52 protein-coding genes and 1 tRNA gene (2 of these 53 running past the window's edge) are annotated in these 57,671 nt (G+C 63.1%); 28 read left to right on the forward strand and 25 right to left on the reverse strand.

All coding sequences use genetic code 11. The features are described 5' to 3' along the window. Positions 1–411, reverse strand: the 5' end (the start) of a protein-coding gene (locus ACQY6T_RS00555; RefSeq protein WP_428627218.1) for an AraC family transcriptional regulator. Its footprint begins 414 nt before the window's first position; 411 of the gene's 825 nt are visible here — the first part of the coding sequence; it begins with the start codon at positions 409–411; its stop codon lies beyond the left edge, outside the window. Between the two features lie 288 nt (positions 412–699). Between ACQY6T_RS00555 and ACQY6T_RS00560 the strand changes: the two genes are divergently transcribed. The 5 genes from ACQY6T_RS00560 (at position 700) to ACQY6T_RS00580 (ending at position 5,149) form a co-directional block, all read left to right on the forward strand. After that, positions 700–1,338 (forward strand): 50S ribosomal protein L25/general stress protein Ctc, encoded by a 639-nt coding sequence (locus ACQY6T_RS00560; protein WP_428627221.1) that lies wholly within the window; start codon positions 700–702, stop codon positions 1,336–1,338. Between the two features lie 148 nt (positions 1,339–1,486). Then, on the forward strand, positions 1,487–2,056 hold the full coding sequence (gene pth / locus ACQY6T_RS00565) for an aminoacyl-tRNA hydrolase (RefSeq protein ID WP_428627223.1): 570 nt from the start codon (positions 1,487–1,489) through the stop codon (positions 2,054–2,056). 4 nt (positions 2,057–2,060) lie between these two features. Next, positions 2,061–2,573, forward strand: a complete 513-nt coding sequence (locus ACQY6T_RS00570) for an AAA family ATPase (RefSeq protein WP_428627225.1) — start codon at positions 2,061–2,063, stop codon at positions 2,571–2,573. Between the two features lie 152 nt (positions 2,574–2,725). Further along, positions 2,726–4,603: a PhoX family protein gene (locus ACQY6T_RS00575; RefSeq protein ID WP_428627227.1), complete on the forward strand. Its 1,878-nt coding sequence runs from the start codon at positions 2,726–2,728 to the stop codon at positions 4,601–4,603. Positions 4,604–4,762: 159 nt separating this feature from the next. Further along, positions 4,763–5,149, forward strand: coding sequence for a DUF4087 domain-containing protein (locus tag ACQY6T_RS00580; protein ID WP_428627230.1), 387 nt, complete (start codon positions 4,763–4,765; stop codon positions 5,147–5,149). On the opposite strand, the gene ACQY6T_RS00585 is transcribed toward ACQY6T_RS00580, so the two are convergent. Continuing rightward, positions 5,146–5,817: a CAP domain-containing protein gene (locus ACQY6T_RS00585; RefSeq protein ID WP_428627233.1), complete on the reverse strand. Its 672-nt coding sequence runs from the start codon at positions 5,815–5,817 to the stop codon at positions 5,146–5,148. The genes ACQY6T_RS00580 and ACQY6T_RS00585 overlap by 4 nt on opposite strands. A gap of 140 nt (positions 5,818–5,957) precedes the next feature. Between ACQY6T_RS00585 and ychF the strand changes: the two genes are divergently transcribed. Both ychF and ACQY6T_RS00595 read left to right on the forward strand, forming a co-directional pair. After that, the gene (gene ychF / locus ACQY6T_RS00590) at positions 5,958–7,055 is read left to right on the forward strand and encodes a redox-regulated ATPase YchF (RefSeq protein ID WP_428627236.1); all 1,098 of its coding nucleotides are present in this window, start codon (positions 5,958–5,960) and stop codon (positions 7,053–7,055) included. Positions 7,056–7,139: 84 nt separating this feature from the next. Next, positions 7,140–8,705, forward strand: a complete 1,566-nt coding sequence (locus tag ACQY6T_RS00595) for an alkaline phosphatase D family protein (RefSeq protein WP_428627238.1) — start codon at positions 7,140–7,142, stop codon at positions 8,703–8,705. 3 nt (positions 8,706–8,708) lie between these two features. On the opposite strand, the gene ACQY6T_RS00600 is transcribed toward ACQY6T_RS00595, so the two are convergent. Both ACQY6T_RS00600 and mutL read right to left on the reverse strand, forming a co-directional pair. After that, positions 8,709–9,245, reverse strand: coding sequence for a hypothetical protein (locus tag ACQY6T_RS00600; protein ID WP_428627240.1), 537 nt, complete (start codon positions 9,243–9,245; stop codon positions 8,709–8,711). Between the two features lies 1 nt (position 9,246). Continuing rightward, positions 9,247–11,061, reverse strand: a complete 1,815-nt coding sequence (gene mutL, locus ACQY6T_RS00605) for a DNA mismatch repair endonuclease MutL (protein WP_428627242.1) — start codon at positions 11,059–11,061, stop codon at positions 9,247–9,249. Positions 11,062–11,257: 196 nt separating this feature from the next. Between mutL and ACQY6T_RS00610 the strand changes: the two genes are divergently transcribed. The 11 genes from ACQY6T_RS00610 to ACQY6T_RS00660 all read left to right on the forward strand — a co-directional run bounded on the left by ACQY6T_RS00610 (position 11,258) and on the right by ACQY6T_RS00660 (position 22,869). Beyond that, the gene (locus tag ACQY6T_RS00610) at positions 11,258–12,304 is read left to right on the forward strand and encodes a rod shape-determining protein (protein ID WP_428627244.1); all 1,047 of its coding nucleotides are present in this window, start codon (positions 11,258–11,260) and stop codon (positions 12,302–12,304) included. 17 nt (positions 12,305–12,321) lie between these two features. After that, on the forward strand, positions 12,322–13,227 hold the full coding sequence (mreC, locus tag ACQY6T_RS00615) for a rod shape-determining protein MreC (RefSeq protein WP_428627246.1): 906 nt from the start codon (positions 12,322–12,324) through the stop codon (positions 13,225–13,227). Then, positions 13,224–13,748: a rod shape-determining protein MreD gene (locus ACQY6T_RS00620; RefSeq protein ID WP_428627248.1), complete on the forward strand. Its 525-nt coding sequence runs from the start codon at positions 13,224–13,226 to the stop codon at positions 13,746–13,748. The genes mreC and ACQY6T_RS00620 overlap by 4 nt, the downstream gene beginning before the upstream one ends. 6 nt (positions 13,749–13,754) lie before the next feature. Then, the gene (gene mrdA, locus ACQY6T_RS00625; RefSeq protein WP_428627251.1) at positions 13,755–15,662 is read left to right on the forward strand and encodes a penicillin-binding protein 2; all 1,908 of its coding nucleotides are present in this window, start codon (positions 13,755–13,757) and stop codon (positions 15,660–15,662) included. Continuing rightward, the gene (gene rodA / locus ACQY6T_RS00630) at positions 15,659–16,765 is read left to right on the forward strand and encodes a rod shape-determining protein RodA (protein WP_428627254.1); all 1,107 of its coding nucleotides are present in this window, start codon (positions 15,659–15,661) and stop codon (positions 16,763–16,765) included. The genes mrdA and rodA overlap by 4 nt, the downstream gene beginning before the upstream one ends. 112 nt (positions 16,766–16,877) lie before the next feature. Further along, a tRNA-Lys gene (locus tag ACQY6T_RS00635) sits at positions 16,878–16,953 on the forward strand. Between the two features lie 153 nt (positions 16,954–17,106). After that, positions 17,107–20,187 (forward strand): hypothetical protein, encoded by a 3,081-nt coding sequence (locus ACQY6T_RS00640; protein WP_428627256.1) that lies wholly within the window; start codon positions 17,107–17,109, stop codon positions 20,185–20,187. A gap of 85 nt (positions 20,188–20,272) precedes the next feature. Next, complete coding sequence (locus ACQY6T_RS00645) at positions 20,273–20,686, forward strand: hypothetical protein (protein WP_428627259.1); 414 nt, start codon at positions 20,273–20,275, stop codon at positions 20,684–20,686. Between the two features lie 54 nt (positions 20,687–20,740). Then, a complete protein-coding gene (locus ACQY6T_RS00650; protein ID WP_428627260.1) occupies positions 20,741–21,616 on the forward strand; it encodes a discoidin domain-containing protein in 876 nt (291 codons plus the stop codon). Between the two features lie 43 nt (positions 21,617–21,659). After that, a complete protein-coding gene (locus tag ACQY6T_RS00655; protein WP_428627263.1) occupies positions 21,660–22,214 on the forward strand; it encodes a hypothetical protein in 555 nt (184 codons plus the stop codon). An 82-nt stretch (positions 22,215–22,296) separates the two neighbouring features. Beyond that, positions 22,297–22,869, forward strand: coding sequence for an ECF-type sigma factor (locus ACQY6T_RS00660; RefSeq protein WP_428627265.1), 573 nt, complete (start codon positions 22,297–22,299; stop codon positions 22,867–22,869). 9 nt (positions 22,870–22,878) lie between these two features. On the opposite strand, the gene ACQY6T_RS00665 is transcribed toward ACQY6T_RS00660, so the two are convergent. The 9 genes from ACQY6T_RS00665 to ACQY6T_RS00705 form a co-directional block, all read right to left on the reverse strand. Continuing rightward, positions 22,879–25,263, reverse strand: coding sequence for a serine/threonine-protein kinase (locus ACQY6T_RS00665; RefSeq protein ID WP_428627266.1), 2,385 nt, complete (start codon positions 25,261–25,263; stop codon positions 22,879–22,881). A 136-nt stretch (positions 25,264–25,399) separates the two neighbouring features. Further along, positions 25,400–26,581 (reverse strand): dipeptidase, encoded by a 1,182-nt coding sequence (locus ACQY6T_RS00670; protein ID WP_428627269.1) that lies wholly within the window; start codon positions 26,579–26,581, stop codon positions 25,400–25,402. Next, on the reverse strand, positions 26,578–28,155 hold the full coding sequence (locus ACQY6T_RS00675) for a serine hydrolase (RefSeq protein WP_428627270.1): 1,578 nt from the start codon (positions 28,153–28,155) through the stop codon (positions 26,578–26,580). Before ACQY6T_RS00675 ends, ACQY6T_RS00670 begins: the two co-directional genes overlap by 4 nt. Continuing rightward, the gene (locus ACQY6T_RS00680; protein WP_428627272.1) at positions 28,152–29,282 is read right to left on the reverse strand and encodes a YkvI family membrane protein; all 1,131 of its coding nucleotides are present in this window, start codon (positions 29,280–29,282) and stop codon (positions 28,152–28,154) included. The genes ACQY6T_RS00675 and ACQY6T_RS00680 overlap by 4 nt, the downstream gene beginning before the upstream one ends. Before the next feature lie 2 nt (positions 29,283–29,284). Beyond that, entirely contained in the window at positions 29,285–30,325 is a 1,041-nt protein-coding gene (locus ACQY6T_RS00685; RefSeq protein WP_428627275.1) for a DUF1611 domain-containing protein, read from the reverse strand. Between the two features lie 21 nt (positions 30,326–30,346). Continuing rightward, positions 30,347–32,503 (reverse strand): TonB-dependent receptor, encoded by a 2,157-nt coding sequence (locus ACQY6T_RS00690; RefSeq protein WP_428627277.1) that lies wholly within the window; start codon positions 32,501–32,503, stop codon positions 30,347–30,349. A gap of 34 nt (positions 32,504–32,537) precedes the next feature. Beyond that, a complete protein-coding gene (locus ACQY6T_RS00695; RefSeq protein ID WP_428627280.1) occupies positions 32,538–33,680 on the reverse strand; it encodes a dipeptidase in 1,143 nt (380 codons plus the stop codon). An 84-nt stretch (positions 33,681–33,764) separates the two neighbouring features. Next, positions 33,765–34,757, reverse strand: coding sequence for a dipeptide epimerase (locus ACQY6T_RS00700; protein ID WP_428627282.1), 993 nt, complete (start codon positions 34,755–34,757; stop codon positions 33,765–33,767). A 14-nt stretch (positions 34,758–34,771) separates the two neighbouring features. Next, the gene (locus ACQY6T_RS00705; protein WP_428627285.1) at positions 34,772–36,751 is read right to left on the reverse strand and encodes a serine hydrolase; all 1,980 of its coding nucleotides are present in this window, start codon (positions 36,749–36,751) and stop codon (positions 34,772–34,774) included. A 141-nt stretch (positions 36,752–36,892) separates the two neighbouring features. On the opposite strand from ACQY6T_RS00705, the gene ACQY6T_RS00710 reads away from it, so the two are divergent. The 4 genes from ACQY6T_RS00710 to ACQY6T_RS00725 all read left to right on the forward strand — a co-directional run bounded on the left by ACQY6T_RS00710 (position 36,893) and on the right by ACQY6T_RS00725 (position 43,440). Beyond that, positions 36,893–37,516 carry a helix-turn-helix domain-containing protein gene (locus ACQY6T_RS00710; RefSeq protein ID WP_428627288.1) on the forward strand — a complete coding sequence of 208 codons (624 nt, stop codon included), beginning with the start codon at positions 36,893–36,895 and terminating at the stop codon, positions 37,514–37,516. 23 nt (positions 37,517–37,539) lie between these two features. Continuing rightward, positions 37,540–39,243 carry an N-acyl-D-amino-acid deacylase family protein gene (locus ACQY6T_RS00715; RefSeq protein WP_428627289.1) on the forward strand — a complete coding sequence of 568 codons (1,704 nt, stop codon included), beginning with the start codon at positions 37,540–37,542 and terminating at the stop codon, positions 39,241–39,243. 125 nt (positions 39,244–39,368) lie between these two features. Continuing rightward, the gene (locus ACQY6T_RS00720) at positions 39,369–40,505 is read left to right on the forward strand and encodes a diguanylate cyclase domain-containing protein (protein ID WP_428627290.1); all 1,137 of its coding nucleotides are present in this window, start codon (positions 39,369–39,371) and stop codon (positions 40,503–40,505) included. A gap of 277 nt (positions 40,506–40,782) precedes the next feature. Then, complete coding sequence (locus ACQY6T_RS00725; protein ID WP_428627293.1) at positions 40,783–43,440, forward strand: TonB-dependent receptor; 2,658 nt, start codon at positions 40,783–40,785, stop codon at positions 43,438–43,440. A gap of 68 nt (positions 43,441–43,508) precedes the next feature. Here ACQY6T_RS00725 and ACQY6T_RS00730 read toward each other — a convergent pair whose 3' ends face one another. The 10 genes from ACQY6T_RS00730 to coxB all read right to left on the reverse strand — a co-directional run bounded on the left by ACQY6T_RS00730 (position 43,509) and on the right by coxB (position 52,322). Then, positions 43,509–44,387: a class I SAM-dependent methyltransferase gene (locus ACQY6T_RS00730; RefSeq protein ID WP_428628802.1), complete on the reverse strand. Its 879-nt coding sequence runs from the start codon at positions 44,385–44,387 to the stop codon at positions 43,509–43,511. A 4-nt stretch (positions 44,388–44,391) separates the two neighbouring features. Next, entirely contained in the window at positions 44,392–45,789 is a 1,398-nt protein-coding gene (gene thrC, locus ACQY6T_RS00735) for a threonine synthase (protein ID WP_428627294.1), read from the reverse strand. Positions 45,790–45,875: 86 nt separating this feature from the next. Continuing rightward, positions 45,876–46,520: an SURF1 family protein gene (locus ACQY6T_RS00740; protein ID WP_428627296.1), complete on the reverse strand. Its 645-nt coding sequence runs from the start codon at positions 46,518–46,520 to the stop codon at positions 45,876–45,878. After that, complete coding sequence (locus ACQY6T_RS00745; RefSeq protein WP_428627297.1) at positions 46,517–46,909, reverse strand: DUF983 domain-containing protein; 393 nt, start codon at positions 46,907–46,909, stop codon at positions 46,517–46,519. Before ACQY6T_RS00745 ends, ACQY6T_RS00740 begins: the two co-directional genes overlap by 4 nt. A gap of 1 nt (position 46,910) precedes the next feature. Further along, on the reverse strand, positions 46,911–47,786 hold the full coding sequence (locus ACQY6T_RS00750) for a cytochrome c oxidase subunit 3 (protein ID WP_428627299.1): 876 nt from the start codon (positions 47,784–47,786) through the stop codon (positions 46,911–46,913). 79 nt (positions 47,787–47,865) lie between these two features. Then, positions 47,866–48,426, reverse strand: coding sequence for a cytochrome c oxidase assembly protein (locus tag ACQY6T_RS00755; RefSeq protein WP_428627301.1), 561 nt, complete (start codon positions 48,424–48,426; stop codon positions 47,866–47,868). Then, on the reverse strand, positions 48,423–48,572 hold the full coding sequence (locus ACQY6T_RS00760) for a hypothetical protein (RefSeq protein ID WP_428627303.1): 150 nt from the start codon (positions 48,570–48,572) through the stop codon (positions 48,423–48,425). The genes ACQY6T_RS00755 and ACQY6T_RS00760 overlap by 4 nt, the downstream gene beginning before the upstream one ends. Beyond that, a complete protein-coding gene (locus ACQY6T_RS00765; protein ID WP_428627305.1) occupies positions 48,569–49,480 on the reverse strand; it encodes a heme o synthase in 912 nt (303 codons plus the stop codon). Before ACQY6T_RS00765 ends, ACQY6T_RS00760 begins: the two co-directional genes overlap by 4 nt. A 58-nt stretch (positions 49,481–49,538) precedes the next feature. Continuing rightward, positions 49,539–51,212 carry a cytochrome c oxidase subunit I gene (gene ctaD, locus ACQY6T_RS00770; protein ID WP_428627306.1) on the reverse strand — a complete coding sequence of 558 codons (1,674 nt, stop codon included), beginning with the start codon at positions 51,210–51,212 and terminating at the stop codon, positions 49,539–49,541. 15 nt (positions 51,213–51,227) lie between these two features. Next, positions 51,228–52,322: a cytochrome c oxidase subunit II gene (coxB, locus tag ACQY6T_RS00775; RefSeq protein ID WP_428627308.1), complete on the reverse strand. Its 1,095-nt coding sequence runs from the start codon at positions 52,320–52,322 to the stop codon at positions 51,228–51,230. 232 nt (positions 52,323–52,554) lie between these two features. Here coxB and pyrE point away from each other — a divergent pair, with 232 nt between their 5' ends. From pyrE to ACQY6T_RS00800, 5 genes are read left to right on the forward strand one after another with little or no spacing between them, the layout of a single operon-like run. Beyond that, positions 52,555–53,139 carry an orotate phosphoribosyltransferase gene (pyrE, locus tag ACQY6T_RS00780; protein ID WP_428627310.1) on the forward strand — a complete coding sequence of 195 codons (585 nt, stop codon included), beginning with the start codon at positions 52,555–52,557 and terminating at the stop codon, positions 53,137–53,139. Next, positions 53,136–53,873, forward strand: coding sequence for a pyridoxine 5'-phosphate synthase (locus ACQY6T_RS00785; RefSeq protein WP_428627312.1), 738 nt, complete (start codon positions 53,136–53,138; stop codon positions 53,871–53,873). Before pyrE ends, ACQY6T_RS00785 begins: the two co-directional genes overlap by 4 nt. After that, positions 53,870–54,271 (forward strand): holo-ACP synthase, encoded by a 402-nt coding sequence (gene acpS / locus ACQY6T_RS00790; protein WP_428627315.1) that lies wholly within the window; start codon positions 53,870–53,872, stop codon positions 54,269–54,271. The genes ACQY6T_RS00785 and acpS overlap by 4 nt, the downstream gene beginning before the upstream one ends. Positions 54,272–54,278: 7 nt before the next feature. Next, complete coding sequence (lepB, locus tag ACQY6T_RS00795) at positions 54,279–55,121, forward strand: signal peptidase I (protein WP_428627318.1); 843 nt, start codon at positions 54,279–54,281, stop codon at positions 55,119–55,121. Between the two features lie 11 nt (positions 55,122–55,132). Continuing rightward, positions 55,133–56,233 carry an AI-2E family transporter gene (locus ACQY6T_RS00800; protein WP_428627320.1) on the forward strand — a complete coding sequence of 367 codons (1,101 nt, stop codon included), beginning with the start codon at positions 55,133–55,135 and terminating at the stop codon, positions 56,231–56,233. A gap of 39 nt (positions 56,234–56,272) precedes the next feature. On the opposite strand, the gene ACQY6T_RS00805 is transcribed toward ACQY6T_RS00800, so the two are convergent. Together ACQY6T_RS00805 and rpsU are read right to left on the reverse strand one after the other, a co-directional pair. Then, on the reverse strand, positions 56,273–56,800 hold the full coding sequence (locus ACQY6T_RS00805; RefSeq protein WP_428627322.1) for an FKBP-type peptidyl-prolyl cis-trans isomerase: 528 nt from the start codon (positions 56,798–56,800) through the stop codon (positions 56,273–56,275). 194 nt (positions 56,801–56,994) lie between these two features. Beyond that, the gene (gene rpsU / locus ACQY6T_RS00810; protein ID WP_037510267.1) at positions 56,995–57,201 is read right to left on the reverse strand and encodes a 30S ribosomal protein S21; all 207 of its coding nucleotides are present in this window, start codon (positions 57,199–57,201) and stop codon (positions 56,995–56,997) included. A gap of 277 nt (positions 57,202–57,478) precedes the next feature. Here rpsU and ACQY6T_RS00815 point away from each other — a divergent pair, with 277 nt between their 5' ends. Further along, a protein-coding gene (locus ACQY6T_RS00815; RefSeq protein ID WP_428627325.1) for a class II aldolase/adducin family protein crosses the window boundary here: on the forward strand, positions 57,479–57,671 show its beginning. 572 nt of this gene lie beyond the right edge of the window; 193 of the gene's 765 nt are visible here — the first part of the coding sequence; it begins with the start codon at positions 57,479–57,481; its stop codon lies beyond the right edge, outside the window.

Below are 57,671 nucleotides of genomic sequence, written 5' to 3' on the forward strand. Positions count from 1 at the left end.
ATCGGGATCCTCGACGCCCGCGCAGTCTATCACCATGCTCATGGCCGCCGCGATCAAGGCGGGATTCGTCGAAACGCCATCAACGACAAACGGGAGCTCAGCGCCTCCAAGCACTGCCTGGACGTGCGTTGGCGGAATATAGACTGCCCGATAGCTGAATCCCGCCTCATCGCTGCAATGTCCATCATGTATTTCGTCAGGATGGAGGATTAGGACCTGCCCCGGCAGCGAATGTCGCATCGACCCGCGATAGTTGAACGCTTGTACCCCAGCCATAGTCAAGGCGACGGTGTAAGTATCGTGCCGATGCGGCGAAAACGCTGCCCCGACCAGCCGGTTTGCGACTCGCTCGACCAGCTCGAACGAGCCGGTCGAATGCGATGGGTTCGGGGAAAGCGTCGCAGAAATCATCGGTAGTATATTGGGCGTAAAGGACATGAAAGCAAACCTTGCAAATCCGAAAATGGCTGTCGGATCGGTTGCGTAACTTTCACGCTCATACTGGCTTTCCCTGCACAAATGGCCTCCTTTGATTGTTTGAAGTCCGTCAAGGCCGGTTGCTCCAAGCAACCATTGGAATAGCCCGCCACCCCACCCACACTTGCATTTCCCGCGCTTGCCCGCTAAGCGCCGCCGCTTCCGACCATGGTCATCCCTGGAGGCGTGGCGGACTGTGAAATCTATACTCGGAGAAAAATGATGAGCGACCAGCTGGTGCTGTCGGCCGAGACGCGTGATCGGGGAGGCAAGGGAGCCTCGCGTGAACTGCGTCGTAGTGGCCGCGTCCCCGCCGTTGTCTATGGCGGCAAAGAAGAACCCCTGATGATCCACGTCGAAGAAAAGCTGCTGATGAAGCAGTTGATGACGGGTCACTTCATGAACTCGGTCGTGATGATCGACGTCGGCGGCAAGCAGATCCGCACGCTGCCCAAGGACGTCGCGTTCCACCCGGTCAAGGATCGTCCGATCCACGCCGACTTCCTGCGCATTTCGAAGGATTCGAAAGTCCAGGTCGCGGTGCCCGTGGTGTTCATCAACGAAGAAGCATCACCCGGCCTGAAGCGCGGCGGTGTGCTGAATATTGTTCGCCACGAGCTGGAACTGATCTGCGACGCAGACAAGATGCCCGACGACATCCAGATTGATGTCACCGGTTATGATGTCGGCGATTCGATCCACATCAGCGCCGTCACCCTGCCCAAGGGCAGCGAAAGCGCGATCACCGACCGCGATTTCACGATCGCGACGATCGTCGCCCCGTCGGCGATGAAGTCGAGCGGTGCTGGTGCCGCCGAAGATGAAGACGAAGCCGCTGCCGAAGGCGGCGAAGAAGCCTGATCCATCGCTCTAGCCCCTCCCCTTCAGGGGAGGGGTTGGGGTGGGGTTTTGCGGGGGTAGCGCGGGGTCTATGCGCCCCATCCCGCTGCGACTAGCGAGCAAGCTCGCAAGTCTCGCTGCCCCTCCCCTAAAGTGGAGGGGAAAGAAGATGCAGCTTTGGGTCGGCCTCGGCAATCCCGGGCCTCAATATGCGATGCACCGCCACAACGTCGGCTTCATGGCCGCCGATGTCATCGCCGACGTCCATGATTTTCCCGCGCCCGCGAAGAAATTTCAGGGCTGGATTCAGGACGGGCGCATCGGTTCGACGCGCGTCCTGCTGCTGAAACCCGCGACCTTCATGAACGAAAGCGGCCGCAGCGTGCGCGCCGCGATGGATTTCTATAAGCTCGAAACCCCGGACGTGACGGTCTTTTACGACGAGCTCGATCTCATCCCCATGCAGGTGAAGGTGAAGCGCGGCGGCGGCGCGGCGGGCCATAACGGCATCCGCAGCATCATGAGCCATGTCGGCGAGAATTTTCGCCGCGTCCGCATCGGTATCGGCCATCCGGGCCACAAGGACCGGGTCACCGGCCATGTGCTGGGCAATTATCACAAGAGCGAGATGGAACCGCTGATCGACCTACTCGGCGCGGTCGCCGCCGAAGCATCGTGGCTGGCCGAGGGCAATGACGTGCGCTTTCAAAGCGATCTCGCGCTGCGTCTGCAGGGCTGACACCATGCAGCGCGTCTTGATCATCGGTCCGTGCGGCGCCGGGAAATCGACGCTGGCCGGTGAATTGGGCCGGGAACTCGACCTGCCCGTCTTTCACATGGACCAGCTTAACTGGCGTCCGGACTGGGTGGAAAGCAGCAAGGATGACATTCGCGCGAGGCTCTCGACCATCACCGCGAGCGAGCGATGGCTGATCGACGGCAATTACGGCGGTACGCTGGATGCACGATTGGCGCGGGCGGACACCGTCGTCTATCTCGATTTTCCGATCCGGCTTTGCGCCTGGCGCGTACTGCGCCGGATCTGGACCTATCGTGGGCGCAGCCGCCCCGACATGACCGAAGGCTGTCCCGAGCGCTTTGACCTGGAATTCTTCCTGTATCTGCTGGCGTGGAACAGCGGACCGCGGCCGCGCACCGAGGAAAAGCTGCGCGCTTATGACGGCGCCGTCGTGCGGCTGAAGAACCCACGCGCGTTAAAGGCGTGGCGCGCGTCGCTGGGCGAACGCGGCGTCTGAACCCCGATCCGTCGGACCGTGTCACAACATCGTCACGGAAACTGATCCGTCCCGACATGGTCAAGCCATTTAGCTGACACCTCCCGCTGCCATCGGTGCGCCACCCAATCCGGACGATCCGTCCGGGGCTCAACCGAAAAACAGGGGACTGCATGTCACATCTTACCGACGACGCCCGCGCGCCGTATCGCGGCGATACCGCCAATTCTGGCGCGCCCGACAGCCTGGAGGCGATCGTCGCCGAAAATCCTTCGCGGCGTACGCTGCTGCGGGGCGGCTTGCTTGGGTTGTCGGTCCTCCCGACAATGGTGCTGGCGGCGTGCGGCGATACCAGCGGTGACCCAACGGTCACTCTGCCCCCTGCCCCAACCCCGACCCCTACACCCACCCCGACGCCGCCGCCTGCCAGCTTTGCGGTGAGCTTTGCCGCGGTCGCCGCGAACCAGAATGACACCGTCACCGTGCCCGCGGGCTATACCGTCGACGTGCTGTTGAAAGCGGGCGATTCGGTCGAAACCGGCGCCGCTTATACGGGCAGCTTCCCGACCCCGGCGGTCGCCGAGAAATGGGCCGGCGGCAACCATGACGGGATGGAATATTTCGCCTTTCCGGGGGTCGATGCCAACAACCGCGGTATCCTGGCGATGAATTACGAATATCCCGATTTCAACATCCTGATGGCGGGCAGTTACAACGCCGCGACCGCAACCGCCGATCAAAAGGCGCTGGCGCTGTCGGCGGTCGGAGTCGGGGTGGTCGAGATCGCCAAGGGCAGCGACGGCAAGTGGACGGTGCAGCCGGGATCGACCTATAACCGCCGCTATACCGGCAACAGCAGCTATCGCGCCGGCGGTCCCGCCGCAGGCCTGTTGTCGGGATCGATCAAGGGCATGCTGAACAATTGTTCGAGCGGGCGGACGCCGTGGGACACGTATCTGACTTGCGAGGAAACGACCGACAATTATCTCGACCCGGCGCAGCCCGCGCGCGATTATGGCTGGGTGGTCGAAATCGATCCGCTGCGCGAGCTGGCGCAGCCGACCAAGCGCACCGCGATGGGGCGTTTCAGCCACGAAAATGTGGCGTTTATGGCGAACAGCGACCGCCGCGTTGCTTTTTACATGGGCGACGATTCGACCCCGGGCTGTATCTATAAATTCATCCCCGACCGCGCGTATAGCGCTACAAACCGCGCCGCGAATACCGATCTGCTGGACTATGGCACGCTGTATGTGGCGCGATTCAACGGCGATGGCACCGGCGAATGGCGCGCGCTGACCGTCGGGCAGAACGGCCTGACCGCCGGGGCTTCCGATCCTGGCAATATCAGCCAGAGCACGACCCCGCCGGCGCCGACGATCGTCAATTTCAACAATCAGGCCGATGTGCTGATCAATTGTCCGTCGGCGGCGCGCGTCGCGGGCGGCACCGTGATGGACCGCCCCGAATGGGTGACCGTCGCGCCCGACAACAGCGCTGTATTCGTGACGCTGACCAACAATAGCGGCCGCCGGGTGACGAACCCGATGAACCCGCGCGTCACCAACCTGCACGGCCATATCCTCAAATTCAGCGAACAGGGCAATTCACCGCTGGCCACGACCTTTCGCTGGGACATCTTCCTGCTCGCAGGCGATCCGTCGCTGGCGGCGGGCGGCAGCAACCTGACCGGCAATATCAACGGCGACACCTTCTCCAGCCCCGATGGATTGCGCATCGACCCGCAGGGCCGGTTGTGGGTGCAGACCGACCATAGCGTTCCGGGCAATTCGGGCGTCGCAGGCCGCAGCATCGACCAGGCGTTCGGCCACAATGCGATGTTCTATGTCGATCAGGTGACCAAACAGTCGAAACGCTTTCTGGTCGGCCCGGTCGGGTGCGAAATCACCGGGCTGGCCTATACCCCCGACCTGCGCACCTTCTTCGTCAACATCCAACACCCGACGGGCGACTGGCCGATCGCGGGTCAGCAGCCGCGGTCGTCGACCGTCGTCGTGCGGCGGACCGACAACCAGCCGGTCGGCAACTGATCGAGCGTGCTCGCCCGCTTCCCCTTGGGCGGGGAGCGGGCGGCCGCTGCCATACCGGTGCACCGAACGGATTTGTGATCGCAACCGTCCGTGGCATAGTGATCCACGGAAAGCGGTGGGCTTTAATTGCCATTGCCCTCCCTTGTTGAGGAGATGTTGATGCGAGCCCTCCCGGTCATGATGCTGGCGCTAGTAATCGGCACAATCGGCCATATCGAGACGACCGATGCCAAACCCGCGGCAAAGACCGAAAAGCGATGCGGCTGGCTCGACAATCCAACCCCCGCCAACTGGTGGCTGACCGACGCCGCGGGGCAATGGACCATCGGTACGCAAGGCGGCTATCAGGCGCCGGGTTTGAACAGCCTGCCCGACATGCGGGCGAAAGGTTGGGTCGAGACCAACGGCTCTTATGGCTATGGCTGTGCTTGTATGCAGGTAACGACCGACGAAAGCACCGGCCGGATCACGCGCATCCATTCGGCGACGCCCCTGCCGATCAAGCGCTGCACCGCCGACAAGAAACTGCCGCGCCCTGACCGCTAGCGCGGTACGGCAGCGGGTTTGCGGACAGGCGGCGGCGGCGGCGAGCCGTCGGGGGTTTGCGACATCAGGATAACGCACATCGTCCGATGCACCGGATGCGTGCCGCAAGCGACACCAGCGTAGCGATGTTCGGGGCGCAGCAGGCTGTGGCGGTGGCCGCGGTCGGGGACGCCGTCGTCGATCAGCAGTTGGTCGATGACACCCGCGGGGCTGTGGTGGCCATAGGTGATGACCTCGTTGACATAGGGTCCGCCGCCGCGCGCTTTCATCCGCTCGCCGGGGCCGCTGCCCCGCGTATAATGGCCGACTGCGCCCGATCGCGATTGCGCCGCGACATGATCGGCGGCGGCGCGCGCCAGCGTGTCGCTCCACGTCAGCTCGGACAGCGGTTTTTCGCCGCGCAAATCGCGGATCGCCTCGTCGACGGCGGCGACGCCTTCGCGCGTCATGATGTCGATTTCGCTATCGTCGTCGCTCACTAGCAGCTTGCCTTCGAAACGCGGGCGATAATCCTGCAGGAACTTCTTATAGTCTGCGGGGTCGCCGCGGAAACGGTTGAGTTCGGTAAAGACACCCGATTCAAAGCGGTTCGCCGCCGCGTCGGCGCCCACCGCAGCTAGCGCGAGCAGCGCGGCCACCGCCGCCATGTGTCGGGATTTTTTCATCATGCCCGCGATAATGCCGCGCGGCTGAACCTGCCGCAACGGTTTCGGGCCGCCTGCAAAGGCTGGCATCGCCGCGCACTTGGCGCTAGGGGCCGCTGCAACAGCGGCCTCCTTCATCAGCGCGCCGACATCACGGAGTTTTTATGGGTTTCAAATGCGGCATCGTCGGACTGCCCAACGTCGGCAAGTCCACCCTGTTCAACGCGCTGACCGAGACGGCGGCGGCGCAGGCGGCCAATTATCCCTTTTGCACGATCGAACCGAATATCGGCAATGTCGCGGTCCCCGACGCGCGGCTGGAAAAGCTCGCCGGTATCGCGAGCAGCAAAAAGATCATCGCGACGCAGCTGGCCTTTGTCGACATCGCCGGGCTGGTGCGCGGCGCGTCGAAGGGCGAAGGGCTGGGCAACCAGTTTTTGGGCAATATCCGCGAAGTCGATGCGATCGTCCACGTCCTGCGCTGTTTCGAGGATGACGACATCCAGCATGTCGAGAACAAGGTCGATCCGATTGCCGACGCCGAGACGGTCGAGACCGAATTGCTGCTGTCCGACCTCGAAAGCCTGGAAAAGCGCGTTCCCGCTTTTGTGAAGAAGGCGGCGCAGGGCGACAAGGAATCAAAGATCGCCGCGTCGGTGCTGGGTCAGGCGCTGGAGTTGCTGCGCGAAGGCAAGCCGGCGCGTCTGACCCAGCCGCGCGACGAAGAGGAAGAGCGCGTGCTCCGCACCGCGCAGCTGCTGACTTCGAAGCCTGTGCTCTACGTCTGCAACGTCGACGAAGGCAGCGCGGCAAACGGCAACGCCTTCTCCGAGAAGGTTTTCGCCAAGGCTGCGGCCGAGGGCGCGCAGGCCGTCGTCGTCTCGGCAGCGATCGAGAGCGAGCTGGTCACGATGGACATGGCCGACCGGATGGAATTCCTGTCCGAGATGGGACTGACCGAAACCGGGCTCGCGCGTGTGATCCGCGCCGGATACGAGCTGCTCCACCTGATCACCTTCTTCACCGTCGGGCCGCAGGAAGCTCGCGCATGGACCGTCCACACCGGCGCCACAGCCCCCGAAGCCGCCGGCGAGATCCACAGCGATTTCCAAAAGGGCTTCATCCGCGCCGAAACGATCGCCTATGACGATTATATCGCGCTAGGCGGCGAAGCGCGGGCGCGCGAAGCGGGCAAGCTGCGCGCCGAGGGCAAGGCCTATGTGGTCCACGACGGCGACGTGATGCACTTCCTGCATAGCTGATCGCGGCGCTTCCGGTTCGGTCATTGATGTAACGCACGGCTCCGCTATCGAGGACGAGCGATTCGCGTTCCCAGGAGCCTGCCCATGTATAACCGCCGCCATTTCCTAGCCGGAGCGACCCTCGCCGGGCTTGCCGCGCCGGCGATCGTCCGGGCGCAGGGCTTCCTCCGCGAGTTTCCGTTCAAGCTGGGGGTCGCGGCGGGCGATCCCGCCGCCGACGGCTTTGTCATCTGGACACGGTTGGCGCCCGAACCGATGGAGCGCCATGGCGGGATGCCGCTGGCCAATGTGCCGGTCGAATGGGAGGTGGCGAGCGACAGCGGGTTTCGCACGATCGCCGCGAAGGGTACCGAACTGGCGCGCCCCGAACTGGGCCACAGCGTTCATGTCGAGGTGGCCGGACTGCTGCCCGATCGCCCCTATTATTATCGCTTCACCGCCGGCGGCGAACGCAGCCTGCGCGGCCGCGCCCGCACCCTGCCCGCCCCCGGCGCTAAGGTGGAGGCACTGAAATTCGGGGTCGCCGGATGCCAGCATTTCGAGTCCGGATTTTACGGCGCTTATCGCCATCTGGCGCGCGAAGACCTTGCCTTCGTCTATCATTATGGCGACTTCATTTACGAGTATCAGCAGAATTATCTGTACGACAGCGGCCTGCCGATCCTCCCCGTGCGCCGGTATGAACAGCGCGCGCTGATCGACCTCACCGATTTTCGCGGCGCCTATGCGCAGACATTGCTCGACATCGACCAACAAGCGGTGCGCTCGGTCCACGCGGTCTTGTCGACCATCGACGACCATGAAATCGTCAACGACTGGGTTTCCAACGTGGCCAACTGGTCGCTCGACCTGCCCGGTAACGATCCCGATGCCGCCCCGCCCGAAGTGTTCATGCTGAAAAAACAGGCGGCAATGCAAGCGTGGTACGAACATATGCCGGTGCGCAAGGCGCTGTTGCCGCGCGGCGGCATGGTCGGGTTGAACCGCGAGTTTCGTTATGGCGACCTGATGGCGATGCAGTTGCTGGACACGCGGCAATATCGTGACGACCAGCCCTGCGGCGATGGGTTTAAGCCAGCGTGTCCGGAGGTGTTCGCCAAGGACGCGCAGGTCCTGGGCCGCGCGCAAGAGGATTGGCTGAACAAGAATCTGGCGAAGGGCGGCGCGACATGGAACGCACTAGCGCAGCAAGTAACGATGATGTCGCTCGACCGGCGGCGGAAGCCCGACGAGCCGGAGAAGATCCTGAACCTCGACAGCTGGGCAGGATATGAGGCGCCGCGCGAGCGCATCCTTGCACGGATGGCGGGGCTCAAGAACAATGTCGTGCTGACCGGCGACGAGCATCAGAATTTCTGCGGCGATCTCGTCCTCAAAGACAAGGTAGTCGGCGCCGAAATCGTCGCGACCTCCATTTCAAGCGGCGGCGACGGCAGCGACAAGCGGAGCGGCACCGACGAGTTTCTGAAACTAAACCCGGAGCTGAAATTCGCCAACGACCAGCGCGGCTATGTGGTGTGCGACGTAAATCGCGAGGCTTGGCAGGCCCATTTCATGGTCGTCGACAAGGTGACGACGCCGGTCAATGCCTTGTCAAAGCGGGCGACCGCGGTCGTCGAGAACGGAGTTGCGGGGATCAAGATGGCCTAGCCATCAAGGCGTCGGCCGCAGCACCGCCATTGCGCGGATCGACGCCGTCGGGGCGTTGACGATCTGGAGCACATAGCGCCCCTGCGTCACGTCGAATTCGACCAGCTTGCGGATGCCCGAGCAGGGCGGGCCGTGCTCATGGCTTGCCGATTTGACGATCCGGCCATCGCGCACCAAGTCGATCCATGCGCCCGCATCGAGCGCGACGACGAGCCGCCCCGCTTTTGCCACGTCGATCGGCACCATGCCGCCGAATTTATACACGTCGGGCTTGCGACCGGGTGCAACCCCGTAGCGCAGGCTTTCAAATTTATGCAGCGGCATTTCGGTCCGCGCCGCGCCGAGCGAGGACCAGTCGGCACCGAGGTCATCGCCGTAAGCGTAAATCGTTTTGGTCGAGGCATCGCGCGACCAGTCGGCAAGTTCGGGCGGCGGGGCGGCGACCTGATAGCAGAGCGCCGTCGGTTCGTCGGGCGCCGCAGCGAGAGCCGTCGCTGGCGACGCCGCAGCCAGCAAAATCGCGATGATCCGAACCCTCATGCTATTTCCTTCCGAACAATTTTTCGACATCGTCCATCGCCAGTTTGACCCAGGTCGGGCGGCCATGATTGCACTGGCCGCTATGCGGGGTGACCTCCATCGTCCGCAACAGCGCATTCATTTCGGCCACGTTGAGCGTCCGGCCGGCGCGGACCGAGCCGTGGCAGGCCATCGTCGCGGCGACGAGTTCGAGCTTTTCATTGAGCCCCAGCGCCGCGTCATAGCCGGCAAGGTCATCGGCGATGTCGGTGACCAGTTTGCGGCAATCGATCGCGCCGAGCATCGCCGGGGTGGCGCGGACCATCACCGCGGCGGGGCCGAAGCGTTCGAGTTCGACGCCGAGCGCGGCGAGTTGCGGCGCCGCGGCCTCGAGCCGGTCGCACGCCGGCTCGTCGAGTTCGACGACTTCTGGGAGGAGCAGGCCTTGCGACGGCACCGCCTGCCCGCCCATGCCGCGGCGCAATTGTTCGAGGACGAGGCGTTCGTGCGCGGCGTGCTGGTCGACGATGACCAGCCCGTCCTCGGCCTCGGCGACGATATAGGTACGCGCGATCTGGCCGCGCGCGATGCCGAGCGGATAGGTGTCGGCATGCGGCACCTGCGCAGTCGCAGGCTCGGCGCGGCCCATCGGCAGCGCATCGCGCGGCGGCGCAAAATCGACAACGCGATCGCGCATTAGCGCGAGCGTTGCGGGGTCGCCGTCGGCTCCGAACAGATGCGTAGCGGGGGCATGCGGATAGGGCAGATGCGCCGCGAACAAAGTCTGTGCCGGCGCGACCGGTTCCTGCTGCCATGCCGCGAGCGCCGCCTCGGCGGGGCGTTGGACGCTGCGAAAACCATGTTCATCGAGGGCGCGGCGGAGGCCGCCGACGATCATGCCGCGGATCAGTTGCGGGTCGCGAAAGCGCACTTCGGTCTTTGCGGGGTGGACGTTCACATCGACCTCGCCGGTCGGCACGTCGAGAAACAATGCGACGACCGGATGGCGGTCTCGCGCGAGCAGGTCGGCATAGGCGCCGCGCAACGCCCCGACCAGCAGCCGATCCTTTACTGGGCGACCGTTGACGAACAGATATTGATGGTCGGCGATGCCGCGATTGTACGTCGGCAGGCTGATGACCCCGCCCATATGCACGTCGCCGCGGTCGACATCGACCCCGATGCTGTTCGCGGCGAGGTCGCGCTGGGTCAGCGCGGCGACGCGGCTGAGCTGGTCCTGTCCGCTCTGCACGTCGAGTACCCGGCGCCCATCATGCTCGACGGTGAACCCGACATCGGGGCGCGCCATCGCCAGCCGCTTCACAACGTCGAGGCACGCGGCATATTCGCTGCGCGCGCTGCGCAGGAATTTGCGGCGCGCCGGGACGCGCGCGAACAGATCCTCGACGACGACGCGGGTGCCGTTTGCCAGCGCCGCCGGTCCTTCGGCAACCACTGCGCCATTGTCGACGACGCGGCGCCAGCCGTCACCGCCGGCCACCCGGCTTTCGAGCGTCAGTCGCGCAACACTGGCGATGGAGGGCAAAGCTTCGCCGCGAAAGCCCAGCGTCGTGACATCTTCGATCGCGTCGTCGGGCAGTTTCGACGTCGCATGGCGTTCGAGCGCCAGCGCCATGTCGGGCGCGGTCATCCCGCAGCCGTCGTCCTCGACTTCGAGCCGCGCGATCCCGCCCTCGGCGATTCGCACCGCGATGCGAGTCGCACCGGCGTCGATGGCGTTTTCGACCAGTTCTTTCAGCGCTGCGGCGGGTCTTTCGACCACTTCACCGGCTGCGATCCGATTTACGAGCTTTTCCGGCAGGCGACGTATTGACATGAGGGCTGTCGTAGCGCAGTCGAGCGCAAATCGCGACCCACCCGCACAGCCATGATCATATTGTCCGGCCAGCCCCCCATAGCCGAGCCGGAATCTCTCCCTGATTGGTCCTGTCGCCGGCCGGGCGCGCAGGTTCAACGACGCGGCGGCGTGGTCCTTCCCCAGGGCCAGCGCCGATGACAGGGAAGCAGTATCGATGTCATTCTTTTCTCGCTGGTTCAAATTCAACTCCCAGGACATGGCGATCGACCTCGGCACCGCCAACACGGTGGTCTATGTGCGCGGCAAGGGTATTGTCCTGAACGAACCATCGGTCGTTGCGGTCGAGACGATCAACGGGATCAAGCGGGTCAAAGCGGTCGGCGACGACGCCAAGCTGATGATGGGCAAGACCCCCGACAATATTGAGGCGATCCGGCCGCTGCGCGACGGCGTCATCGCCGACATCGACGTTGCCGAACAGATGATCAAACATTTCATCACCAAGGTCCATGGCGGCAAGCCGAACGCGTTCCGCAGCCCCGAAATCGTCATCTGCGTTCCTTCGGGCTCGACCAGCGTCGAGCGCCGCGCGATCCGCGACGCCGCATCGAACGCGGGCGCCAGCGAAGTGTGGCTGATCGAAGAGCCGATGGCCGCCGCGATCGGCGCCGACATGCCGGTGACCGAACCGATCGGTTCGATGGTCGTCGATATCGGCGGCGGCACCACCGAAGTCGCGGTGCTGTCGCTGCGCGGCCTCGCCTATACCACGTCGGTCCGCGCCGGCGGCGACAAGATGGACGAAGCGATCGTTTCTTACGTGCGCCGACACCATAATCTGCTGATCGGCGAAGCAACCGCCGAGCGGATCAAGAAGGATTTCGGCATCGCGCGCATTCCCGCCGACGGCGTTGGCCTGACGATCCACATCAAGGGCCGCGATCTGGTCAATGGCGTGCCGAAGGAAATCTCGATCAATCAGGCGCAGATCGCCGAGGCGCTGTCCGAACCGATCGGGACGATCGTCGAGGGCGTACGCATCGCGCTTGAAAATACCGCCCCCGAACTCGCGGCCGACATCGTCGACCAGGGCATCGTCCTGACCGGCGGCGGCGCGCTGATCGCCGAACTCGACGAGCTGCTCAAGGACGCGACGGGGCTGCCGGTGACGGTGGCCGACGACCCGCTGACCTGCGTCGCGATCGGTACCGGCCGCGCGATGGAAGATCCGCAGTTCCGCGGCGTGCTCCAGCAAGCCTGATCGGGTAACGCTGAACCATGGTCCGCCCGGCACATCGACGTCCGGGGCAATCCCGAAAGGCTCAGTACAGCCTGTTTGTTGCCTATGTCATTGCGGTGACCGGGGCGGTGGCAGGGTTGTTGCTCGCGATCCTTTCGGTCGTTGACCCCATAGGCTTTGCCCAATTGCGTCTGGCAAGCCAGGAAGTCACTGCGCCGGTCGCGCGGGTGTCGCGGTCGGTCATCGGGTCGATTTCGGGCATCGACGATACCGTCGGCGCGTATGTGAGCGCAGGATCGCAAAACCGGCGACTGCGCAGCGAGCTGATTGACACGCGCCGCGCGCTGGTCGCCACCAGCACCTTGCAGGAAGAAAATCGCCAGCTGAAAATGCTCCTCAAGCTGCAGGAAACCGACAAAACCGCGCTCGCCAACGGCTATCTGCTCACCTCGACCTCGACGAGCAGCAAGCGCATCGCGCTGCTCAGCATCGGGCGCAATCTGGGGGTCGCGGCGGGCCAGCCGGTACGCGGCGCCGACGGCCTGATCGGGCGGGTACTCGGCTCCGGCCCGTCGGTGTCGCAGGTCCTGTTGCTGACCGACGTCGACAACATCGTCCCCGTGCGCCGTGCACGCGACGGCCTGCCCGCGCTGGCCTATGGCCGCGGCAACGGCGATCTCGACATCCGCACCCTCAACATCGCCAACAACCCGTTCAAGCCCGGCGACATATTGGTCACCTCGGGTACCGGCGGGCTGTATCCCCCGAACATCCCGGTCGCTATTGTCGTGCGGCGGCAGGACGATGGCGCTCTCGCCCGCCCCCTTGCCGATCCAGGGAAGGTCGATGCGGTATCGGTGCTGCGGCCCTACACGCCCGACAATATCGATGCGCAGCCCGCCCCGGCCCCACCACCCCCGGCACCGGCAGGCGCCACCCCATGAACAATCGCGCCGCGCCGCGCTTGGGCGAACCGGCTTCGCTGTGGCGGATGCGGATCGTGCCGGTGGCAACCGTGATGTTTGCCTCGGCATTGCCGCTGATGCTGCCGCTCGTAGCCAACTCGCCAGTGCTGCCGCCGCTGGGGCTGCTGTTTTTCCTGTGCTGGCAGTTGCTGCGCACCGAAATGTGGCCGGTGTGGATCGGCCTGCCGCTCGGCCTGTGGGACGATCTGTTTAGTGGCCAGCCGATCGGCACCGCGATCGGGCTGTGGACGCTCGCCAGCATCGCTATCCATTATTCGTCGCAGCGCATCTATTGGCGCGGCTTCCTGCACGATTGGGCAATCGCGGCGCTGTTGATCGCCATCATCCAGTCGCTCGCGGCGCTGATTGTCCACCCCGATGCGGCGACGGGACGGGTCCTAGGGCTGGTCGTGCCGCAGATCGTGATCTCGGCATTGCTGGTGCCGCTGTTCATGCGGTTGACCGGCAAGTTTGACAATTTCCGTCTGAAACGCCGATAATCGCCCATGGCCCTTGGTAAAAGCCCCCCCATTACCGAAGCTTGGCGCGGTTTCACTTTCACCCGCCGCGCGCTCGTCGTCGGCGGCGCGCAAGCCGCGCTTGGCGTCGCACTGGCGGCGCGCATGGCGTATATCTCGGTCGTCGATAACGACCGCTATGTGCTGGAATCAGAAAGCAACCGCGTCAATCTGACCCTGGTGCCGCCGCGCCGCGGCTGGATCGTCGACCGCAACGGCAAGGCGCTGGCGAATAATCGTGTCTCGCTGCGCATCGACATCATTCCCGACCGATTGCACAACAAAGAAGTGGTGTTGGGGCAATTGCGCACATTGCTACAGCTCGACGGCGACACGATGGAACGGATCAACCGTGATCTGAAAGCCGCGTCGGGATTCCAACCGGTGGCGGTGGCCGAAGACATGACCGAGGCCCAATATGCCTCGATCCTGGTCCGTCTGCCCGAAATGCCCGGCATCGCCCCGCAACGGGGTTTTGCCCGCAACTATCCGACCGGCGCCGCGGTCGGCCATCTGATCGGTTATGTCGGCGCCCCCAATGCCGAGGAATATCAACAGGCCAAGGACCCGTTGTACATCACCCCTGGGTACCGGATCGGCAAAGATGGGCTCGAGAAATATTTCCAGCCGATGCTGAAGGGCAAGCCCGGCGCCCGGCGCGTCGAAGTCACCGCGCGCGGCCGGGTGGTGCGCGATCTGGATACCCAGCCCGACGTTCAGGGCAAGACCGTCCACCTGACCATCGACGCCGACCTGCAGGAATATGTTGCGCGGCGGATGGGACGAGAATCGGGAGCGGCGGTCGTCATCGACTGTACCAACGGCGATATTCTGTCCTTTGTCTCGATGCCCAGTTTCGACCCGAACAGCTTTTCGGACGGGATCAGCAACAGCGAATATAGCTGGCTGCGCGCTGACGATCATCAGCCGCTGATCAACAAGGCGACGCGCGGGCTCTATCCGCCGGGATCAACCCTGAAGCCGATGGCGGCGGTTGCCGCGATCGAGCATGGCATCGACCCGAGCGAACGCCACACGTGCATCGGCGGTTATCGGCTCGGCAACCGTTTTTTCCGTTGTCTCGGCACCCACGGCAGCGTCGATATGCCGACCGCCATCATGAAAAGCTGCAACAGCTATTTCTATTGGGTCGCGCACCGGCTGGGTTACGATGCGATCGCGCCGACGGCGAAGCTGATGGGTCTGGGCGAGGAATTCCAGCTCGCGGGCAGCAATCAGCGTTTCGGCACCATTCCCGACAGCGCATGGAAGATGAAGAAGTACGACCAGCCATGGTCGGCATCGGACTCGCTGAACGCGGTCATCGGCCAGGGTTATGTCAGCGTGAATCCACTCCAGCTTGCGGTCATGGCGGCGCGGATCGCGTCGGGTCGCCGCCTCTATCCGCGCCTCGTCAACCGGCAGTTCAAAAACGACCCCCTGCCCTTTTCCGCCGAAGCGCTGGCGACCGCGCGCCATGGCATGGACCTTGTCGTCAACGGGCCGGGCGGCACGGCCGGGCGCAGCCGCCTGCCGCTCGACGGCATTACAATGGCGGGCAAGACCGGCACCGCGCAGGTGCGCGGGCTGGGGACCGGCAACGGCAAAAGCGGTACCTGGAAATTTCGCGATCACGGGCTGTTCATCGGCTTCGCGCCGGTCGACAACCCGCGCTACGCGACCGCCGTCGTGATCGAACATGGTATGGGCGGTTCGCGCGCCGCGGCGCCGGTGGCCAAGGATTTCATGACGTTTCTCTTCGACCGCGAAAAGGCGATGGAGGCCCTCGATACGTTCGAGGCCGGCTGGGGCGGCACAATCAAAGAGCGGATGGACCGCGACTATGCCGCGTGGAAAGCGGGCGCATCGAAGCCCGATCCGGCGTTGCCACAATGATTGTCGTCCCGCCCGCGATCCAGCGCATCCCGTGGAAACTGATCGCCGTGCTCAGCGCAATCACCGGTTTCGGCCTGCTCGTCCTCTATTCGGCGGCGGGCGGCAACTGGTCGCCCTGGGCATTGCAACAGGGGGTGCGGTTCCTCGTGTTCCTGACGGCAGCGTTGATTGTCGGGCGCTTCCCGCTGCGGATTTTCGAGGATTTCTCCTATATCGCGTATATCGGCGTGCTGGTCCTGCTGATCGCGGTCGAGCTGCTCGGCTTCGTCGGCGGCGGCAGCCAGCGCTGGCTCAATCTGGGTTTCATGAACCTTCAGCCATCCGAACTGATGAAGGTCACGATCGTCGTCGCGCTGGCGCGTTTCTATGCGCAATTGCCCCCCGGCAACACCCGCAGCTGGACCGCGCTGTGGCCGGCACTGGTGATGATCGGGCTGCCCGCTGCGCTGGTGATGCTGCAGCCCGACCTTGGCACCGCGCTGTCGATCTGTATTGGCGGCGTGGTGGTGATGTTCGTCGCCGGCCTGCCCTTCTGGTGGTTCGGTAGCACGGCAATCGCCGGGGCTGCGGCGCTTCCTGTATTGTTCTCGTTCCTCCACGACTATCAGCAAAAGCGCGTGCTGATCTTCCTCGACCCGGAGAGCGATCCGCTGGGCGCAGGCTATCATATCAGCCAGTCGAAAATCGCGATCGGATCGGGCGGCATCGGCGGCAAGGGATTCCTGAACGGGTCGCAAAGCCATCTCGATTATTTGCCTGAAGGCCACACCGACTTCATCTTTGCGACGATGGCCGAAGAGTGGGGGCTGATCGGCGGGCTGGGGCTACTGTTCGCTTTCTTCCTGCTGCTCCGCTGGTCGACCCGCGTCGCACTGAAAGCGCGCACCCGCTTTGGTCAGCTGACCGCCGCGGGCCTGACCATGACGATCTTTTTCTATATCGCGATCAACCTGATGATGGTGATGGGGCTCGCGCCCGTCGTCGGCATTCCGCTGCCGCTGTTTTCCTATGGCGGATCGTCGATGCTGACGATCATGACGTGCGTCGGCATCATCCTGGCGATCGAAAACGACAGCAAAACGGGTACCCGCCGCTTTCATTGAGAAAAATCTTCGCGCCAGCCATTGCCTTCGCCGAATTGGCATGATAGCGGGCCGCTCGCTTCGCAGCAAAGAGGATCACTCGACGCCGCAAAGCACGCCGAAAACCGGCAGTGGACGCATAGCTCAGTTGGTAGAGCAGCTGACTCTTAATCAGCGGGTCCTAGGTTCGAGCCCTAGTGCGTCCACCATTTCTTTCTTAACGATTTTCGATTGGTCATCCGGCGGTTTTCGAACGCCGGAAATATTTCCGGGTGCGCATGTCCGCTTTCGGCCCTGCATTCCGTCTTCCCTCTTGCAAGGCATCATGCGGGGACCGGGGTCCTCCAGCCGGGAGGGACATCATGAACGATCGAATTTTTCTGCGGACCGGCTGCGTCACCGTTCTGGCCAGCCTGTTCGCGCTGGGCAGCGTGACCGTCGCCGAGGCGCAGACGCGGTCACCGCGAATCCCGCCACGGATCATGACCCCGACACCCCCGCCCGCAGAAGACGCAGCGACGGCGGAGGAAGAGGAACCTCGGGAAGCCGTCCCGGTTCCGGCGCCGCGGCAAATTCGTCGTACCACGCCCGTCGTGACGTCGCCGACTCCCGCAACTATAGCTGTCGAGCGGCAGGTCCGGCGGGTGCCGCCGGTTGCGCCGACATCGACCGAAACGCCTGCGCCCGGTCCATCGATCCTAGGGCCACGTCGGCGCCCCCCGGTGATCGCTACCCCCACGCCCACGCCCGACACCATTCCCGACAATCGACAAATTCGTCGAGTGCCGCCGGTTGTCACAAGCCCGCCCGCCCTGCCGCCGACCGGACCTGTGCGCCCGCGCCGGACGCCGCCCGTAATCACATCGCCAACGCCCGCCGACACGGCGCCCGGCGAAGTCCGGCGGCGGCCGCCTGTCATCACGACCCCGGCAGCGGACGAACCCGGCGAAATCCGCCGCCGCCCACCGGTAATCACCACACCGACATCGGAAGGAACGGCCGAAATCCGCCGGCGCCCTCCCGTCATCACCAACACGCCCCCGGGAGAAGTCCGGCGGCGACCGCCGGTCGTTACTGCGTCCGATGATGATGGTGCCGCGGACGACACGCCGCAAGCATCGGTCATCACACCGTCCGACCGACGTCCGCAGACGCCGGTGCGCCCCCGCCCTGGATCGCTGGTCAATATTCTGGCCACCGAAATAATCCCGCCTGCCGATGGCCAGACCCAGCCGCTGGCCGGATCGGTCACGCTGCGGCGCGGCGGTTTCGGCGACATGATCAAGACGTTGCCCGTCGCCCGGCAGCTGTCCGGCGCTCAGTTGCGCGCCAATCCGACGATCAAGGTCGGCAAGACGCGGCTCGATTTCCGCAAGATGTTGGACAACCCCAAAGCGCTGATCAACGTCGCCGATCGATTGGGCGATATCCCCGACCTGGTCGATGTCCGGCCAGGGCAGTTGACGGCGTTCGAGGTCGGGAAAGGCGTCGTCGTTCGCGATTTCCTGTCCTACAGTTTCAAATCGGGCGCGTGCACCAGCGAACGCAATCGTGCCCGGATCGCGGCCACGGGGATAACCTGTTTTACGCGCTCGACGCCCGCCGAAATCGACAACAGCTATGCTAGGGCCGGTAGCCTGCGGTTCGTCCGCGACCCGATCAAGCGGGCGCAGGCGCTCGCTCAGGCGAAAGCCGAGCGCAATCAGGTTGGGCAGGACATCGACCAAGAGGTTGCCGGGTTTCGGGCTCGCCTCGCGGACCCGGCGATGCGCGCCGAGTTGGTTACGGCGGTCGGCGATGCCGAAGTCGCGCGGCTCGAGGCACTGGACGACACGTCGCTGGCAGGCGAGTTGATCAACAGCAGCGACAATCTGATCGAACAGATATTCTATGTGCCCACCGATGCACCGGCGCCGGAGCCTGCGACACCCGCGCCGCCGCCGGCGCCCAAGGTCGAAGACGTGAGCGCCTCCTATCCGCTTGGCACCTACACGTATCTCGCCGGCTTTACGCTGGGGCGAGATTTCGAATGGAGCCAGGGCGTTCAAACCACGATCAAATGGTGTCTCGTTGGATGCAAGAAGACCTATTATGCCAAGGTGTCCGCTGGGTTCGGCTACCAGTTCGGCCTCCGCTTTCCGATACAGCTCTCCGGCACCTATGATTATGCGTTGAAAGCCGGCGCGCAGAGCGCGACGGTGACGACGCAGATCGCGACGATCAACGGCAGCGCAGCCGATTACATCTCGACCAAGCTGCCCGCCAATCTCGTTTACGATGGCAAGGAACTCGTCGCCGGTTTCAACGCCCATGCCGGCGTTGCCGCCAAGCTGCCGATCATTGGCCAGCTTGGGCCGATCGATATTCCGCTGCTCGATTACGACCTCACCACATTATTGCCCGGCGACTTCGCCAACGGCCAGTTCAAGCCGCCGGAGCCTGGAAAGGCAGGGCCGTCGGCGCCCTTCATTCTCGAACAGCTCGACCTGCTCGGCGGACGGGGCAATTTCGGGGTGCTCGGAGCGCAAGTGTTCCCGGCCGTCGATATCCGGATGGATTCGACGCTGTTGTCGCTGTCGCTGACAGACAAATTCGCGCCCAACAAGGCGCCATTCACATTGTCCGCGGGGGCAACGACGGTGCCGCTGGCTTTGAAAAACGGGGCGACTGAATTCATCATCGGCAACCCGCAATATGGTATCCAGTTCACGCTGACTCCGGGCCTGAACGCCCGGCTGTTCATCGATCTGGCGGTTTGGGGTGCAAAGGTCGACTGGCCGGTCTGGTTCCCGCAATTGGCGGTCACCGTGCCGTCGGATGGGCTGAAATTCGAATGTCACGAAGGGACCGTCTGTTCGCAGGAATTCCGCTTCACACCGAACGGCGCGCAGTCGGTGTTCCTCGGCAAGGTTGAGCAATGGGGCCTGGACTTCGAAAAGCTCTACCTTCCGAAATGCATCGACGAAACTTGCCGGTTCGGGGTTCGGTTGGCCCAGAACAAAGTCATTTTTGAAGGGAAGAAAAGGGACGCTGACGATCCTTCCGGCGAAACCAACGCCCTTTACCAGTCGATGACTCCTTTCTTCGTTGAGGCCACCAAGCGCGCGAAAGCCTATATCGCCGACGCGCAGGCACGCAAATCGCAGGAAGTCTCGAACGCGATGGGCATTCTCGCGCAGGCGATCTGGACCAAGCAGTGCAAGGACAGCCTCTGCTTCGACAATGTCACCGCGTTGGCGGCGCAGATGGGACCGCGCGCGGCGCAGATTGCCCAAGCGAACCCAAGTCTGGGAACGATGAAGATCAACCAACAGGTGAACAAGGAATTCGTCCCGAAATTCCAGCAGGAAGTGAGCGATGCCGCGCTGCGCGAGTCAGTTGCCCAAGCGCAATTGGTGGCACGACAAACCAAGGGCGTGAAACAGCCCAAGGTGATCCGGTAAGCTTGTGTCCGCTTTCGATGCGCTTTGCCGTTTAGGTAACAAGGCCTCGCTTGCTGCGTGCCGCCGATTGGAGGGAGTGATGATCATGCGACCAGTGTTTTGGATTACGATGGCCCTGATAGCGACCGCGGGCCTGCCGGCGTCGCCCGCCGCCGCCCAGTTCGCGGCAGAAGACGCCGCCGAGCTGCCCGCGGACGGCGACGGCGCCTATGACGAGGCCGCCTATGAGGAAACCGATCCTTACGCCGAGCCCGAACCCGCCGACCCATATGGCGCCCTTCCTTCACGATCGATCGGCGACCGCAGCGTAGCGGACGTGGCCGGTAGCGTGCTCGGAGCCAAAGGCGCACAGCGGGTGCAGGACGCCGAGACGATCGTCCGCACCGTGATCGGACGGACCGGGTCCAATGGCGGAACGCCGGGATCGGCGGGCGCGGATCCGGTCGGATTGGTGCAGGATATTTTGACGGCGGCACGCAAGACAAAAGACCCGCAATAAGCGGCATGGCTCGCCGAGACAGCGCCCCCAATCATCGTTTGAAAGGATATTCACATGACCAGATTTCGCAAATTTTCGGCCGCCTTGCTTGGCACGGTCGCTCTCCTCGCCGGAACCGGCGCCGCCGGTGCTCCCAGTGGCGCGCAGCCCGACCTGTTCTCCTTTTCGGAAGGCGCGCGCCTTGTCCAATATCCTGACGACGTCATGCTCAGCCAGATGGACAGCAGTCCGCTCAACCTGATCGACGGGTTCGTCGCGACCGACTGGACGGGACGAGCCTCGCCGTCGCCGGTGTTCGTGCTCGAATTGCCTGAGCAAACCGAACTCAGCCGCATTTCGTTCGATACCAGCCCGCTCAACCGCGACGAGAAGGCCGTGCGCTCGGTGACGATCGAAGTATCCGACACCTCTTCGACCAGCGGCTTCGAGATGGTCGCCGAGGTCACGCTGAAACGGCTCAAAAACAACCAGAGCTTTTCCTTTGATCCCGAGTTTCTGCCCGTGGGTCGCTGGGTGCGCCTGACCGTTGTCGATAACCATAGCGGCGACGACTATTCGGCGCTGACCGGCTTTCACGGTTACGGACGGCAATTGACCGCGGTCGCCAAGATGCCCAATGTGACGGGAACCTATGAGGGACACAGCGGCTGGGGCAAAATCAACCTGACGCAACAGGGTGATCAGGTCACCGGTTGCTATGCATTTCTGAATGGCCGTGTCACCGGCGTCATCAAGGGGCGGACGATGATCCTGACCATGACCGAGACCGGGCTGGACGGATCACCGATCAAGCATCGCGCCTATTTCGGGATGAGCGCCAATGGCCGCCAGCTGATCGGGATCGGCCGCGACACCGACCCCGCGCTTGGCGAAGGCTATTTCGATTTCTATGCGGCCGATCGCACGAGCAATCGCGCCAGCGGCTGCTGACCCGCGACATTGTATATTACCAACGCTTGAAGGACCGACCAGTATGAAGACCTTATCATTTGTCACACTCGTTGCGGGCTCGCTGATGGTGGCCGGCTGCGGCGGATCGACCGATTCCGCCGAGCCGGGCGAGCAGGCTGAAGCGGGCAGCGGCGCTGCCACACCCAAAGGGTGGAATGCGGCCGACGCCTGCGCGGTCGTCGACAAGGCCAGGATGGCCGCGACGACCGGCAAGCCGGTCAAAGAAGCCACCCTCGGTCTGGTCCACGAAAGCAGCGGCAGCGATGCGACGACGTCCGAATGCAGCTATATCATGGAGGACGGCGGCCGCGCTTCGGTCCAGCTGCGCTGGTCGCCGATCAACGATAACACGCCCGAGGTGATGGCCGCGGCACTCAAAACGTCCAGAGAAACTGTCGAGGCGTTCGGTGGAACTGTCGATATCATCGAAGGGCTTGGAAAATCAGCGTTTTGGGTCGGCAAGATCGATTCCATGAGCGTGTTCATCGGCGACGATAAACTCGCAATTATAACGCTGCCCAGCAGCTCGACCTCAAAGGAGCAGGCGACCGCTCTTGCGCGTGAGCTTGGCGCCTGACTGACCGGTAGCGCCCACCGCGCCCAGCTTTCTTTCGCGCTTGCCAAACCCCTGACCGGCCCGCATAAATTCTGCGGGCGCGGTGGGCGGCCTGTCAGCAGCGCGGAGAAAGTCGATCGATCCGGATCATAGCGCCGCACCCGATTTTCCGGGGACCGCCGATGCCCTGATGGCCTTGCTGTACAGCGAGCTGCGGGTCATCGCGCGGCGCGAACATTTCCGGGCCGGCGGCCCGCAAACTTTGCAGCCGACCGCGCTGATCAACGAAGCCTATGTCAAACTGCAGCGCCGCGACGGGTGGGAGAGCGAAGCGCATTTCCTGGGCTGCGCCGCGACCGCGATCCGCCATATCCTGATCGACGCCGCGCGGGCGCGAATGGCGTCGAAACGCGACGCGCCGATGTACAGCTTTACCCAGAGCCTCGATTCCATGGCAGCCGCCGTTCCCGAGGATGCCGAGGTCGTCAAACTGGGCGATGCTTTAAAGGCGCTCGCCGATGTCGATGCCAATCTGGCCAAGGTCGTCGATTGCCGCTTTTTTGCCGGGCTCGATGAAAAGGAAACGGCGCAGGTGCTGGGCGTTTCGGATCGCACGGTGCGGCGTTGGTGGGTCCAGGCGCGCGCCTGGATTCATGTCGAAATGCTGGCGGCTTAGGTCCTGACCCTAACTGCCCGCCGCCAGTCGTTTGCGAAACGCCGGAAAACTCTTGAGATAGGATGCGGCAGCCGCCCCATTGGCCTTGAAAATGGTTTCGGACCGGTCCGCGGCGGCTTTGGCACCGGCAAGCTGCCCGGATTTTAGCAGAGAGAGGGCGCGGGCGCGCTCGACGACACCATGTGTCATGCTGACCGGCATATCCTTCATGATCGTGTCGATCTCGCCCAATATGCGCAGGGCTTGCCGCGTATCCCCCGTTTCGGCCAGCGCTTCGGCCAATGTCGCCCCGATGATGATGGTCGGCTGGGCGGCCGGGCTCAGCTTTTCGCTCGCCATCGGCCATGCCTCGGTCAGCAACAGACTTGCTTCCTTATGTTTGCCCAGCGTCGCCTTCACGCGGCCGAGTTGAAACAGATCGACCGCCAACCCTGCTGACTTGCCGAACACGGCCCGGCGCCGGGTCACGACACGCTGTAAAATCGGTTCGGCGCGTTCGGGCTGGTCCAGCTTGCCGTAGCGCACGCCCTTGAGCTGTTCCATCGCCAGCGCCAGCGTGCTGTCTTCCTGCCGGTTTTCCACCGTAATCCGGTCCGCCCGGGCAAAGATTTCGGGCATTGCGTCGATCTGGTTCGCCTCGAGCATATAGGCGAGCACGTTGTTATAGACCGTCATGCGGTCGCGATAACTGTCGGCATAGGCAATATCCGCGTCGGACAAGGTCGGTTTCAACAGCGCGATCGCATCTTCGGTCCGCCCGGTGCGACGCCAAAGCTGGGCGCGGGTCAAATTGACGTCGACCAGCTCGCGGCGAAACCGCACCGGGTCGGTACGAAACACCGGCTCCGCGGCATCGATCAGCGGCGCCATCTGGTCGGTTTTGCCCGAGGAGGCAGCCGAGGCTGCGGCGCGGATTTTTAGTTGAGCGGTCGCCACCCGGTCGTTCTTGCCGATCCCGCGGGCCAGCGCCCTGGTGATCAGCGCGTCGGCGCCGACGGCATCCTCCAAGTTGATGTAAAGGTCGAACAGCGTCGACACCAAAGTTGCCGACTCCGCGCTGGTATCGACCGAGTTCACCAGTCGTTCGGCGGTCGAATCGAGCATCTGTTTGACCGTTACGCTTTCGCCGGCATCGGCATCCGCGGTGTCGCGCAGCATCACCTGCAGCATCTGGTTGATCGATGCCGATCGCTTTGCCGCATCCTGCGCCAGATCGCGTTCGATCGCCGTCTGATGCGATTGCCACACGATTCCGCCGACCCCGACGAGCAGCGCGGCAAACGCCGCACCTGCCGCGGTAACCGCCAGCTTGTTGCGGCGCACGAACCGCCCGAACCGATAGCGCGTCGTCCCGTCGCGTGCCTTGACGGGCTTCAGATCCTGATGCCGCGCGATGTCGTCGGCCAGCGCCTGAACGCTATCATAGCGTTGCGCCGGGTCGCGCCGCATTGCCTTGAGGATGATCGCATCGAGGTCGCCCGCGACCGCTTGCGCGCGGACCGGTGCGCCATCGCGGGCAGCGACCCTGCTGGGCAGCGCAGGATCTTCCTGCAGGATACGGCGAACCATCATCGGCACCGAACTGCCGTCCCGTTGCCAGGGCGAGGTACCCGTCACCAGCTGATACAGCACCGCGCCCAACGCATAAATATCGGTTGCGATCGTGATCTGCTCGCCGCCCAGTTGCTCGGGCGCGGCATAGTCGGGGGTCAGCATCGGCTGCGTCGTTTCTGCGCCCGTCGCGTCGCCGTCGATCAGCTTGGCAATGCCGAAATCGAGCAGTTTGACCGATCCGTCACCGTCGATCATGATGTTCGACGGCTTCAGGTCGCGGTGGACCACCAGATGCGCGTGGGCATAAGCGACAGCCGCGCAGATGTCGCGGAACAGCGCCAGCCTGACCGCCAGATCCGCATTCTCCTCGCGAACCCAGTGATCGATCGGTCGCCCGTCGATATAGTCCATCACCATATAGGGCCGCCCGTCGGCGGCCATACCACCATCGATCAGGCGCGCGATATGCGGGTGGTTGAGGCTCGCCAACAAGCGTCGTTCGCGCGCGAAAAGCTGGCCTTTCTCCGACGCTTCGGCACGGAGCAACTTGATGGCGACCTGCTGGACGAAATCGGCATCGGAGCGATGGGCCAGATACACTTCGCCCATCCCGCCGCGCCCCAGATAGCGATCGACGGTGAAACCGCCGACGATCTGCCCGACCGCCAGCGACCTGAAATCCCCCTCGCCCGCTGCTCCGGCATCCAGCGATGGACTGCTGCTATCGAGAATGCCTTCGGACCGATGCGCGGTGAGCATCGCGCGAGCCTTGTCGATCACGGCGGCGCTTACCGTCGATTGCGCCAACAACCGATCCTGATCGTCCGGGGGCAAGTCCACAAGCTGATCGAAGAGTTTTTGAACAGCTGTCCATTCGCCGGCCCCGTCGTCGATCATGTTCCCCCCGATCCGACGTCCGAGGTATCAGAAGGCGGGACAATAGCAATTGCCGAGCGGCGGTTGATCACGCCATGCGCTAAGACTTGCGCTGCGCCGCCAATATGCGCAGCACATTGCCGCTCCACATCTTTTCGATATCGGTGTCGGAATAGCCCGCAGCCTTCAGTCGCTCGGTGACCTTGGGCAGCGCCGAAATATCCTCAATCCCCGGCAGGCCGCCGCCGCCGTCCCAGTCGGCACCGAAGCAGATATGGTCAGGCCCGGCGACCTCGATCGCGCGCAGCACCATCGTCATATAAGCCTCGAAATCTGCGGCCCACATCTGCTCGGTCTTGTCGAGTTCGCGCCACTGGCGGGTCAGGGCGACCTGCTCGGCGGGCGACATTTGGCCGATCCGTTCATATTTCCCGAACAGGTCGGCACGCGTCGGCGACATGTTCATTTCGGACATGAAGATCGTCGAGATGCACATCGCGCCGCCCTTCGCCGCGAGCGCTTTCAGCCGCCCTTCGTCGAGGTTGCGCGGATGATTATAGGCCGAACGCAGGCTAGAATGGGACAGCAGGATCGGATATTTCGACAGCGCGAGCATCTGGTCGAACGCGGCATCCGACGAATGGCTCGCATCGATGACGATGCCGAGCCGGTTCATCTCCGCCACCCATTGTTTGCCGAGGGGGCTGAGGCCGTTCCAGCGCCCTTCGCCCGTTGCGCTATCTGCGAACTGATTGTCCTTGGAATGCACCGGTCCGGCGAGGCGCAAGCCCTTGTCGTAAAAGCCCTTGAGCAAAGACAGGTCTTCGCCCAACGGATAGCTGTTCTCCATCGATTTGAAGGCGATCAGCTTGCCTTCCTTGTTCAGCCGCACGGCATCCGCTGCGGTCAGCGCCGGTCTGATTGCGTCTGCATATTTGGCGATGGTGCGGTCAATCAGGTCCGACCGCGCCCGCGCAAAGGCGAGCGCATCGGCATAGCCCTTTGCGGTCAACGGTCCCTGATCGGTATATATGGCGAAGAAGCCGCCATCGAGATTGCCGTCCTGCATCCGCGGGATATCGAGCTGCGCCAGATCGTCCGCGAGCGCGTGACGGTCGGCGAAACTCCACCCTTGCCGCTCGAAATGCAACGGGGTGTCAAGGTGGGTGTCGAGCACCAGCATTCTGCTGTGCAGCGGCGCCTCGGGGGTTCTCACCGCGTCCTCACCGGTCGAGCAAGCCGACAGCGCGGTGGCGGTCAGCAGGATCGCGAGATGCTTCACTTCTTGTCCTCCACGGGCTTCAGGTCGAGGTCGTGATAATCCCAGCTGAAGTCGGCGATCTGGCTGACCGCCTTCATCGTCACCCCGGTAATCTTGCCGTCGGCGTCGAGCGCGAAGGTGACATAGGCGGGTTCGATCGCCGGATCGTCGAAATCGGTGACGAAGCTGTCATATTGCCAGTGCTTGAGCCGCCCCGTCATGCGCGGGGTCGAGGTGAAGTCGATCGTCAGGCCCGTCGATGCCTGCCCGATCACCACATCGCCATACCAGGGATCGCGATAGCGCCCGGCATAGCCCGCCAGCGAAAGCGAGGGACCGCTCTTCGCTGGCGATGCCTGCGTCTGTTTCAGATATTCCACCCCGCCCGCGAGCCGCGATTGATACCAATCCTCCCATTTCGCGATCCAGCCATAATCGGGTTGATCGAGATAATGGTCGATCAGGTCGTAATAGAGGCCGAGGAGCATCCCGCTGTCCTCGCTGTTCATCATGATCGCGAAGCCGATATTTTTGTCGGGGATCATCACGACACGGGTGATCGATCCGAACACCCCGCCGCTGTGCTGGACGATGCGGTGGCCGCGATAATCCTGCACCTGCCAGCCGAGCGCATAGGCCTGCTGGTTCGGCTGCGCGGGTTTGAGGCTGTCGGGCAGCGGGGTGATCGGCATCGGGGTGACCGGCGCCCACATCTCGGCCGCCTGTGCTTCGCTGAACAGGCGTTTGCCATTCGGCAGCGCGCCGTGCGCGAGCTGGATCTTGAGCCACGCTGCCATGTCGTCGGCGCTGAGCGCGAGCCCGCCGGCGGGTGCGCCGTTGCGACCCAGCTCGTCGCGTTCGTTGAGCGCTTGTTGTGGGCCAAGGCCGCGCAAGGCGCCCGACAGCCGCGCGTGCGGCCACGACCGGTTGGGGATACGAAAGCGATCCTCACTGTCGCTGGTGGCGTTCTTCATGCCACCGGCGCGCAGCACGCGCTCGCCCATGAAGGCTTCCCACGTCTTGCCGGTAACCTCCTCGATCAACTGCCCAGCGACGGCGTAAAGGATGTTGTCATAGGCATAGGCCGAACGAAAACTCGTTTTAGGCTTGAGAAAAGCGACACGCTCGACCGTCTGCTTGCGCGTGAGGTTGGTGCGCGGAACAAACATCAGATCGCCCTGCCCCAGCCCCAATCCGCTGCGGTGGACGAGCAAGTCGCGGATCGTGATTTCGCGCGTTACCCACGCGTCGTGCATGCGGAACCATGGCATATGCTTGATGACCGGATCGTCCCACGCGATCTTGCCCTCATCGACCAGGATCGCGAGCGCCGCGGCGGTCATCGCCTTGCCGGTCGATCCGGTCTGGAACAAAGTTTGCGCATCGACCGGCGCGCGCTCGCCCAGCTTGCGGACGCCCCAGCCGCGCGACAGCGTCGTCTTCCCATCCTCGACGATCGCAATCGAAACCCCGGGCGCGCCGATCTTCTGGCGCAAGGTTTCGACCGTTTCCACGATATCCTTCGGCGGATCGGCCCAGGCGGGCGCGGCGACAGACAGCATCAGCGACAGGGCAAGCAAGCGGACGGCTTTCATGGCAGGGTCTCCATTTGAACGGGCGCGGCGCGCAGCAGGCGCCAGACCCCGATGGTCAGTAACGGCGCGACAAAAACGATCAGGAACAGCCAGGCGAGGAAGCGATACCCGCTGGCAATCAGGTCGACGAGGCCGATCTCGCCCGCGACAAACATGCAGCCGGTCAGGATCACCGCGCCAATGATCGCGCGCGCGCCCGGCGAAAGCGCTGCCCGCCCGCGGCTCTCGACCGCGCCCGAAATCCGCTCGTTTATCGCGTGCACCGCCCCGGCGCCGCTTTCGAGCAGCGCAGCAAAGATCATCACCTGGAACAGGATATGGAAACCCGGCACCGTCATCTGGCGAAGCAGAAAGTCCGACGGCAAGGTCTCGGCGCCGATCGCGGGGTAAAAGGCCATCATCGCGACGAAGAACAGAATCGCGGGCGCCATCGACAGCGGCCCGGCGATCAGCCCCGCGACCACAGCGTCTCGCTGGCTGGTCAGATGACGCAGCACCGGCAGGATCACCACCGCGCCGACGATATTATAGCTCGCATAGGTCAGCCCGCCCGCCATCCAGTTGCCCGACGGCGGCGGCGCGCTGGCAAAGCCCTGTCCGATCAACCCGCCGAAGCTGGCGAGCGCGAGGATCAGGAACATGCCGTACACCGCGTAAAGCAGGAACGAGACATATTTGAACATCTGCTCGACCGCGTCGGTACCCCATGCCACCACCGCAACAATCGCGACCGCCAGCAGCACCGATCCGAGCAGGTCGGGCCAGCCGAAGGTCGCGGCCCCGATCGCCCCCGCCGCGGCGCCGAACACCGCCAGGATCAGGACGACAAAGATGATATAGGCGGCCTCGAATGCGACCCAGGCGGGACCGAGAAGCCCCTTGAAAAAAGCGCGATAATCATAAGCGCCCAGTTTGCGCGCGAGCGCGAATGTGATGGCCGCGACGATGCTCCATACCAATGTAGCGAGCAGCATGGCCGCCAGCCCGCCCCATGGCCCCGACGGCACGAAATATTCGGCGAGCTCGCGTCCCGTCGCATAGCCGCCGCCGATGATGACGGCCTTCAGCGCGAAACCGGGCAGCAGGAAGCGCTGGAACCAGCTCGACCTGCCGCCCGTCTCGCCCACACTCACGCGAGAATATTTTCGACAAGCGCGTCGAATGAGACGCCGCCGCGGATCGGGTCGGTGACCGGCAATCCAAGCCGCTGGCGCTCCGCCGCCATCAGCGCTTCGGCGGCGTCGGCGTCATAGCTTGACGTGTTGAGGCTCACCCCGCCGCAACGGATCGCCGGATTGGTCCGGCTGCCGAGGCGGATCGTCAGATCGATGACCTCCTCGACCGATGGCAGCGCAAAGCTCTCCAGGCCCAGGATCACCTTGCGCGTCGGATCGTGACACACGACGAACACGTCGGGCTGGCTGCCGTGGAGCAAGCCGAGCGACACCGCGGCATAGGCCGGGTTAAAGATCGACCCCTGCCCCTCGATCAGATCCCAATGATTGTCGGGCGCGTCGGGGCTGAGCATTTCCGCCGCCCCCGCCTCGAAATCAGAAATCACCGCGTCCATCGGAATGCCGCCGCCGGCGATCATGATCCCAGTCTGGCCCGTGGCGCGAAAGTCGGCGTCAATGCCGCGCTCGGCAAAAGCGCGGTGCAACGCCAGCGCGGTATATTTCTTGCCCAATGCGCAATCGGTGCCGACGGTCAGCAGCCGCTTGCCACCACGTTTGCGGCCATTGCCGATCGGGATCGACGGCGGCGGCGTGCGAACGTCGATCAGTCGCTGGCCCGTGCGCTTTGCTGCCTCAGTCAGCGCGGGCAGGCTCGCCAGCCGGACGTGCAGCCCGCTGACGATGTCGAGCCCCGCTTCCATCGCCTCGACCAGCGCGGCGATCCAGCTGTCGCCGATCACCCCGCCCTGGTTGGCCACCCCGATCACCAGCGACCGCGCCCCTGCCGCCCGCGCAGCGGCGGGCGACAGGGGCGGCAGACCGGTGGTGACGGTGCAGCCGGTGATCGCAAGCTCGCCAACGCAGCGATCACGCGCCCAGTCGGCCAGCCCGAAGGCGGTCTTGGCATAACCCGCCTCGGTCGTGTCGCCGAGGAACAGCAGATAGGGCTGCGGCAGGGTCAGGCTGTTCGCCAGCCTGCCGATGGGGGCGTTCATCGTTTGCAACTCCCAATCCGTTCAAAATGCCATGTCGAGCGCGACACCGACGGTCCGCGGCTGGAGCGGCGAAATGCCAAGGAAGCTCGGCTGGTTAAGCCCGTTGGCAAAAGTCGAACGCGCCATCTCCCCTTCGTTATCGAGCAGGTTGCGAGCATAGGCACGCAATGTCCAATGATCGTTGAAGGTGATCGAGGCGTTGAGATCGACCGACGTATAGGGCTTGGCCGTGGCCACCAGCGGATCGCTTTCGACCAGTGACAGGCGGTTGCTGGCGTGGCGGATGCCAGCGCCAAAACTGCCCTTGTTGCCGCCGCCCAGTTCGAATTCGTAATCGGCACGCAGCGCGCCGCTGAACTTCGGCACCGCGGGCAGACGATCGCCGTCGGCGCCGCTGATTTCCGGGACATCCTCGCTGAGCACCGCGTCGGTATAGCTGCCCGTCGCGCTGATCGTCAGGCCCGGTGTTGGACGAAGCGCAAAGCTGCCTTCGACGCCCTTGCTTGTAGCTTTACCTCCGTTGGCACCGCCCGACACGCCGCCAAAGGCGCGCGTGACCTGAATATCCGTCCAGTCCATCCAGAACAGCGCAACATCGACCGAGACCATGCGATCGGCAAAATCCGCCTTGAGTCCGACTTCATAGTTTTTCATCCGGTCCGCATCGACCGTGGGCGGCACATTGGGAACGATAACGTTCGGACCGCCCGGACGATAGCCGGTGGCGAGACGCGCATAGAGCATTGCGTCGTCGTTGATGTGGAATTGTGGGCTGATCGAGTAAGTGAAGACGTTTTCGGCGGATTTGCCAGGATCATTGGCTTGCGGCACGATCGCGCCCGAACTGATCTGACGGAAAGTCTGTTCGTTGCGCGCCCAGCGCAGGCCGCCGGTGACCTCGAACCGGTCGCTGATTTTGAAGGTGCCGTTACCGAAGACCGCATATTCCTTGTAGGTCGCGGGCAGACCGACGATCGCCAACGGATCGAGCCCGGCGATGGGGTTACCAGCAATGTCGAACGAGCGAACAAGCTGCGCGTTGCTGGTCGTCTCATCGGTGAAAAAGCCGCCGACCAGCCATTCGAACCGCCCGCCGCTCGGCGAAGCGAGCCGCACTTCCTGCGTCCATTTCTTCAAACCCAGATCGAGCGAAAAGGGCGTGACACCGGGCGGAACCGCGCCGCCGGTGAGCAGAGGAAAGAGAACCCCGAACGCATAGCTCGCGTCCTGCAACTGCCGGCTCTGCGTCTTGCTGTAGGTCGTTGCCGACGTCAGCGTCGCGGCGCCGAAATCATAATCGAGCGTTGCCGAATAATAGTCGAGATCGACGTCGAACGATTCGGGGACATAATTATTGTACGAGCGCCCGTCGCCAAGCCGCTCGCCGGTGAGATCAGCGGCGTAAAGACCATTGCCATCGGAATCGAGTGACTGCCAGATACCGGCAAGCTTGACGCTGAATTCAGGCGTCGGCGTCCACAGCAGGGCAACCCGGCCGCCGCGCTGTTCATAGCTGTTCTGGTCCTTGAGCGCGGCATTGTTGACGCTGTCGACCCAACCCGGCGTGCTGCGCCAAGCAAAACTGGCCGAGACGCCAAGCTTGTCCTCGACGATCGGGACGTTGACCATTGCCTGTGCGCCCCAGCCAAAGCCGTCGCCGCCCTTGATGTCGAAGCCCTCGACCCCCGCCTTCACGCTGAACGTCTTCGTGCTCGGCGCAACGGTGACATATTTGACCAGTCCGCCAATCGAGCTGGCGCCATAGAGTGTGCCTTGCGGTCCCTTCAACACCTCGATGCGCTCGAGATCATAAGGCATAAGGTCGATCGTGAATGCCCCGGCGCGGTTGTAGATCGCGCTCGATCCGACTGGTGCGTCATCCAGGTAGATTCCGACCGTCTGACTGCCGTTGAGCGGCGCGACACCGCGCAGCGTAATGGTGGTCTGCCCCGGTGTGCCGCCGTTGCTGACGTTCATGCCGGGAACATAGCCCGCATAATCGACGAGCGAGGCTGAGCCCTGTTCCTGTAATTCTTCCCCGCTCACGACACTGATCGCGATCGGCACGTCTTGCACGTTCTGGACGCGCTTTTGCGCGGTGACGACGATCTCACCCGTCGTTTCTACCGCTGCCGCTTCCTGCGCATGCGCCGGCATCGCGGCCAACAGTGCAACCATGCTTCCTGCAATCAAAAATGCTTTTTTCATCGTCTTACCCCCAGACTTGGGCGAGCAGGCGGCGGAAATTGCCACCGAGCACGGCCCGGATGTTGTCGTTTGAATAGTCGCGCCGGATCAATTCCTCGGTCAGGTCAAAGACCTTCAGAGGATGATCGAAACCGTCGATGTCGATCTTGTCGCGAAAGGCGTAGCTGCCCTTGTAGCTGCCCTTCAGCGCCGCATATTCGGCCGGGATCATGTCGTCATAACCGTTGAGGTCGGCGTCTGACCCGATGCCGACATGATCGATCCCGACCAGCTTGGCGACATGGTCGATATGGTCGGCCATATGCCCGACGTTGGTCGGATCGGTCGTGCGGACGAACATCCGCACCCCGGTGATGCCCATCACCCCGCCCTTCGCCGCGAGCGCCTTGATCGCCGCGTCGGTCTTGACGCGCGGGTGATCGACCAGCGCGCGGGCATTGCTATGGGTGATCGCGATCGGACCCTTCGCGATAGCGATGGCGTCGAGCGTGGTCTTGTCGCCGCAGTGCGAGACATCGACGAGCATGTGCTGCTTTTCCATCTCGGCGATGATCGCGGCGCCATAATCGCTGACCCCCCCGTCGACGCGTTCGGTGCTGCCCGACCCGATCATGTTCTGGCTGTTATAGGTCAGCTGCGCGCAGCGCAGGCCGAGGCGGCGGAATAGCGCGACATCCTCGATCTTTTCGAAATGCTCGGCATTCTGGATACCCATGATGACGGCACATTTTTTTTCGGCCTTGGCGCGGTCGAGATCGGCAACGCCATCGACCAGCGTGAAGACATGGCTGTTGCGGCCCGCAAACCCCTGCCATCCCGCGAGAAATGTCAACGCCTGCTGCTTGGCGTCGGGGCCGCCAAGGCCATAGGCGTTGTGAAAGCCGGTAATGCCGCTCGCCTTGAATTCTGCGGCTTCGGCGTCGGTCAGCCGGTGCGCCACATAGTCTTCGGACATCGTGATCTTGAGCGGCGCGAGCATGTCGATGACCAGCGATGCGGCGACGAGATCAACCGCGCGGCGCGAATAGCTGCGTCCCGGCGCCGCTGCGAAAGCAAAGGCGCCTCGATTGATCATCGGCGCGGACACAGCCGTACCAACCGCGCCCGCGATGATCGCGCGGCGCGTCACTGGGAATGACAGGGTCATTCCAGCCTCCCTTTCAGCTAAGTTTCAATATGACGACTATTGTCCTAATCAGAAAATTGTCAACCCAAATAGGACATCTATTTGTCACACACCCCAAATATTTGCCGGGCAATGGATCATGCCGCCGCGATATTCGACGCCGGGCGTCCGATCGCGCGCGAGGAAGGTGGGACCATCGAGATCGACGATGTCGCACAGCTGGCCGAGCACGAACGACGGTGCCATCGACAGGCTGGTGCCCATCATGTTGCCGACCATTACGTCGAGCCCCAGCTTTTTCGCCTGCCGGGCGATCGCCAGCCCTTCGGTCAGGCCGCCGCATTTATCCAGCTTGATGTTGACGACGTCGAACCGGCCGACGAGCGTGGCGGTATCAGCGAGCGACACCGCGCTTTCATCGGCGACAAAGGGTAGCGGACGTTTCAAGCCGTCAAGATCGGCCTCTCGCCCCCGTTTGAGCGGCTGCTCAAGCTGAGCGACCTTGGTGGCGACAAGCACGGGCAGCAATTCGACGAGGGTGCGAATATCATAGCCCTGGTTGGCATCGACGCCGATCCACGCGTGCGGACGCGCGGTGCGGATCGCGACGACGCGGGCGATGTCGTCGCTCAGATCGCCGGTCAACTTGACCTTGATCGGCGCGTCTGGATCGATCGCCAGCGCGGCTTTCGCCATATTCCCGGCGCTGTCGGCGCCCAGCGTGAGCGTCGAGGGCAGCGGTTTGGGGGGCTTCATGCCAGCGAGATCCCAGACCGGACGCCCCGTCTGCTTCGCCTCCATATCCCAAAAGGCGCAGTCGAGCGCATTGCGGGCGCCGCCCGGAGGCAGCAGGTGTTGCAAATCCTGTCGCGTCGCGCCGCGCTCGATGTCACCCCGAACGCGCGCCGCCTCAGCGAGCATGTGATCGATGTCGTCGCCGAGGTAATAAACCCCCGCCCCCTCACCGCGCCCGACATGGGTCCCGTCCGACAATTCGGCAACGAGCAAAGCGGTTTCGGTGAACACATGCCCCGAAATGCGAAACGGCTGATGATAGGGAAAGCGCTCGACCCGAAGGTCGAGCGTCAGTTCCCGCATGCTTTGCTTCGCCATCAATAGACCATTCCAAAGCCATAGAGATGGAAGACCAGCGTCACCCAGACGAGCACCGCGGCAGCCAAGGTCAGCAGCACCGCGCCAAGCTTCATCGTCCAGCGGCGCTTGTCCTTGATGCTGAGCCACAGGTGCCAGCCCGCCGTGATGAGCAAGCCAAAAGCGGCGAGCGGCGTCAGGATGCGGAGCAGATGGATCAGCCAGTCGAGCGGCCCACCGATCGCACCGATGTCAGCCGAAAACGCTGCGATCAACCCGAGCCAGCCGACGACAGCGGCGATCGCGAGCCAGGCAAAGATGCGCGACAGGCGGTATGCGCGCCGCGCCTGACCGGTCAGCGCGAAGTCCGCCTTGAAGCTGCGCCGTACCAGCGCGCGCACCGGCCACGCCAGCGCCGCGAGCAGCACAATGCCCAGCGCGAAGATCAGGGCGGGGTTCAGCCACGCGGCGTTGACGCCCGCCGCCGCAGGTTCGAACACCATGAACGGCGAGCCGGCGTCGAGGCTCCAGCGCACGACGCGCCCGTCCTTGACCTCGGCAGCAAGACGTTCGCCGGTTCCGGTGTCGCGCCACACAAAGGGTTCGACCTCGACCCAGTCACGCGCGCCCGCGCCCAGACCGTCGAGCGCCGGCAGCGTGATCTTGCCATCGGCAGTCACCCCTACCGTCGTTTGGCCCAACAGCCCGAGCAGGCTGAGGAAATTGGTGAACGAGCCGCGGCTGCTGGTGTAATGGCCGACCATCATTTGCGCATGTTCGCGCGCCGTCTTGGCGTCGACGACCCCGGGCGTTCCGGTGCCGGGCAGGTAGCGGTCGGCGAATTTATGGAACAGCGCGCTGCGCACCGCACCTGCGTCGCCCGCTTTGCCGGCGCTGTTCATAGAGATGAAAACGCCGATGTCGGCATCAGGGAACAGCCACAGGTAAGAGTGGAACCAGACAGTATCGCCGCCGTGCGCGATGGCGCGATGGCCGTTGACCTGTTGTTCGTAGAAGCCGAGCGCCATGCTGTTGAGCGGGCCGACGCCGGGCGCCTTGAAATCATGCATCTGCTTCGCGGTTTCGGGCTTCAGAAGTCCCGCACCGTCATTCAGATGCGCGATCATGAACTTGCCCATGTCGGCGCCGCTGGCCGACAGGCTGCCCGCCGGGGCAGGAATGACAATTTCGAACGGCTCGGCCTGTTGGGTGACGTCGGGATAGCCCTTTGACATATGCGGCAGGAGGCGCGCGGGCAGCGGCTGGCGGAACGACGAATGGGTCATGCCCAGCGGCGTAAAGATATGATTTTCGATATAATTGTCGAACGGCTCGCCGCTGACGCGCTCGACAATGTAACCTGCGAGCGCGGTCGCATAGTTGGAATAGGCCGGGGTCGTGCCGGGCGCGAACACCCGGTCGGGCAATGCCAGCGGCATCTGTTTTTTCAGTGCCATCGCCGCCTTGGGATCGCTGCTGATCAGATAGCGCACCGATTCCTGAAAGCCTGCCGTGTGCGTCATGATGTTGCGCATCGTGATCGGCTTGCCCTGATAAGCCGGGATCTTGAAATCGAGATAAGCGTTGACGTCCTTGTCGAGGTCGATCTTGCCCGCTTCGACTTGCTGCATCACCGCGGTCCAGGTGAACAGTTTCGACACCGATCCGGGGCGGAACAGCGTGGTTTCGGGCAGGACGGGCGCGCGCTTCGCGACATCGGCAAAGCCATAGCCCTTCTCCAGCACAACCTGATTGCCGCGTACCACGACGACGACGGCGCCCGGGATACGCCCACGCTCCAGCGCATAAGGCAGATAGCCGTCGAGCCAGGCTTCGAGATCCTTGGCATCGAGCTGGACGGGCGCGGTGGGCGCCTTCGCGGCCGGCACCGCTGCTGTTTCGACTGTCTTCGCGGTTGGCGCGGGCACCGGCCCCTGCGCCGCCAGCGGCAGCGCAGCGAACGCCGCCAGCCCGATCATCGCCTTGCGGATGAAACGCATCGCTTTCCCCTTTTGTCTGGCGCGGCTTGTCTGACCTTGCAGCAAGCCGCGCGACCCCTTACCAAGGGTCAACAACTATTGACCCGATAGGGACATAATGATCCTGATTAGAAAATTGTCAAATATGGAATGGAAAAATTAATGGCGGATCGTCCAACCCCGCCGACCTTGGGAGCGGTGATGCGGGGCATCCGGTCGCGAAACGGCTGGACGCTCAAGGAGATGAGCGCGAAGTCGGGCATCCCGGTGTCGACGCTGTCCAAGGTCGAGCACGACCGGCTGACGCTCAGCTACGACAAGCTTCAGCAGCTGAGTCAGCGACTCAGCATCCGGATGTCCGACCTGTTTGCCGAGGATGAGAGCGACAGCGCCCCCCGAGTCACGGGCCGCCGCAGCGTCGGCACGATCGATCAGGCGGTCCGCGTTACGACCGACAATTATGATTATCATTACCTCTGCACCGACTTGCGCCAAAAGCGGATGATCCCGATCATCACCCGCATCCGGGCGCACAGCGCCAGCGAGTTCGGCGATCTCGTCCGCCACCAGGGCGAGGAGTTCATTTATGTTCTGGAAGGCGAGGTCGAAATTCACACCGAATTTTATGACCCTGTTTCGCTCAAGACCGGTCAGGGCATCTATCTCGATTCGTCGATGGGCCATGCCTATGTCGTCGCCGATGGTTTTGACGAAGCGCTTGTCCTGGGCGTTTGTTCCAGCGCTGACGACGGATTGATGGACTCATTGATGAGCCTGCACGGCTAATCCTTCTTTCACGGAGAAAATTGATGGCTTCGCGTCGCTCGTTCGCCCCTACCCTGATGCTGTTGTGCAGCTCGACATTGCTGTCGGCGTCGGTTGCGGCGAAAACCGCGGCGCCGCCTTATGACCTGATCATCCGCGGCGGCACCTTGTACGACGGATCGGGCAAGCCGCCCGTGGTCGGCGACGTCGCGATCAAGGACGACCGCATCGTCGCGGTGGGCAAGATCGACGGCAAAGGCCGCACCGAAGTATCGGCCAAAGGCATGGCGGTGGCGCCCGGCTTCATCAACATGCTGAGCTGGGCTACCGAATCGTTGATCGCCGATCCCAGGAGCCAGAGCGATATCCGCCAGGGCGTGACGCTGGAGGTGATGGGCGAAGGCTGGTCGATGGGACCGATGAATGCCGCGATGAAGGCCCAGGAAACCGAGCGGCAGGGCGACATCAAATATCCGATCGAATGGACGAGTCTCGGCGATTATCTGACCTATTTGGAAAAGCGCGGCATTTCGACCAATGTCGCGAGCTTCGTCGGCGCCGCGACGGTGCGGGTCCACGAACTGGGCGAGGATGACGTCGATCCGACGGCAGAACAGCTGACGCGGATGCGGGCCTTGGTAAAGCAGGCGATGAACGAAGGCGCGCTCGGCGTCGGCAGCTCGATCATCTATGCCCCGGGCTCGTATGCCGAGACCGACGAGCTCGTTGCGCTTACGACCGAAGCCGCGAAATGCGGCGGAATGTACATCAGCCATATGCGATCGGAAGGCGACCGGCTGGAAGAAGCGGTCGACGAGCTGATCGACATATCGCGCCGGTCGGGCGCGCCGGCCGAAATCTATCACCTCAAGATGGCGGGGCGCAGCAACTGGGGCAAATTCGATTCGGTGGTGCAAAAGATCGAGGCGGCGCGCGCCGAAGGGCTGAAGATCACGACTGACATGTACACCTATACCGCGGGCGCCACGGGGCTCGACGCCGCGATGCCGACTTGGGTGCAGGCTGGCGGGCTGGAAGAATGGATCGAGCGATTGAAAGACCCCGCGGTCCGCGCGCGGGTTGCCGGCGAGATGAAAAAGCCGGGAAGCGACTGGGAAAATCTCCATTTCGGCGCGGGCGCCGACAAGATGATTCTGTCAGGCTTCAAAAGTGACGCGTTGAAACCGCTGACCGGCAAGACGTTGGCCGAGGTCGCGGCGATGCGCGGCAAATCGCCCGAAGAAACCGCGATGGACCTGGTGGTCGAGGACGGATCGCGCGTCGGCACCGTCTATTTCCTGATGTCGGAGGATAATGTGCGGGCGCAGATCAAGCTGCCGTGGATGAGCTTCGGGTCCGATGCTTCCTCGCAGGCGCCTGAGGGCGTTTTCCTGAAATCGAGCACCCATCCGCGCACCTATGGCAATTTCGCGCGGCTGCTGGGGCGCTATGTGCTCGACGAGAAATTGATCTCGCTCGAACAGGCAGTGTACCGCCTGACCACCCTGCCCGCGACCAACCTGGGCATCAAGGATCGAGGCGCCCTGAAACCCGGCTTTTATGCCGACGTCGTCGTCTTTGATCCGGCCACGATCGGCGATCAGGCAACCTTCGAAAAGCCGCATCAATATTCGGTCGGGATGCGCGATGTGTTCGTCAACGGCGTCGGGGTGCTGCGCGGCGGCGAACATAGCGGCGCGACGCCGGGACGCGCCGTCCGCGGTACGGGCTGGAATCGCTGCGGGTAATGGGCTTTGCTAAACGCCTGATTTGGCACCGCTTTGACTGTGCTAGTACAACACCATCGGTTTACTGCGCCAAAATCCAGCTGAATCCGGCTTAAATCCACCGCGCGCGGCACGTTAAATGTCGCATGACCACCAAAGCGACACCATCGAACGAGCCGGTAGGACGGCTCCTGGATTGGCTGGGGCTTCGCCAAGCACGCGGCGCGCCCCCTGCAGGTCGGCACGCCCCGCCCGATGGCGGAGGTACCCGCGATCTGGCGCAGCTGGCCCGGCATCAGCTGATCGGGACGATCATGGCGTTTCTGGTCGATAACGATCTTGACGTGTCGCCGACCAATTTGTTGCTCGCGCACGCCGCATTTTCTGGAATGAACCCGCATCTGGCGCGGCAGATCACAACGCGATCGCAGTCCGCCGACGGAATCAGCCAGCAATGGCTGAATGAACTCGGGGAACAGAATAGCGCCCCCGCAGACCATGCCGATCTCGACCGCCTGATGACGCGGCTTGAAACCAACCTCGAATCCTTTCACGTCCACGCCAAGGAAGCGCGGACGGTCACCAGCGATTATGGCACCGAACTCGAACAGCATGTCGATGATCTGGAGCAGTTGCAAAAGACCGGACGGATCGTCTCCAGCCTCGCCGATCTCGCCAAGGCGATGCTCGAACGCACGCGCAAGGCCGAAGATCATATGCGCAAAAGCGAGGACGAGGCCAAGGCGCTGCGCCGCAGCCTCGACCGCGCCAAGCGCGATGCCGAGCTCGACTTCCTGACCGGCCTTCCCAACCGCCGCGCCTTCGAAATTCTGCTCGAACGCCACTATAAGGAAGCACGCGCCGCATGCGAACCGTTGAGCGTCGCGTTTTGTGACATCGACGAGTTCAAAAAGGTCAACGATCTTCACGGGCATGAAGCGGGCGATCGTGTCATCAAGGCGATCGCCGACACGCTGTCGCGCATATCCGACGACCGCTGCCACGTCGCGCGCCACGGCGGCGAAGAGTTTGTCATGCTGTTCCGCGGCCTGACGCCAACCCAGGCCGCCGAGCGGCTCGACGAAGCCCGCGAAGGGCTGGCCGGGCGACGGCTGATCAATCGCAAGACCGACGAGCCCTTCGGCCAGATCACCTTTTCGGGCGGGGTTGCCGACGTCTTTGGTTATGGCGAAACCCGCGGCGCACTGAAAGCGGCCGACGACGCGCTCTACAAAGCGAAGGCCGGTGGCCGCAACCGCATCGAACTCGCCGAACTCAGCTAAAATCAAGTTTCCGCACGGGGGCGGGACGCCGCGGGCCATCGCACACCAGAGTGCGACGGCCCGCGGCGATTTCTGTGTTTGATGCCGCTAAGAGGACCGTCCGCATTCGGCTTGCGACAACCATACCAATTTAATACCAATAAATCCTAATGATGGCTAACCGTGCTCCGACCGCCGACATTCGACCGCCCAATAACTCCAATCTTGACAGCATATGTGATATTGTTATGACGTATGCATTACCAATAAAGACCAATAGATCTTTGGGAGGATCGACATGCTGAAATCTAAGCGACTTTTTGCCACCGCAAGCATCATCGCCTATGCGACCTGCGTTTCGCCCGCATTGGCGCAAGACACCGGAACCGCCGCCACCGATGAAATCGTCGTCACCGGCTTTCGCGGCTCGGTCGCCCAGTCGATCGACGCCAAGCGCGATCTGGCGGTGATCGCCGATGTCGTGACCGCCGAAGATATCGGAAAATTCCCCGACAAGAATGTCGCCGAAGCGCTCCAGCGCGTCCCCGGCGTCGTCGTCAATCGTGAATTCGGCGAAGGCGAGCGCGTCTCGCTGCGCGGCACCGCGCCCAATTTGACCAAGACGCTGCTCAATGGCCACACCGTGGCGACCGCCGACTGGTTCATCCTCGATCAGGTCGCCTCGACGCGTAGCTTCAACTATCTGACGCTGCCCGCCGAAATCGTCGGGCGGCTCGAAGTCTATAAAAGCCCACAGGCCGATGTCGAGGAAGGCGGCGTGGGCGGCACGATCAATGTCATCACCCGCAACCCTCTCGACCTGGAACCCTTCGCCGTTTCGGCGTCGCTGCAGGGCGTCTATTCGGACCTGTCGGGCAAGGTCGATCCACAGATTTCGGGTCTGGTCAGCTGGAAAAACGCTGACGAAACCTTTGGCATATTGATCGGCGGCATCTATCAAAAGCGCCGCACCCGCCGCGACGGCCTGGAAATCTTTGGCTATCGTCCCGCTGGCGGCGGCCAAACTGCGTTGATTCCGACGCTGATCGGTTCGACGATGTTCGAACAGAATCGCGAACGCTATGGCGCCAATATCGGCGTCCAGTTCCGTCCGTCGGACGAGCTCGAGATCAACCTCACCGGCCTCTATTCGCGTTTCAACGCCGATAACTTCAACCAGAACTACCTCGCCTGGGGCGATCAGGCACTCGGCGGCGGCGGCACCCTGACCAATGCCGTGATCGAAAACGGCGTCGCGGTCGCCGGCACCATCGCGTCGCGCAACAACGGCACCGAGGGCTTTGGCACCGTCTATGATGCGATCGATCGGCAGGCGGTCGCCAAGACGGTTTCGGCCGATTTCGACCTGACCTATCGCCCCTCCGATACGTTGACGGTCCATTTCAAGGCGGGCTGGACCAAGGCGAACGGCGATACGAGCAACGAGAATTTCATCGAGTTCGCGGGTCCGGGCCGGTTCTCCTACGACCTGCGCAGCGGCCGTCCCGAAGTCAGCTTCAGCAATCCGGATCCGCTCAATCCCGCAGGCATCCGCCCCGATTTCGCTCGCATTCAGTCGGTCACCAATGACGACGAGGAAAAATATTTCTATCTCGACGTGGAAAAAGAGGTCGAATGGGGTCCGCTCACCGCGCTGAAATTCGGCGTCAAATATACCGACCATGACAGGGTAGCTGAACGCTTTGCGACCAATGGCGGCGTGTTCACCCCCGGCCTGCGCTGCAATGGCGCGCCGTGCACCTCGGCCGATTTTGCGACCGGCGGCGGCATGCCCGGCGACTTCCTTGACAATATTTCGTCGGCTGGCACCCTGACCGACTATTGGCGCGTCGATCCGGCCAAGCTGCGCGCGATCTATGCCGCCGCCACGTCGCCCGGAACCGATCGTTTCCTCGTCCCCGGCAACAGCTATTCGATCAACGAAAAGGCCTATGGCGGCTACGGCCTCGCCAAATTCGGCGGCGACAATTGGCGCGGCAATGTTGGCGTCCGCGTCATCACCACCGACCAGACGTCGCAGGGCTTTATCATCGGCGGCGCCAACCCGCAGTTCACCAACCCCTTCGGTGGCTTCACGCCGAGCACGGCGAAGCGGTCCTACACCGACATTTTGCCGAGCGCGAACCTGGCGCTCGACCTGTCGGACAAGGTCGTGCTGCGCTTTGGCGCGGGCAAGACGGTGACGCGCCCCGATTTTGTCGACATCACGCCGGGCGTCGACCTCAACGGCACGTTGCTGACGGGGCGCGGCGGCGATCCGAACCTCGATCCCTATCGCGCCAATCAATATGATGTGTCGATCGAATGGTATCCCGATCGCGAAACGATCGTCGCGCTCGCCGCTTTCTACAAGGATATCCAGTCGTACATCGTCAACTCGACATCGACCGAAACCCTGCCCGGCGTGTTCGTGCTGGGGTCGCAGCCCGCAGGCTGCGTCGCGGCGGGCGGCGGCAATCCGAACCTGTTCAATTGCCCCTATCAGATCAACCGCCGCAGCAACGGCGACGGCGGCCGCAACCAAGGGTTTGAATTCCAGGTATCGCGCCCGATCTGGGGCGGCTTCGGCGCGGTGGCGAACTACACCTATTCGGATGCCAAGGCGAATAACGGCGATCCGATCCCCGGCAATTCAAAGCATTCGCTCAACCTGACCGGCTATTATGAGAATGACCTGCTGAGTGCGCGCGTGTCGTATAATTACCGGTCAAAATTCTTCATCGACATCGATCGCGCCGCCCCGCTCAACCAGGCCGCGCTGTCGTCGCTCGATGCATCGGTCAGCGTCAATGTCACCGACGGGATCGCGCTGACGGTCGATGCGGTGAACCTGACTAACGAACCGATTGAGCAATATTCAGGAACCCGGGCGCAGCCGCGCGCGACCTATGACAATGGTCGCCAATTCTACTTCGGCGTCCGCGCCAAATTCTGACACTGGGCGCAGCGGCCGTGCCAGCTCCCTGACCGGAGCTGGTGCGGTCTTTTTTTGGCAATGCCGCGTCAGCGGCTCCAGCGCGCGAAAATTGCGGTGGGCAGTAACAGCCCGCGCGTCTCTTCGCGCACCGCCAGCTCGCCGCATTCGACCTTGCCAGGCAGATCGGCAAACAGCTGCGCCAGCAGCTCGCCGATCGCCAGCGCTGACATGCGGACGGCATAGACGGTCAGGAACAGCGCGCGGCTGTCGGCATCGAGCAACTGACGGCAATCGGTCAGCAGCGGCGCCAGCCCCTCTTCCAGCTGCCAGCGTTCGCCCGTCGGACCGCGACCGAATTTCGGCGGGTCGAGCAGGATCGCGTCATAGCGCTTCTCGCGCCGCACCTCGCGCGCGGTGAACTTGCCGGCATCGTCAAGGATCCAGCGCACCGGCTTGTCGGCCATGCCAGCCAGCGCGGCGTTTTCGCGCGCCTGCCCTACCGATTTCTTCGACGCGTCAACATGCGTCACCGACGCTCCAGCGGCGGCCAGTGCCTGACTGCCCACCCCTGTATAGCCGAACAGGTTCAAGAAAGCCGGGTCAGGCTTGCCCGCGACCTGTTCGCGCAGCCAATCCCACACCGGCGCCATGTCGGGGAAAAAGCCGAGATGACGAAATGGGGTGCATTGCGCGGTAAAACGCGTTTCGCGCCACGCCAGTGGCCAACCCTCGGTCGGCACCGGCTTGTTATAATACCAGCGGCCACCGCCATCGTCGTCGGACGCAGGGATAAATTCGCCGTCGGCGGCCTCCCATTCGCTGGCGGACAACGCGGGCGCCCACATCGCCTGCGGCTCGGGGCGGATGAAGCGATAACGGCCATAGCGTTCGAGCTTGCGTCCGCCGCCGCTGTCAACCAGCCCATAATCCTCCCACGCCTCGCCGACCAGGGTGACAAGCGGCAGCAGCTCAGCCACGGGTGGCTTCCGCGAGGACAAAGGCTTTTACCGCGTCATAGTCGCCGGGCAGCTTTTCATAGCGCTCCTCGCGTTCGAACAGATTGCCGAGCCGCGCCGGTAGCGATGGGCGCACACCGGTCGCTCGCTCGACCGCTTCGCGAAACTTTGCGGGATGCGCCGTCGCCAATGTGACGATGGGAATGTCGGCATCGATGTCGAGCGTCCGCGCCGCGGCGAGGCCGACGGCGCTGTGCGGATCGATGATCTGGCCGCCATGTTCCTGCGCCCAGCGCAGCGCCAGCGCCATCGCGTCGCCATCGATGCTGGCGCTGGAAAACAGGGCGCCCGCGCCCGCGATCATGTCGGCGGGAATGGTCATCGCGCGGTTCGCATCGAATTCGCCCATCATCGCCGTAATCGCGGCGCCATCGCGGCCCGACAGATCGAACAACAGGCGCTCGAAATTGCTGCTGACCTGAATGTCCATGCTCGGCGTCGCGGTCGCGGTGACCGTTCCGGCGCTATAGTCGCCGCGGGTCAGCGCGCGGTGAAGGATGTCGTTGACGTTGGTGGCCACGACCAGCTTTGCGATCGGCAGCCCCATCTGCGCCGCGACATAACCCGCGAACACATCGCCAAAATTGCCCGTGGGAACGCTGAACGCGATCGGACGGTCGGGGCCACCGAGGCGGACTGCGGCATAGAAATAATAGACGATTTGCGCCATCAACCGCGCCCAGTTGATGCTGTTCACGGCCGAAAGGGTCAGCTGGCCGCGCGCCTGTTCGTCGCCGAACAACCGCTTCACCATCGCCTGGGCATCGTCGAAGCTGCCGTCGATCGCGATATTATGGACGTTGGGCGCCAGCACCGTCGTCATCTGGCGGCGCTGGACGTCGCTGACCCGTCCTTCGGGATGCAGCATGAAAATCTGGATATGCTCGCGTCCCGCAACCGCCTCGATCGCCGCGGATCCGGTGTCGCCCGACGTCGCGCCGACGATCGTGATGTCGGTGCCGCCGCCGCTCAGGAATTTCTCGAACAGCTGGCCGAGCAGTTGCAGCGCGACGTCCTTGAACGCCAGCGTCGGGCCGTGGAACAATTCAAGCAGCCAATGACGATGATCGAGCTGGACGAGCGGAGTCACCGCATTGTGGCTGAAACTGCCATAGGCGGCGCGGCACAGCTGGCGCAGTTCGTCCTCGGTCAGTACGCCCGCGACGAAGGGCTGCATGACGCGCACCGCGGTTTCGGCATAGTCGAGGCCCGCGAGCGCGCGAATATCGTCGGCCGACATCTGCGGCCAGTGCGCCGGCAGATACAGGCCGCCGTCGCTGGCGAGACCGGCCAGCGTTGCGGCACGAAAGTCGAGGGTCGGCGCAGCGCCGCGGGTGCTGATATATTCCATGACGGCACAGCGCCTAGAGTGATTTCGAGTGAAATGGAACATTTCACGGCTAGGAAATCATGGAAAAAGCACCCTCCGGGCTGGGCTCAAGGCCGCCAGCGGCGACGGACAGCCAAGATATAGATCACCAGCGCGGCGGCGGCGAACAGGAACCATTGCACCGCATAGGCAAAGTGGTTGTTCGGCGTGTCGTCGGCCGACGGCACCGCACTGGCGCGAAGGCCCGCAACAGGCGCGTTGGCGATCAGCATTGCGCGCGCGGGCGCGCCCTTGCCCATCGCCCGCTCCATCACCGTCGGTTGCTCCGGACCGGGAACAATTGTTCCCTGCACCGTGCCGCCGCTCCATTTGGGCGGCGCGAAATCGTCGCTAATGCCGACATCGACCAGCACCCCCGGGCCTTCGGCGCCGGTCCGGCAATCGGCGATCATGCGAATGCCCGCCATTCCCTCGCGATCCGTCCCGCTGCGCGGATCCCAGCGCACCGGCTCCAGGCAAACGACGCTGCTCTTGCGATAGAGGAAGGCATCGGCCACCGGCGGCAATTCGGGATAGGCGACGGTCGCCGACATCGCGGTGTTGCGCTGGAACAGCGCGATGAGCGCTTCTTTTTCGTTCTTGCGCTGAAGCTGCCACACGCCAAGCGCGATCATCACCGCGACCGCGACAAGCACGATGATCGTCGGGACCAGCGGCCAGCGCCGCGTCGAAGGTGGCGCGGGTTCCGTCATCCCTTGTCATCCATTTGGCGACCCTCGGCGGCCTGCCGCTGATGTTCGCTCGTTATTAGCGCACCCTTGGCGACGCGGAGCCCGTAAACGACAGCGACGGCGGTCAGCGGTACCCACAGCAGGACATGCACCCACAGCGGCGGCTTCACCGCGGCATCGAGCGCCAGCGCCAGCGCCACGATTAAGGCACCGACAATCAGGGTAAGAAACGCCGCAGGACCGTCCCCGACATTGTAGCGGCTGTAATCCAGCCCGCAGGCGTCGCAGGACGGCCGAAACTTCACCGGGCCGTCGAACAGCGTCTTTGCACTGCATTCGGGGCAAAGACCAAAAAGGGCAGCGCGCCAGACCGGCGGCTGCCCTTTTGGAAGGAAATCGCTGTCCGGCAATTTAGTGCGCGGCGACCGGCGCGCCCCAGCCGCCCCAGACATAGACGATGATGAACAGAAACAACCACACCACATCGACGAAATGCCAATACCAGGCAGCGGCTTCGAAACCGAAATGCTGCTTGGGGGTGAAGTGACCCTTGTAGGTACGGGCGAGGCAGACGATCAGAAAGATCGTGCCGACCAGCACGTGAAAGCCGTGGAAACCAGTCGCCATGTAAAAAGCCGAACTGTAGTTGCTCTGGCCGAAACCAAAGGGCGCATGCATATATTCATACGCCTGGATCATCGAGAAGATCGCGCCGAGGATGATCGTCGCCCACAGGCCTTTTTTCAGGCCGTCACGGTCGCCGTGGATCAATGAATGGTGCGCCCAAGTGATCGTCGTCCCCGAGCAGAGCAGGATCAGCGTGTTGAGCAGCGGCAGCGAGAAAGCATCGATAACTTCGATGCCCTTCGGCGGCCACATCGTAATCAAAGCCGCACCGTCCTGACCGAACAGCGACGTTACCGCGCCTTCGGCATATTCGATCGGCACCGGAAACAGTGAGAAATCGAACCACGCCCAGAACCAGCCGACAAAGAACATGACTTCCGACGCGATGAACAGAATCATGCCGTAGCGCAAATGGAGCTGGACGACCGGGGTATGATCGCCAGCATGCGCCTCGTTGATGACGTCCGACCACCAGCTGAAAAATGTCGCGATGACGCCCATCAGGCCCAAGCCGAGCACCCATTTTCCGGCGCCGCCGAAATAGTCGGTGTGCATGAACATCACGAGACCGAAGAACATCGTCAGCGCCGCGACCGAGCCGATAAGCGGCCAGACGCTGGGGTTTACGAGGTGATAGTCATGATGTTTCGCACCGGACATGGCGTTTTTCCCGTTTTTGCAGTCCCAGCATCGCGATTCCCCATCGCTTGCCGGTCTTGTTTAGACTCTGATCGCGGCCTTAGCTCGCCTTTTTACCCTCGTCTACAGGGTGGAAGGTATAGCTGAGGGTGATTTCCTGGATGTCGCGCGCGTCGGGGTCATCCATGATCTTGGGATCGACAAAGAACAGCACGGGCATCCGCATCTGTTGCCCCGGCTCCAACCTTTGCTGGGTGAAGCAGAAGCACTGGATCTTGGTGAAATATTTGCCCGCCTGCGTCGGCGTGACGTTGAACCCGGCGGTCCCGACCACCGGCTTGGAAGAAACATTCTCGGCGATAAAGATCGCCATGTCACGTGCGCCGATGCTGACGGTGTCGGTCGGATGTTCGGGATAGAATTTCCACGGCAGCCCCGGCGACACATTGGCGTCGAATCGAACCGAGATGGTATCAGAAAGGATCGCCGGCTCTTCTGCAGCGGCGACTGGATCGTAGCGCTGGGTCGTGCCGCCGAAACCCGTCACACGGCAAAACAGATCGTAAAGCGGCACCGCCGCGAAACCGAGTCCGACCATCGCCACCGCCAGCAGCGACGCCAGACTGGCCGTCCGGGCTTTGGGCGACAGCCGGGCGATCATGAGAAAACCTGCATCTTGGCGATGGTGATGAAGAAGAACAGAATCGCCAGCCCGCCGAGCATCCACGCCATCATGTTGGCGCGGCTGCGCTGGCGGCGGCGATATTCGGCTTCGTCGAAAGGCTCTTTTTTCGGTTCGTCGGTCATAATGGCCACCAATGATCGGCAACAACGGCGCCGAAGAGAATGAAAAGATAGGCAATCGAGTAAGCGAATAGCCGTTTTTCGGGCTGCATCATATCGCCCTCGCCCGTCGAGCGGGTGCCGACCTGAACCGAGAGCGCCACGAACAGCGCCGACAGGATGATCGCCGTCCAGCCGTAAAGCGCGCCTGTGTAACCCAGCGGCCACGGCGCAATCGCCGCGACCGCCATGATCAGCGCATAAAACAGGATCTGGCGCCGCGTCGATTTCTCGCCCGCAACCACCGGCATCATCGGGATGCCCGCGGCTGCATAGTCCGAGCGCATGAACAGCGCGAGCGCCCAGAAATGCGGGGGGGTCCACAGGAAAATCAGCAGGAACAACATCACCGGCAGCGGCGCGATCGAACCGGTTGCTGCGACCCAGCCAATCAGCGGCGGAAATGCACCGGCAGCGCCGCCGATGACGATATTCTGCGGCGTCCGCGGCTTCAGCCACATCGTATAGACAAATACGTAAAAGAGGATCGAGACCGCCAGCAGCAGCGTGGCCTGCCAGTTCGACGCGAACAGCATCAGGAACAGGGAAAACGCCGCAAGGCCGATACCGAACTGCAGCGCCGTCTGCGGATCGAGCCGCCCCGCCGGGAGCGGACGACCCGCCGTCCGCTTCATCTTGGCGTCGAGCCCCGCCTCATACCATTGGTTGAGAGCGCCCGAGGCGCCTGCCCCCAGCGCGATCGCCAGGATCGAGGAAAAGGCCAAAATGGGCGGAACATGGACCGGCGCCGCCAGCAGCCCGCACAGCGCGGTGAACACCACCAGCGACATGACGCGCGGCTTGGTCAGCGCGAACAGGTCGCGCCAGTCGGCCGGCAGGGCCATTTCGCCGTGGGTCAGGCTCTGCGCCATGATTACTCCGGCCTGGATTCATGCGCCCCCTGCCGAAAAACAGCAGGGGGAAGCATGATCAGGCGATACGCGGCAGTTCGTTGAACTGGTGGAACGGCGGCGGGCTCGACAATGTCCATTCGAGCGTCGTCGCACCTTCGCCCCACGGATTGTCAGCGGCCTTCTTGCCGGCGAACAGCGAGTAGCCGATGTTCGCGAAGAAGAAGAGCATGCCGACGCCCATGATGACATAGCCGTATGACGAGATCAGGTGCCAATGCGCATAGGCTTCCGCATAGTCGGGATAACGGCGCGGCATGCCCTGCTGGCCCAGGAAATGCTGGGGGAAGAACATGACGTTCACGCCGATGAAGAAGACCCAGAAGTGCAGCTGGCCAAGGACCTCACTATACATCCGGCCCGACATCTTGGGGAACCAATAATAGAAACCGGCGAAGAGCGAGAAGACCGCGCCCAGCGACAGCACATAGTGGAAGTGCGCGACGACATAATAGGTGTCGTGCAAATTGGTGTCGACGCCGCCGTTGGCCAGCACGACGCCGGTGACGCCGCCGACGGTAAACATGAAAATGAAGCCGAGCGACCACATCATTGGCGTCTTGAACGTCATCGAGCCGCCCCACATGGTGGCGATCCAGCTGAAGATCTTGATACCCGTCGGAACCGCGATGACCATCGTCGCGGCGGTGAAGTACATCTTCAGGTTCACGGACATGCCGACGGTGAACATGTGGTGGGCCCACACGATGAAGCCGACGACGCCGATCGCGACCATCGCATAAGCCATGCCGAGATAGCCGAACACCGGCTTTTTGCTGAAGGTCGAGATGACCTGGCTGACGATGCCAAAGCCCGGCAGGATCATGATGTAAACTTCGGGGTGGCCAAAGAACCAGAACAGATGCTGGTAAAGCACGGGGTCGCCGCCGCCCGCCGCATCATAGAAGGTGGTACCAAAGTTACGGTCGGTCAGCAGCATTGTGATGGCAGCGGCCAGAACCGGAAGCGCGAGCAGCAGCAGGAAGGCGGTGACGAGCACCGACCACACGAACAGCGGCATCTTGTGGATCGTCATCCCCGGTGCGCGCATGTTGAAGATCGTCGTGATGAAGTTGATCGCACCAAGAATTGACGCGGCACCCGCAAGGTGGAGCGAGAAGATGGCCATGTCGACCGCAGGTCCGACCGAACCGCTGGTCGACAGCGGAGCATAGACCGTCCAGCCGGTGCCGGCGCCATTGCCGCTACCCCCGGGGACGAACAGCGACCCCATCAACATGACGAACGCGACGGCGGTCAGCCAGAAGGAGATGTTGTTCATGCGCGGGAACGCCATGTCGGGCGCGCCGATCATCAGCGGGACGAACCAGTTGCCGAAGCCACCGATCATCGCGGGCATGACCATGAAGAACACCATGATCAGGCCGTGGGCCGTAATCATCACGTTCCAGAAATGCTTGGCCGCGGTCAGATCCTGCGCCCCGCCCAGCGCCTGCGCCCATGTGCCCAGATACTGAATGCCGGGATGCGCCAGTTCGAGGCGCATCAGTCCCGACAGGCCGCCGCCGACGATGCCAGCAACGATCGCGAAGATCAGATAGAGGGTGCCGATGTCCTTGTGGTTCGTCGACATAAACCAGCGGACGAAAAAGCCCGGGGTATCGTGATCATGGCCCTCATGCGCGTGATCGGCATGGCCATGGGCGGGTGCAGTTGCAGCGATATCGGTCATCTGTCGGACCCCTTATTAATTCTTGGCGGCCGGGACGGCGGCGGGCGCCGCTGCCGGAACAGCTTCAGTCGTGGTGGCGGCCGGCGTCGCGGCAGGCGCGGCGGCGGGCGTCGGTGCAGCGGCGGCGGATGCCGCAACGACCGGGCCAGCCGGATTGCCGCCCTTCGAGCGGACCCACGCTTCCCAGCGATCCACCGGCAGAACTTCGACAGCGATCGGCATATAGCCGTGGTCGACGCCGCACAGTTCCGAACATTGGCCGTAATAAACGCCGACCTTGTTCGCGGTGAACGTCGTTTCATTGGCGCGGCCGGGAACGGCGTCCATCTTGGTCCAGAAAGCCGGGACCGCAAAGCTGTGGATCACGTCGGAGCCGGTGATGATCAGCTTCACCTGGCGGCCGACAGGGACGACCATGCGGTTATCGACGGCGAGATGATAGGGCTCGCCCGCCGCGATCGCCTGCTGTTCAGTGAGGATCTTGGAAACATATTCGCCGATGCCCTGGTCGGGATAGGCATAGCCCCAATACCATTGGTACCCCGTGACCTTGATGGTCAGCGCGTCCTTCGACGGCGGTTCATATTGCTGGGCCAGCAGCCGGATCGACGGCACCGCGATCACCGCGAGGATCAGGACCGGAATAGCGGTCCAGATGATCTCGATGAAGGTGTTGTGCGTCGTCTTCGACGGCACCGGGTTCGCCTTGGCGCGGTAACGGAACATCGCCCAGAGCATCAGGCCCAAGACAATCAGCGTGATGATCGTGATCACCGGCAACAGGATGACGTGGTTGAACCAATAGGCCTGTTCGCCGACCGGGCTGACCTGTGGCTGGAAATCGATGCCCGCATCGACCGGCTGGCCAACCCCGGGGGTCGGCTTCATCGGGACATAGGTGGCATCGCCTGCCGGAACGGCGGCGGTGGTCGGCGCGAGCGCCTCTGGTGCCGCGGTGGTGGTCGCCGGGGCAACGGTCGGAGCCGGATTCGCCACAGTCGTCGCCACCGGGGCTTCTGCCGAGGCGGCCGCCGGGGTCTGCGCATGTCCGGCGCCCATCACGCCGAGCGACAAAACTGCCGCAATTACAAGGGTTTTCAAGCTCTTCATAAGGATAGTGCCGCCCGTTGCCTGTTGTTCTTATCTCGCCTCATCCCCTCTGTGACCACGACCGGACGTGCGTCCGGCCGGCCAGAAGACGGGCTGAATCTCGCGGGCGCTATAGACCCGCTTGCCGCTTGCCTCAAGCATCTCTAACACTATTTTGCGGCTGGATAATCTTCGCCGCCAAAACCCGGTCGCCCGCCATGGGTGACGCACTGGACAAAAGAACAATTCTCCCATGACCGATGATGAAATCCTGGCCGAATTCCGCGCCGCCGACGCCTTGCTGCAAGGGCATTTCCTGCTCTCGTCAGGCCGCCACAGCGAATATTATCTGCAATGCGCGCGCGTCCTGATGGACACCGAACGCGCCGGGCGGCTCGCCGTCGCGCTGGCCGCAAAGCTGCCACGCGACCTGAAACAGGCGATCGACATCGTCGTGTCGCCCGCGATGGGGGGCGTCATCATCGGCCATGAGATGGGCCGCGCGCTCGGCAAACCTGCGATTTTTGTCGAGCGACCAACCGGCACCTTCGAACTCCGCCGCGGCTTTACCATCGAACCCGGTGCCAAGGTGCTGATGATCGAAGATGTCGTGACTACCGGCTTGTCGTCACGCGAAGCGATGGCGTGCGTCGCGGCCGCCGGCGGCGAAGTCATCGCTGAGGCCGCGCTCGTCGATCGCTCGGCGGGTAGCAACGTCGACCTCGGCGTCCCCTTCTATCCCCTCGTGGCGATCAACTTCCCGACCTATGCCGCAGATGAACTTCCCGAACATCTGGCTGGCACCGAGGCGATCAAGCCCGGAAGCCGCGCGAATTGAGCAGCCGGCTCCGCCTGGGCGTCAACATCGACCATGTTGCGACGATCCGTAACGCGCGCGGCGGTGAGCATCCCGATCCGGTGCGCGCGGCACAGATCGTCGCAGCGGTCGGCGGCGACGGCATTACGGCGCATCTGCGCGAAGACCGCCGCCATATCCGCGACGACGATCTGGCGCGCATCCAGGCGGCGACCGACCTGCCGCTGAACCTGGAAATGGCGGCGACCGACGAAATGGTTGAAATTGCGCTGCGTCATAATCCGCACGCCGCCTGCATCGTCCCCGAAAAGCGCGAAGAGCGCACCACCGAGGGCGGGTTGGACGCAGCGGGACAGCACAACCACCTCGCCCCGATCGTCGCGCGGTTGAACGACGCAGGCATCCGGGTCAGCCTGTTCATCGAGCCCGACCCGCGCCAGATCGAGGCTGCGATGCGGCTGCGCGCGCCCGTCGTCGAATTTCACACCGGTCGCTATGCCCATGTCGAGGGCGAAGAACGTGCCGTCGAACTCCGCCGCCTCGCCGACGCCGCTGCGCTAGCGTGGAAGAACGGTATCGAGCCGCACGCCGGGCATGGCCTGACCTATGAGAATGTCGTCCCGGTCGCCGCGATCCCGCAGCTCGCCGAACTCAACATCGGCCATTATCTGATCGGCGAGGCGATCTTTACCGGGCTGGAAGATGCGGTGCGCCGGATGCGCGACCTAATGGACGAGGCGCGCGGCGCGCCATGATCATCGGCCTCGGTTCCGACCTGTGTAATATAGAGCGTATCCAGAACTCGCTCGACCGCTTTGGCGAACGGTTCGAAAATCGCGTCTTCACCGAGGTCGAGCGCGCGAAGGCGGCGCGGCGTCCGTTCACGCGCGCGGGAACCTACGCCAAGCGCTTTGCGGCGAAGGAGGCCTTCTCCAAAGCCGTCGGCACCGGCTTCAAGCACGGCGTGTTCATGAAGGACATCGGCGTCGTCAACGCCCCGTCGGGCGCGCCGACGCTAGCGCTGACCGGCGGCGCTGCGGCGCGGCTCGCGCAGATGATCCCGGCGGGTTATAGCGCCAACATCCACCTAACATTGACCGACGACCATCCCTGGGCGCAGGCGTTCGTCATCATCGAAGCGATCAAGGACTGACCGGATAATGGCGAAAACCAAGACAAAGGAAGACGGCAGCTGGGGCAAGCTGATCCGCGATATCGTGGTGATCCTGCTGCTCGTGCTCGGCATCCACAGCTGCGTCGCCAAGCCTTTCTATATCCCGTCCGATTCGATGATGCCGGTGCTGCGCAACGGCGACCGGCTGATCGTCAGCAAATATCCCTATGGCTGGTCCTATTCGTCGGTCAGTTTCCATCTCGCGCCGAAGAAAGCGGGCCGCTGGTTCGCCAAGCTGCCCGAACGCGGCGACATCGTCGTGCTCGAACATCCGGTGTCGCGGATCGACTATATCAAGCGGGTGATCGGCCTGCCCGGCGATACCATCCAGCTCACCAATGGCGAACTCAGCATCAACGGCAAGCCGGTGAAGCGCGAGGTTCAGCCGCTGCTGGCCATCCCCGTCGATGCCAACTTACCCAGCGGCGACAGCAGCCTCGACCGTTTTATCACCCGCGGTGCCGACGGGCGCGAAATGCTCGAATTGCCGATCGTGCGCGAAACTTTGCCCGGCGGCGCGACTTTTGACACCATCGACATGGGGCCGGGCTATACCACCGACGATTATGGACCCGTCACCGTTCCCGCCGACCATCTGTTCCTGATGGGCGACAACCGCGACGGCAGCGCCGACAGCCGCGTCGACACGTCGCAGAAAGGTCTCGGCGGCCCGGTCCCCTTCGATACGATCGCCGGGCGCGCCGAAATTATCAGCTTTTCGACCGACGGTACCGCCACATGGTACAACCCGATCAGCTGGTTCAATGCGCTGCGGCCGGACCGCGCGGGAACCGACCTCCGCCCCGAACGTAGCAGCAAGGCAGAATAGGGAGCGCGGGCATGGTGGAGAGGAAAGAGCGGGCCCAGGCCCGTGCCAAGGCCACCGCCAACGCCCCCGGCCCGACCGAGATTCGCAGCCACCTGGTCCGTACCGAACTGCTCAAGGCCAGCGTCTGGCTCGGCCTTGCGCTGCTGATCGGCGCGTGCATCGTTCTGGTCCAGCCGATCCTGCTGATCTTTGCCGCAATCGTGATGGCGTCGATGCTCGACGGCGGCACTCGACTGTTGGGCCGCGTCCTGCCGATCGCGCGTGGCTGGCGGCTGCTGATCGTTTGCTTGACGCTGCTTGCTTTCATGATCTGGACGATGATGTTCGCGGGATCGCAGATCGCCGATCAGGCCGCGACGCTGCAAAAAGTGGTGATGAGCCAGGTCGAACGGCTCGCGGGCTGGGCGAGCGATCATGGCATGGGCAATCTCCAGCTCGACACCAAAACGATTTCCGACAATTTCGCTGGTACCTTTGGCCGCGTCACCGCGGCGGTGGGGTCGGTCGTCGGCGCGTTCACCAGTGTGGTGATGATCCTGATACTCGGCATCTTTATCGCGATCGAACCGCGGCTGTATGAGCGCGGGGTGGCGTGGATGCTGCCGATGAAGAACCGCGAAGATTTTTACATCACAACCGCGCGCATGGGATTCACGCTGCGCCGACTGATGGCCGGTCGCCTGCTGGGTATGCTGGTCGAAGGGATCGGAACATGGCTCGCGTGTCTGGCGGTCGGCGTCCCGATGGCGGCGCTGATGGGCTTACTCACGGGGCTGCTGGCCTTCATTCCCAATATCGGCGCGATCGTGTCGGGGGCGCTGCTGATCCTTGTCGGCTTTTCTGCCGGGACCGACGTCGGCCTGTGGGCGATCGTCATCTATTTCATCGTGCAAACCGTCGACGGTTATCTGATCGTCCCGATGGTCGCGAAACAGACCGTCGATCTGGCGCCCGCGCTGGTCCTTGGCGCGCAGATATTGTTTGGCGCACTGCTGGGGATCATGGGACTGTTTCTGGCCGACCCGATCGTGGCGATGATTAAGGTCGCGCTGGAGCGCGAGGCCGAGCGCAATGCCGCCGGCGTCAAAAGGAAAACGACGGCGGACACCTAAGCCCGCCGTCGTTTGATTTCGTCAACACCGCGTGGTTTTTTACTGCGGCGGCATGCCCGGAGCGCCCGGAGGCCCAGCGGGGCCACCCTGCTGCTGCATCATCTGCTGTTGTTGCTGCATCTGCTGCTGCATCGCGCGCACCTCGGCTTCCGAACGGAAATCTAGCAGCGTCACATCGAAATGCAGCGTGCTGCCGGCCGGGATCGGTCCGGTCGCGCGATCGCCATATCCAAGCTGCGCGGGAATGGTGATCTTGTATTGCCCGCCCTTTTTCATTCGGGTCAGCGCTTCGGAGAAGCCCGGAACGACCCCAGCGACCTGCATCGGCGCCTGTTCATTGGCATCGAACACGGTACCATCGTCGAGCTTGCCTTCATATTTCACCAGCACGACGTCGGCCTTGGTCGGGCTGAGCCCGGTGCCTTCCTTGACGACTTCGAAACCGATCCGAGGGGTCATGTGCCAGGCAAATGCCGCGCCCGCGACCAGCAACGCCGCCAAGCCGAACCACATCAGCCACAGGCCGCTTTTGCTAACCGGGCGCAAGGGAACCGTCGTTACGCTCATTTTCGCTGATCCTTCCGTTGCCCGCACGAAGACTTATGGCGGGCAATATTGTTGGGCACGCCTATAGGCGGAGCGGCGTGGGGCGGTCCAGAGGCAATTGAGCCCGACATCGCACCCCGACCCAACGAAAAAGGCGCCACGGTTGCCCGCAGCGCCTGTTTCACGATCCGAATCCTTAAAAGGAAGGACAGGTCTTACTTGATCCCGTCGCGTTCCATGCGCTTGCGCTCCATCTTGCGGGCGCGGCGGACGGCGGCAGCGTGCTCACGCGCGCGCTTTTCGCTGGGCTTCTCGTAATGACGGCGCAGCTTCATTTCGCGATACACGCCCTCACGCTGCAGCTTCTTCTTAAGCGCGCGAAGAGCCTGGTCGACATTATTGTCGCGAACGATGATCTGCATGGGCCGTGTCGTCTCCGGTTCGTCTAACGATCAAAGGCAACCGGATATCCAGTTCGCCGTAAATCGCCGATATAAGGGCAATAAAAGAAGCGCCGCGAACCCGCGACGTTCCGATGGCTGGGCCACTAAAAGGATTCGCGGCGAAATGCAAGCCCCTGCGCGGTAAACCGGGCTTGTCGCGCCATCGGGGCGCCCCACCCGCTCTCGGGATTGTGCCGCGCCCCTTCCTTATGGCATAGGTAGCAGGACGAAACTAACCAACATAAAGGGACAGGCCATGGCGACCCAGCTGAAGCGCAACAGCAAATATAGCGAAGCCGAGTGGACGGCGCGGCAGGAACTGGCGGCTTGTTACCGCATTTTCGCGATGATGGGCTGGGATGAAATGATCTTCAACCACATCACGGTGAAGATTCCCGACGAAGACGGCAGCTACCTGATCAACCCCTATGGCATGCATTTCAGCGAAG

Source organism: Sphingopyxis sp., from assembly GCF_965279725.1.
Taxonomy (GTDB): Bacteria; Pseudomonadota; Alphaproteobacteria; order Sphingomonadales; family Sphingomonadaceae; genus Sphingopyxis.

Coding starts and splice junctions, on each gene's coding strand:
- ACQY6T_RS00560 (WP_428627221.1), top strand. CDS start 700: ATGAGCGACCAGCTGGTGCTGTCGGCCGAGACGCGTGATCGGGGAGGC.
- pth (WP_428627223.1), top strand. CDS start 1,487: ATGCAGCTTTGGGTCGGCCTCGGCAATCCCGGGCCTCAATATGCGATG.
- ACQY6T_RS00570 (WP_428627225.1), top strand. CDS start 2,061: ATGCAGCGCGTCTTGATCATCGGTCCGTGCGGCGCCGGGAAATCGACG.
- ACQY6T_RS00575 (WP_428627227.1), top strand. CDS start 2,726: ATGTCACATCTTACCGACGACGCCCGCGCGCCGTATCGCGGCGATACC.
- ACQY6T_RS00580 (WP_428627230.1), top strand. CDS start 4,763: ATGCGAGCCCTCCCGGTCATGATGCTGGCGCTAGTAATCGGCACAATC.
- ACQY6T_RS00585 (WP_428627233.1), bottom strand. CDS start 5,817: ATGATGAAAAAATCCCGACACATGGCGGCGGTGGCCGCGCTGCTCGCG.
- ychF (WP_428627236.1), top strand. CDS start 5,958: ATGGGTTTCAAATGCGGCATCGTCGGACTGCCCAACGTCGGCAAGTCC.
- ACQY6T_RS00595 (WP_428627238.1), top strand. CDS start 7,140: ATGTATAACCGCCGCCATTTCCTAGCCGGAGCGACCCTCGCCGGGCTT.
- ACQY6T_RS00600 (WP_428627240.1), bottom strand. CDS start 9,245: ATGAGGGTTCGGATCATCGCGATTTTGCTGGCTGCGGCGTCGCCAGCG.
- mutL (WP_428627242.1), bottom strand. CDS start 11,061: ATGTCAATACGTCGCCTGCCGGAAAAGCTCGTAAATCGGATCGCAGCC.
- ACQY6T_RS00610 (WP_428627244.1), top strand. CDS start 11,258: ATGTCATTCTTTTCTCGCTGGTTCAAATTCAACTCCCAGGACATGGCG.
- mreC (WP_428627246.1), top strand. CDS start 12,322: ATGGTCCGCCCGGCACATCGACGTCCGGGGCAATCCCGAAAGGCTCAG.
- ACQY6T_RS00620 (WP_428627248.1), top strand. CDS start 13,224: ATGAACAATCGCGCCGCGCCGCGCTTGGGCGAACCGGCTTCGCTGTGG.
- mrdA (WP_428627251.1), top strand. CDS start 13,755: ATGGCCCTTGGTAAAAGCCCCCCCATTACCGAAGCTTGGCGCGGTTTC.
- rodA (WP_428627254.1), top strand. CDS start 15,659: ATGATTGTCGTCCCGCCCGCGATCCAGCGCATCCCGTGGAAACTGATC.
- ACQY6T_RS00640 (WP_428627256.1), top strand. CDS start 17,107: ATGAACGATCGAATTTTTCTGCGGACCGGCTGCGTCACCGTTCTGGCC.
- ACQY6T_RS00645 (WP_428627259.1), top strand. CDS start 20,273: ATGCGACCAGTGTTTTGGATTACGATGGCCCTGATAGCGACCGCGGGC.
- ACQY6T_RS00650 (WP_428627260.1), top strand. CDS start 20,741: ATGACCAGATTTCGCAAATTTTCGGCCGCCTTGCTTGGCACGGTCGCT.
- ACQY6T_RS00655 (WP_428627263.1), top strand. CDS start 21,660: ATGAAGACCTTATCATTTGTCACACTCGTTGCGGGCTCGCTGATGGTG.
- ACQY6T_RS00675 (WP_428627270.1), bottom strand. CDS start 28,155: ATGAAAGCCGTCCGCTTGCTTGCCCTGTCGCTGATGCTGTCTGTCGCC.
- ACQY6T_RS00685 (WP_428627275.1), bottom strand. CDS start 30,325: ATGAACGCCCCCATCGGCAGGCTGGCGAACAGCCTGACCCTGCCGCAG.
- ACQY6T_RS00690 (WP_428627277.1), bottom strand. CDS start 32,503: ATGGTTGCACTGTTGGCCGCGATGCCGGCGCATGCGCAGGAAGCGGCA.
- ACQY6T_RS00695 (WP_428627280.1), bottom strand. CDS start 33,680: ATGACCCTGTCATTCCCAGTGACGCGCCGCGCGATCATCGCGGGCGCG.
- ACQY6T_RS00700 (WP_428627282.1), bottom strand. CDS start 34,757: ATGCGGGAACTGACGCTCGACCTTCGGGTCGAGCGCTTTCCCTATCAT.
- ACQY6T_RS00705 (WP_428627285.1), bottom strand. CDS start 36,751: ATGCGTTTCATCCGCAAGGCGATGATCGGGCTGGCGGCGTTCGCTGCG.
- ACQY6T_RS00710 (WP_428627288.1), top strand. CDS start 36,893: ATGGCGGATCGTCCAACCCCGCCGACCTTGGGAGCGGTGATGCGGGGC.
- ACQY6T_RS00715 (WP_428627289.1), top strand. CDS start 37,540: ATGGCTTCGCGTCGCTCGTTCGCCCCTACCCTGATGCTGTTGTGCAGC.
- ACQY6T_RS00720 (WP_428627290.1), top strand. CDS start 39,369: ATGACCACCAAAGCGACACCATCGAACGAGCCGGTAGGACGGCTCCTG.
- ACQY6T_RS00725 (WP_428627293.1), top strand. CDS start 40,783: ATGCTGAAATCTAAGCGACTTTTTGCCACCGCAAGCATCATCGCCTAT.
- thrC (WP_428627294.1), bottom strand. CDS start 45,789: ATGGAATATATCAGCACCCGCGGCGCTGCGCCGACCCTCGACTTTCGT.
- ACQY6T_RS00740 (WP_428627296.1), bottom strand. CDS start 46,520: ATGACGGAACCCGCGCCACCTTCGACGCGGCGCTGGCCGCTGGTCCCG.
- ACQY6T_RS00750 (WP_428627299.1), bottom strand. CDS start 47,786: ATGTCCGGTGCGAAACATCATGACTATCACCTCGTAAACCCCAGCGTC.
- ACQY6T_RS00755 (WP_428627301.1), bottom strand. CDS start 48,426: ATGATCGCCCGGCTGTCGCCCAAAGCCCGGACGGCCAGTCTGGCGTCG.
- ACQY6T_RS00760 (WP_428627303.1), bottom strand. CDS start 48,572: ATGACCGACGAACCGAAAAAAGAGCCTTTCGACGAAGCCGAATATCGC.
- ACQY6T_RS00765 (WP_428627305.1), bottom strand. CDS start 49,480: ATGGCGCAGAGCCTGACCCACGGCGAAATGGCCCTGCCGGCCGACTGG.
- ctaD (WP_428627306.1), bottom strand. CDS start 51,212: ATGACCGATATCGCTGCAACTGCACCCGCCCATGGCCATGCCGATCAC.
- coxB (WP_428627308.1), bottom strand. CDS start 52,322: ATGAAGAGCTTGAAAACCCTTGTAATTGCGGCAGTTTTGTCGCTCGGC.
- pyrE (WP_428627310.1), top strand. CDS start 52,555: ATGACCGATGATGAAATCCTGGCCGAATTCCGCGCCGCCGACGCCTTG.
- acpS (WP_428627315.1), top strand. CDS start 53,870: ATGATCATCGGCCTCGGTTCCGACCTGTGTAATATAGAGCGTATCCAG.
- lepB (WP_428627318.1), top strand. CDS start 54,279: ATGGCGAAAACCAAGACAAAGGAAGACGGCAGCTGGGGCAAGCTGATC.
- ACQY6T_RS00800 (WP_428627320.1), top strand. CDS start 55,133: ATGGTGGAGAGGAAAGAGCGGGCCCAGGCCCGTGCCAAGGCCACCGCC.
- ACQY6T_RS00805 (WP_428627322.1), bottom strand. CDS start 56,800: ATGAGCGTAACGACGGTTCCCTTGCGCCCGGTTAGCAAAAGCGGCCTG.
- rpsU (WP_037510267.1), bottom strand. CDS start 57,201: ATGCAGATCATCGTTCGCGACAATAATGTCGACCAGGCTCTTCGCGCG.